The 57,120-nt window shown below is 66.7% G+C and carries 50 protein-coding genes, 4 tRNA genes and 1 riboswitch (1 of these 55 only partly in view); of the genes, 43 read left to right on the top strand and 11 right to left on the bottom strand.

The window, feature by feature from the left end:
• From HTS88_RS15580 to ettA, 3 genes are all read left to right on the top strand, one after another.
• Positions 1-180, top strand: partial view of a single-stranded DNA-binding protein gene (locus HTS88_RS15580; RefSeq protein ID WP_174179903.1) — the end only. Its footprint begins 384 nt before the window's first position; only the last 180 of its 564 coding nucleotides appear in the window; its start codon lies off the left edge, out of view; its stop codon occupies positions 178-180.
• Positions 181-314: 134 nt separating this feature from the next.
• Positions 315-971 carry a DUF6993 domain-containing protein gene (locus HTS88_RS15575; protein ID WP_174179901.1) on the top strand — a complete coding sequence of 219 codons (657 nt, stop codon included), beginning with the start codon at positions 315-317 and terminating at the stop codon, positions 969-971.
• Between the two features lie 52 nt (positions 972-1,023).
• Positions 1,024-2,706 carry an energy-dependent translational throttle protein EttA gene (gene ettA / locus HTS88_RS15570; protein WP_174179899.1) on the top strand — a complete coding sequence of 561 codons (1,683 nt, stop codon included), beginning with the start codon at positions 1,024-1,026 and terminating at the stop codon, positions 2,704-2,706.
• Between the two features lie 108 nt (positions 2,707-2,814).
• On the opposite strand, the gene HTS88_RS15565 is transcribed toward ettA, so the two are convergent.
• Positions 2,815-3,795 (bottom strand): acyl-CoA thioesterase, encoded by a 981-nt coding sequence (locus HTS88_RS15565; RefSeq protein WP_174179897.1) that lies wholly within the window; start codon positions 3,793-3,795, stop codon positions 2,815-2,817.
• Positions 3,796-3,858: 63 nt separating this feature from the next.
• Here HTS88_RS15565 and HTS88_RS15560 point away from each other — a divergent pair, with 63 nt between their 5' ends.
• On the top strand, positions 3,859-4,518 hold the full coding sequence (locus HTS88_RS15560; protein ID WP_174179895.1) for a DUF8185 domain-containing protein: 660 nt from the start codon (positions 3,859-3,861) through the stop codon (positions 4,516-4,518).
• 22 nt (positions 4,519-4,540) lie between these two features.
• Here HTS88_RS15560 and HTS88_RS15555 read toward each other — a convergent pair whose 3' ends face one another.
• A complete protein-coding gene (locus HTS88_RS15555) occupies positions 4,541-4,990 on the bottom strand; it encodes a globin (RefSeq protein WP_281359071.1) in 450 nt (149 codons plus the stop codon).
• A 2-nt stretch (positions 4,991-4,992) separates the two neighbouring features.
• Positions 4,993-5,679, bottom strand: coding sequence for a mechanosensitive ion channel family protein (locus HTS88_RS15550; protein ID WP_174179893.1), 687 nt, complete (start codon positions 5,677-5,679; stop codon positions 4,993-4,995).
• A gap of 117 nt (positions 5,680-5,796) precedes the next feature.
• Between HTS88_RS15550 and HTS88_RS15545 the strand changes: the two genes are divergently transcribed.
• On the top strand, positions 5,797-6,789 hold the full coding sequence (locus tag HTS88_RS15545; RefSeq protein ID WP_174179891.1) for a Rossmann-fold NAD(P)-binding domain-containing protein: 993 nt from the start codon (positions 5,797-5,799) through the stop codon (positions 6,787-6,789).
• Positions 6,790-6,797: 8 nt separating this feature from the next.
• Here the strand turns inward: HTS88_RS15545 and HTS88_RS15540 are convergent, their stop codons facing one another.
• Together HTS88_RS15540 and pepN are read right to left on the bottom strand one after the other, a co-directional pair.
• Positions 6,798-7,271, bottom strand: a complete 474-nt coding sequence (locus tag HTS88_RS15540) for an OsmC family protein (RefSeq protein WP_174179889.1) — start codon at positions 7,269-7,271, stop codon at positions 6,798-6,800.
• 9 nt (positions 7,272-7,280) lie between these two features.
• Positions 7,281-9,848, bottom strand: coding sequence for an aminopeptidase N (pepN, locus tag HTS88_RS15535; protein WP_174179887.1), 2,568 nt, complete (start codon positions 9,846-9,848; stop codon positions 7,281-7,283).
• Between the two features lie 167 nt (positions 9,849-10,015).
• Between pepN and HTS88_RS15530 the strand changes: the two genes are divergently transcribed.
• From HTS88_RS15530 to HTS88_RS15520, 3 genes are all read left to right on the top strand, one after another.
• Positions 10,016-11,035 (top strand): hypothetical protein, encoded by a 1,020-nt coding sequence (locus HTS88_RS15530; RefSeq protein ID WP_174179885.1) that lies wholly within the window; start codon positions 10,016-10,018, stop codon positions 11,033-11,035.
• 80 nt (positions 11,036-11,115) lie between these two features.
• Positions 11,116-11,610, top strand: a complete 495-nt coding sequence (locus tag HTS88_RS15525; protein ID WP_174179883.1) for a ribose-5-phosphate isomerase — start codon at positions 11,116-11,118, stop codon at positions 11,608-11,610.
• Positions 11,610-12,545 (top strand): Fpg/Nei family DNA glycosylase, encoded by a 936-nt coding sequence (locus HTS88_RS15520; RefSeq protein ID WP_174179881.1) that lies wholly within the window; start codon positions 11,610-11,612, stop codon positions 12,543-12,545. Before HTS88_RS15525 ends, HTS88_RS15520 begins: the two co-directional genes overlap by 1 nt.
• A gap of 64 nt (positions 12,546-12,609) precedes the next feature.
• Here HTS88_RS15520 and HTS88_RS15515 read toward each other — a convergent pair.
• Positions 12,610-12,683: transfer RNA gene (locus HTS88_RS15515), tRNA-Gly, on the bottom strand.
• 142 nt (positions 12,684-12,825) lie between these two features.
• Here HTS88_RS15515 and HTS88_RS15510 point away from each other — a divergent pair.
• The 6 genes from HTS88_RS15510 to HTS88_RS15485 all read left to right on the top strand — a co-directional run bounded on the left by HTS88_RS15510 (position 12,826) and on the right by HTS88_RS15485 (position 18,123).
• Positions 12,826-12,900: transfer RNA gene (locus tag HTS88_RS15510), tRNA-Pro, on the top strand.
• A gap of 82 nt (positions 12,901-12,982) precedes the next feature.
• A complete protein-coding gene (gene tig, locus HTS88_RS15505; RefSeq protein WP_174179879.1) occupies positions 12,983-14,362 on the top strand; it encodes a trigger factor in 1,380 nt (459 codons plus the stop codon).
• 233 nt (positions 14,363-14,595) lie between these two features.
• Positions 14,596-15,219: an ATP-dependent Clp protease proteolytic subunit gene (locus HTS88_RS15500; protein WP_174179965.1), complete on the top strand. Its 624-nt coding sequence runs from the start codon at positions 14,596-14,598 to the stop codon at positions 15,217-15,219.
• 38 nt (positions 15,220-15,257) lie between these two features.
• Positions 15,258-15,917: an ATP-dependent Clp protease proteolytic subunit gene (locus tag HTS88_RS15495; protein WP_066276651.1), complete on the top strand. Its 660-nt coding sequence runs from the start codon at positions 15,258-15,260 to the stop codon at positions 15,915-15,917.
• Between the two features lie 175 nt (positions 15,918-16,092).
• The gene (gene clpX, locus HTS88_RS15490) at positions 16,093-17,373 is read left to right on the top strand and encodes an ATP-dependent Clp protease ATP-binding subunit ClpX (RefSeq protein ID WP_174179877.1); all 1,281 of its coding nucleotides are present in this window, start codon (positions 16,093-16,095) and stop codon (positions 17,371-17,373) included.
• A gap of 135 nt (positions 17,374-17,508) precedes the next feature.
• Positions 17,509-18,123: a mycothiol-dependent nitroreductase Rv2466c family protein gene (locus HTS88_RS15485; RefSeq protein ID WP_174179875.1), complete on the top strand. Its 615-nt coding sequence runs from the start codon at positions 17,509-17,511 to the stop codon at positions 18,121-18,123.
• A gap of 363 nt (positions 18,124-18,486) precedes the next feature.
• Here HTS88_RS15485 and valS read toward each other — a convergent pair whose 3' ends face one another.
• Complete coding sequence (valS, locus tag HTS88_RS15480; RefSeq protein WP_174179873.1) at positions 18,487-21,108, bottom strand: valine--tRNA ligase; 2,622 nt, start codon at positions 21,106-21,108, stop codon at positions 18,487-18,489.
• 115 nt (positions 21,109-21,223) lie between these two features.
• On the opposite strand from valS, the gene HTS88_RS15475 reads away from it, so the two are divergent.
• The gene (locus HTS88_RS15475) at positions 21,224-21,982 is read left to right on the top strand and encodes an SDR family oxidoreductase (protein ID WP_174179871.1); all 759 of its coding nucleotides are present in this window, start codon (positions 21,224-21,226) and stop codon (positions 21,980-21,982) included.
• Between the two features lie 3 nt (positions 21,983-21,985).
• Here the strand turns inward: HTS88_RS15475 and HTS88_RS15470 are convergent, their stop codons facing one another.
• A complete protein-coding gene (locus tag HTS88_RS15470; protein ID WP_174179869.1) occupies positions 21,986-23,065 on the bottom strand; it encodes an endonuclease/exonuclease/phosphatase family protein in 1,080 nt (359 codons plus the stop codon).
• A gap of 334 nt (positions 23,066-23,399) precedes the next feature.
• On the opposite strand from HTS88_RS15470, the gene ileS reads away from it, so the two are divergent.
• From ileS to ndk, 4 genes are read left to right on the top strand one after another with little or no spacing between them, the layout of a single operon-like run.
• Positions 23,400-26,732: an isoleucine--tRNA ligase gene (ileS, locus tag HTS88_RS15465; protein ID WP_174179867.1), complete on the top strand. Its 3,333-nt coding sequence runs from the start codon at positions 23,400-23,402 to the stop codon at positions 26,730-26,732.
• A 3-nt stretch (positions 26,733-26,735) separates the two neighbouring features.
• Complete coding sequence (locus HTS88_RS15460) at positions 26,736-28,094, top strand: bifunctional folylpolyglutamate synthase/dihydrofolate synthase (protein ID WP_174179865.1); 1,359 nt, start codon at positions 26,736-26,738, stop codon at positions 28,092-28,094.
• Between the two features lie 4 nt (positions 28,095-28,098).
• Positions 28,099-28,563: a DUF4233 domain-containing protein gene (locus HTS88_RS15455; RefSeq protein ID WP_174179862.1), complete on the top strand. Its 465-nt coding sequence runs from the start codon at positions 28,099-28,101 to the stop codon at positions 28,561-28,563.
• A gap of 40 nt (positions 28,564-28,603) precedes the next feature.
• Positions 28,604-29,023 carry a nucleoside-diphosphate kinase gene (gene ndk / locus HTS88_RS15450; protein ID WP_066276631.1) on the top strand — a complete coding sequence of 140 codons (420 nt, stop codon included), beginning with the start codon at positions 28,604-28,606 and terminating at the stop codon, positions 29,021-29,023.
• Between the two features lie 63 nt (positions 29,024-29,086).
• On the opposite strand, the gene HTS88_RS15445 is transcribed toward ndk, so the two are convergent.
• On the bottom strand, positions 29,087-29,758 hold the full coding sequence (locus HTS88_RS15445; RefSeq protein WP_174179860.1) for a vitamin K epoxide reductase family protein: 672 nt from the start codon (positions 29,756-29,758) through the stop codon (positions 29,087-29,089).
• Between the two features lie 439 nt (positions 29,759-30,197).
• Here HTS88_RS15445 and HTS88_RS15440 point away from each other — a divergent pair, with 439 nt between their 5' ends.
• The 13 genes from HTS88_RS15440 to HTS88_RS15380 all read left to right on the top strand — a co-directional run bounded on the left by HTS88_RS15440 (position 30,198) and on the right by HTS88_RS15380 (position 43,977).
• Entirely contained in the window at positions 30,198-33,683 is a 3,486-nt protein-coding gene (locus HTS88_RS15440) for an Rne/Rng family ribonuclease (protein WP_174179858.1), read from the top strand.
• Positions 33,684-33,902: 219 nt separating this feature from the next.
• Positions 33,903-34,000, top strand: a riboswitch (TPP riboswitch).
• A gap of 7 nt (positions 34,001-34,007) precedes the next feature.
• Positions 34,008-35,567, top strand: coding sequence for a bifunctional hydroxymethylpyrimidine kinase/phosphomethylpyrimidine kinase (thiD, locus tag HTS88_RS15435; protein ID WP_217432649.1), 1,560 nt, complete (start codon positions 34,008-34,010; stop codon positions 35,565-35,567).
• Positions 35,568-35,831: 264 nt separating this feature from the next.
• Complete coding sequence (gene rplU, locus HTS88_RS15430; RefSeq protein WP_066276623.1) at positions 35,832-36,140, top strand: 50S ribosomal protein L21; 309 nt, start codon at positions 35,832-35,834, stop codon at positions 36,138-36,140.
• 61 nt (positions 36,141-36,201) lie between these two features.
• A complete protein-coding gene (gene rpmA / locus HTS88_RS15425) occupies positions 36,202-36,465 on the top strand; it encodes a 50S ribosomal protein L27 (protein WP_009372867.1) in 264 nt (87 codons plus the stop codon).
• A 115-nt stretch (positions 36,466-36,580) separates the two neighbouring features.
• Positions 36,581-38,170: a GTPase ObgE gene (gene obgE, locus HTS88_RS15420; RefSeq protein ID WP_174179856.1), complete on the top strand. Its 1,590-nt coding sequence runs from the start codon at positions 36,581-36,583 to the stop codon at positions 38,168-38,170.
• Entirely contained in the window at positions 38,160-39,311 is a 1,152-nt protein-coding gene (proB, locus tag HTS88_RS15415) for a glutamate 5-kinase (protein WP_104186062.1), read from the top strand. The genes obgE and proB overlap by 11 nt, the downstream gene beginning before the upstream one ends.
• A 26-nt stretch (positions 39,312-39,337) precedes the next feature.
• A complete protein-coding gene (locus tag HTS88_RS15410; RefSeq protein ID WP_174179854.1) occupies positions 39,338-40,711 on the top strand; it encodes a glutamate-5-semialdehyde dehydrogenase in 1,374 nt (457 codons plus the stop codon).
• Positions 40,712-40,788: 77 nt separating this feature from the next.
• A complete protein-coding gene (locus HTS88_RS15405) occupies positions 40,789-41,019 on the top strand; it encodes a hypothetical protein (protein ID WP_104186060.1) in 231 nt (76 codons plus the stop codon).
• 13 nt (positions 41,020-41,032) lie between these two features.
• A complete protein-coding gene (gene nadD / locus HTS88_RS15400; RefSeq protein ID WP_192044147.1) occupies positions 41,033-41,686 on the top strand; it encodes a nicotinate-nucleotide adenylyltransferase in 654 nt (217 codons plus the stop codon).
• Positions 41,687-41,693: 7 nt separating this feature from the next.
• Positions 41,694-43,073 carry a hypothetical protein gene (locus tag HTS88_RS15395; RefSeq protein ID WP_174179852.1) on the top strand — a complete coding sequence of 460 codons (1,380 nt, stop codon included), beginning with the start codon at positions 41,694-41,696 and terminating at the stop codon, positions 43,071-43,073.
• Positions 43,074-43,132: 59 nt separating this feature from the next.
• Positions 43,133-43,534, top strand: a complete 402-nt coding sequence (gene rsfS, locus HTS88_RS15390) for a ribosome silencing factor (protein WP_066276611.1) — start codon at positions 43,133-43,135, stop codon at positions 43,532-43,534.
• 113 nt (positions 43,535-43,647) lie between these two features.
• Positions 43,648-43,720: transfer RNA gene (locus tag HTS88_RS15385), tRNA-Ala, on the top strand.
• 184 nt (positions 43,721-43,904) lie between these two features.
• Positions 43,905-43,977 (top strand) — tRNA-Ala (locus tag HTS88_RS15380).
• Between the two features lie 94 nt (positions 43,978-44,071).
• On the opposite strand, the gene HTS88_RS15375 is transcribed toward HTS88_RS15380, so the two are convergent.
• Positions 44,072-45,394 (bottom strand): class I SAM-dependent methyltransferase, encoded by a 1,323-nt coding sequence (locus tag HTS88_RS15375; protein WP_174179850.1) that lies wholly within the window; start codon positions 45,392-45,394, stop codon positions 44,072-44,074.
• Between the two features lie 66 nt (positions 45,395-45,460).
• On the opposite strand from HTS88_RS15375, the gene HTS88_RS15370 reads away from it, so the two are divergent.
• The 6 genes from HTS88_RS15370 to HTS88_RS15345 all read left to right on the top strand — a co-directional run bounded on the left by HTS88_RS15370 (position 45,461) and on the right by HTS88_RS15345 (position 52,471).
• On the top strand, positions 45,461-46,543 hold the full coding sequence (locus HTS88_RS15370; RefSeq protein ID WP_174179848.1) for an FAD-dependent oxidoreductase: 1,083 nt from the start codon (positions 45,461-45,463) through the stop codon (positions 46,541-46,543).
• Positions 46,544-46,623: 80 nt separating this feature from the next.
• Positions 46,624-47,829 carry a class I SAM-dependent methyltransferase gene (locus HTS88_RS15365; RefSeq protein ID WP_174179846.1) on the top strand — a complete coding sequence of 402 codons (1,206 nt, stop codon included), beginning with the start codon at positions 46,624-46,626 and terminating at the stop codon, positions 47,827-47,829.
• 212 nt (positions 47,830-48,041) lie between these two features.
• Entirely contained in the window at positions 48,042-49,244 is a 1,203-nt protein-coding gene (locus tag HTS88_RS15360) for an ROK family transcriptional regulator (RefSeq protein WP_174179959.1), read from the top strand.
• A 117-nt stretch (positions 49,245-49,361) separates the two neighbouring features.
• Complete coding sequence (locus HTS88_RS15355) at positions 49,362-50,714, top strand: extracellular solute-binding protein (RefSeq protein ID WP_174179844.1); 1,353 nt, start codon at positions 49,362-49,364, stop codon at positions 50,712-50,714.
• Between the two features lie 3 nt (positions 50,715-50,717).
• A complete protein-coding gene (locus HTS88_RS15350; protein ID WP_174179842.1) occupies positions 50,718-51,599 on the top strand; it encodes an ABC transporter permease subunit in 882 nt (293 codons plus the stop codon).
• Positions 51,596-52,471: a carbohydrate ABC transporter permease gene (locus tag HTS88_RS15345; RefSeq protein ID WP_174179840.1), complete on the top strand. Its 876-nt coding sequence runs from the start codon at positions 51,596-51,598 to the stop codon at positions 52,469-52,471. The genes HTS88_RS15350 and HTS88_RS15345 overlap by 4 nt, the downstream gene beginning before the upstream one ends.
• A gap of 42 nt (positions 52,472-52,513) precedes the next feature.
• Here HTS88_RS15345 and HTS88_RS15340 read toward each other — a convergent pair whose 3' ends face one another.
• Positions 52,514-52,717, bottom strand: coding sequence for a hypothetical protein (locus tag HTS88_RS15340; RefSeq protein WP_174179838.1), 204 nt, complete (start codon positions 52,715-52,717; stop codon positions 52,514-52,516).
• 140 nt (positions 52,718-52,857) lie between these two features.
• Here HTS88_RS15340 and HTS88_RS15335 point away from each other — a divergent pair, with 140 nt between their 5' ends.
• From HTS88_RS15335 to HTS88_RS15315, 5 genes are all read left to right on the top strand, one after another.
• Positions 52,858-53,865: an AAA family ATPase gene (locus tag HTS88_RS15335; protein WP_174179836.1), complete on the top strand. Its 1,008-nt coding sequence runs from the start codon at positions 52,858-52,860 to the stop codon at positions 53,863-53,865.
• A gap of 7 nt (positions 53,866-53,872) precedes the next feature.
• Entirely contained in the window at positions 53,873-54,772 is a 900-nt protein-coding gene (locus tag HTS88_RS15330) for a DUF58 domain-containing protein (protein WP_174179834.1), read from the top strand.
• Positions 54,762-55,232, top strand: a complete 471-nt coding sequence (locus HTS88_RS15325; RefSeq protein ID WP_174179832.1) for a hypothetical protein — start codon at positions 54,762-54,764, stop codon at positions 55,230-55,232. Before HTS88_RS15330 ends, HTS88_RS15325 begins: the two co-directional genes overlap by 11 nt.
• Complete coding sequence (locus tag HTS88_RS15320) at positions 55,223-56,290, top strand: VWA domain-containing protein (protein ID WP_174179831.1); 1,068 nt, start codon at positions 55,223-55,225, stop codon at positions 56,288-56,290. The genes HTS88_RS15325 and HTS88_RS15320 overlap by 10 nt, the downstream gene beginning before the upstream one ends.
• The coding region (locus HTS88_RS15315) for a VWA domain-containing protein (protein WP_174179830.1) at positions 56,287-57,120 on the top strand (834 nt) is incomplete at its 3' end. The genes HTS88_RS15320 and HTS88_RS15315, both read left to right, overlap by 4 nt.

The following is a 57,120-nucleotide window of genomic DNA, read 5'->3' as shown; positions in this document are numbered from 1 at the left end:
GATCCTCCCCCCTCCGAGGGCGAACACCGGGCAGCAGACGGAACGTTCGATGAACCTGAAGATGGTGACGAAGACCTGGACGGCGGCGGGGATCCGGCGGCTGCCTTCATCGAGGACACCAACGGCGACATCGTTGGTTTGAACCTGGAAACGGGGGAGCTCGCCGAATCCGGAGTGTAGGAGGGCTGTTGCTGTTGCTTCCATGGCTGCCTTTGCGGGCAGGACCACGGCACCCCCCGGCCGTGTCCTGCCCGTCGAGGTTGTTCCCGTCCAGGTTGCGAAGGAGGTTCACCACCTCGTGGCAGAATGACTGCATGCGGCTTACCCTCGACCACCGGAAGATTGTCTCGGCGGGGGACCCGCAGGTTGCCCGCACCGCCTCGGCGAAATCTGCCCGGTTGTCACACCAGCGCCCCACCCGCCGCCTGCTGGCTGCGCTATCGGCCGCCGCCCTGGCGGGATCCTTGGCAGGCTGCGTGGGCGGGACACCGTCTGTCAACGAATCCGGTTCAGCAGCGCCTGGCGTTCTGAAGAAAGGAATTGCAGAGCCGGGACTTGCACCGTCACAGGCTGCCGGCCCGGCGGCCGCAGATCAGACAGGCGCCGGCACTCCCGGGACGCAGGACGCCGGACCCCTGGCGGATACCTCCGGGGCTGCCTCAAACGGCGCCCCCGAAGCCGCCGCCACGGAAACTGTCCGCCAGACGGTCACTGACGCGCTGGGCAGGCTGGCGGCAGGAACGCCCAAACCCGCCACTGCCCAGGTAAGCGACGCGCTCACGGGGGCGGGCATTGCACCCGGAGTGCTTGAAGTGTCGCAGAGCCGGACACCCACAGGCCTGGAAGCAGATGCCATTGAGGCCGCAGTGCTCCAAGGGCGTGACTGCGTGATCGGCCAGGTCCGCGACGGTGCGGTAGCAGTGACCGTCCTGCCAGTCCTGGCCAGCGGCAAGTGCTTTGTAGGCACCTGAGCCTGTCGCCCGGAATGTGAGATATGCCTGCCAACCCACTAGATTTGGAACCATGGCGGAATTTATCTACACAATGACCAAGGCCCGCAAAGCCGTTGGCGAAAAACTTATTCTTGACGACGTAAGCATGTCCTTCTTCCCTGGCGCCAAGATCGGCGTCGTGGGCCCGAACGGTGCCGGTAAGTCCACCATCCTCAAGATCATGGCTGGACTGGACACCCCCTCCAACGGTGAGGCCCGGCTGAGCCCCGGCTACAGCGTGGGCATCCTGCTGCAGGAGCCCCCGCTCAACGAAGAAAAAACCGTCCTGGGCAACGTCCAGGAGGGCGTGGGCGAGATCTACGGCAAGATCCAGCGGTTCAACGAAATCTCCGAGGAAATGGCCAGCCCCGACGCTGACTACGACACCCTCCTCGAGGAAATGGGGCAGCTGCAGGAAGCCATCGACGCCGCGGATGCCTGGGACCTGGACTCCCAGCTGGAGCAGGCTATGGATGCCCTCCGCTGCCCGCCGGCGGATGCCGACGTCACCAACCTCTCCGGTGGTGAGCGCCGCCGTGTCGCCCTGTGCAAACTGCTGCTGCAGAAGCCTGACCTGCTGCTGCTGGACGAGCCCACCAACCACCTTGACGCAGAGAGCGTGCTGTGGCTCGAGCAGCACCTCTCCTCGTACGCGGGTGCCGTCCTGGCCGTCACCCACGACCGGTACTTCCTGGACCACGTGGCCGAATGGATCGCCGAAGTGGACCGCGGCCACCTGTACCCCTACGAGGGCAACTACTCCACGTACCTGGAGAAGAAGCGTGCCCGCCTGGAAATCCAGGGCAAGAAGGACGCCAAGCAGGCCAAGCGCCTCAGCGAGGAACTGGAATGGGTCCGATCCAACGCCAAGGGCCGCCAGACCAAGTCCAAGGCCCGCCTGGCCCGCTACGAGGAAATGGCCGCAGAAGCGGACCGCACCCGCAAGCTGGACTTCGAAGAGATCCAGATCCCGCCGGGACCCCGCCTCGGCGGCCTGGTGCTGGAAGCCAAGAACCTCCAGAAGGGTTTCGAGGACCGCACCCTGATCGACGGACTGTCCTTCAGCCTTCCCCGCAACGGCATCGTTGGCGTCATCGGCCCCAACGGCGTCGGCAAGACCACGCTCTTCAAGACCATCGTCGGGCTTGAGCCGCTCGACGGCGGAGACCTCAAGATCGGCGACTCGGTCAAGATCTCGTACGCGGACCAGAGCCGTGGGGGCATCGACCCCAACAAGACCCTGTGGGAAGTCGTCTCCGACGGACTGGACTTCATCCAGGTGGGCCAGGTCGAAATGCCGTCCCGCGCCTACGTTGCCGCTTTCGGTTTCAAGGGCCCGGACCAGCAGAAGAAGGCAGGCGTACTCTCCGGCGGTGAGCGCAACCGCCTGAACCTGGCGCTGACCCTCAAGCAGGGCGGCAACCTGCTGCTGCTCGATGAGCCCACCAACGACCTCGACGTCGAAACCCTCAGCAGCCTGGAGAATGCCCTGCTCGAGTTCCCCGGCTGCGCCGTGGTGGTTTCGCACGACCGCTGGTTCCTGGACCGGGTGGCCACGCACATCCTGGCCTACGAAGGCGACGAGGAGAACCCCTCCAAGTGGTACTGGTTCGAGGGCAACTTCGAATCCTACGAGGAGAACAAGGTTGAGCGCCTCGGGCCGGATGCCGCGAAGCCGCACCGCGTCACGCACCGCCGCCTCACCCGGGACTGACCCGCGGCGGGATAACGAGGGGCAACGCTCCACCAACAGCGCAGAACAGGCCGGCACCCAGTGGGTGCCGGCCTGTTCCGTGTTCTGCGCCGGGCGCGGAATTTACGGTCAGTCCCGCCCGGCTTTGCGGATCTGGTGCTCCATCACCTTGGACTGGAAGGCGCCCACCACCTTATTTTTCAGGTCCGTGGGGACCCGGACCATGCCTTCCTGCGCCACGGACGCCACGTGCTGGCCGGCCTGGTTGAAGATCTTGCCCGTCGCCAGGCCGCGGGCGCCCTGCGCGCTGGGCGATTCCTGCACATAGAGGAGCCACTCGTCCACGCGGGCGGGGCGGTGCCACCACATCGCGTGGTCGAGGCTGGCCACATTCATTCCGGGGGTAATCCAGCTCAAACCGTGGCGCCGCAGGATGGACTCAAGGAGCGTGTAGTCGCTGGCGTATGCCAGGGCCGCCCGGTGCAGGTTGGGATTGTCCGGCATCGGCCCGAAAGTCTTCATCCACACCGCATTGCGGGCTTCCCGCTTGCCCTTCGCGGAGACGTACAGCGGAGGATCCACATGCCTGATGTCGAAAGGACGCTCATAGGCCCAGTGCCGCGCCACGGGGTGGTCGAATTTTCCCAGCAGGTCAGCGGTACTGGGCAGAGACTCCGGGTCCGGAATGCCGCCGGGCATCGTGGACTGGTGCTCAATCCCCTCATCCTCCCCCTGGAAGGAAGCGATCATCGACAGGATCGGCGTGCCTTCCTGGTAGGCGTGGACCCGGCGTGCCGAAAAGGACCGGCCGTCGCGGAGTCGCTGGACGCCGAACGTGATGGGCTTGTTGGCGTCGCCCGGCCGAAGGAAATAGCCGTGCATGGAGTGCACAAAGCGGTCAGGGGCCACAGTCCTGATGGATGCGATGAGCGACTGGGCCAGCACTTGGCCGCCGAACACCCGGTGGTGGGGCTGCTGCTGGGAAGGTCCCAGGAAAATGTCCTCGTCCGTCCGCGCCCCCTCCAGCTCACCAAGGTCAAGGAGGGAGATGAGCGATGAGGTGGGATCTTCGCTGGGGAGCGCCAGCAGTCCGGCGTCGGCTTCAGTCATGGTTCGACTCTAGACGGCGCCCCGGCACTGCTCAACAAAGCCCCAGCCGGTAGTGTTCTTGGTGTGTCTGATCTCCTCACCTCGTCCTTCCGTTTTGCCGACTCCCAGGATCTTGCCGATCTGAAGACCTTCGCCACGCGGGCAAAAGCCATTGACGACGGCGCCATCCGGCTTCAGGCGGCAGGTTCCGTCCTTGCCGCGTATGTGTGCGTGCTCCGGCCGAGGCTCCTGGGCGAATCGACCCCCACGATCCTCGGGCTGCGCACCATGGCCCTGGCGGAACCCTCGGCGACGGATGTGACCGTGGCCTTGTCCGCGGTCCTGGACCGTTTGGCCCGCGCCGGCCAGGACGACGCCGAACTCCCCGTTCCGCCGTCCACCGTCACCGAGTCCTGGACGGGGGTGGGCGCCCCGCGGAGCGGGTGGGAACTGGTCGGCTCACGGCCCGATGCGGAACTGCGGGCGGCAGCCGAGGCAGGCATCGCCGAGGTGGCCGGAATCGTGCCGGACAAGCCCGGTGCTCTCATCGTCAACAATGCCCGCGCCGCGGTGTGGGGCCGGGAACTCGATGCGTCGGGGCTGCCCGCCGGCGCTGCCTTCGCCGCACTGGCCCTGGGATTCCTAGCCGACGGCGACCAGAAGCTCTACCGGGCCGGCCGGTGGTTCCGCCTCACGGGCAGCCGCGGCCACGTCCTGGCGCGGACCGGAAGCGGACTCCTCTAACCGCCGGTTCCGGCGTCACCAGTCAGGGCGCCGAGGGGCTGTTCACCATGGACAGCGCGGCCCGCTCCATGTAGTCCCACAGGGTGCCCTCGTACAGCGGCGGAAGTTCCAGGGCGTCCACAGCCTTGCGCATGTGGAACAGCCAGCGGTCCTTGGCCTCGGGAGTCACCTTGAACGGCATGTGCCGCATGCGGAGCCGGGGGTGGCCGCGTTCCTCGCCGTAGGTGGTGGGCCCGCCCCAGTACTGCTCAAGGAACATCAGGAAGCGGCGCTTCGCCGGTGCAAGGTCTTCCTCGGGGTACATCGGCCGCAGCAGGGGATCCGTCGCCACCCCGTCGTAGAAGACGTCGATCAGCTTCACGAAGGTGTCGTGCCCGCCCACGGCATCATAGAAGTTGTCGGTGTAGCCGGGCTTGCTGAACGGATCGTTCTGCATCAGCTGCGGCCGCTGCGGCTCGATGGGAATCGTCATCGCTATTCTCCGGCTTTCTGCTCGGTCTTGGTGTTCTCGGTGCCGTGGTCCGAGCCCTGGTCTGTGGTGCCGTCCGGCGATTCGTGCAGGGGGACGTACGTGCCCTGGGACCGGTTGCCGACCCGCAGGATCTCGCCGTTGCGCAGGTACCAGATGGCGCCGTCGTCGGACCGGACGCGGGTGATGCGCAGGCCCATGGATTCCACCACGCCCACCACCTCGCTGGTTTCGATCACGTCGCCGATGCCGAACTGGTCCTCAATGGTGATGAATATTCCTGCCAGGAAATCGCGGATCAGCTGCTGGGCGCCGAAGCCGATGGCCACACCCAGGATGCCGACGCTGGTCAGCAGGGGTGCGATGTTAATGTCCAGGTTCTGCAGGACGTACATGCCGGTGATGACCACCACCAGTACTCCCACGATGCTGTTCAGCAGTGAACCGATGGTTTCGGCACGCTGTACGCGCCGCTCATGGTCCAGCGCCCTGAAGGCAGGGGCGGCCCACCTGAAGGTGGGTTTCTTGAAGAAATTGCTGCCTGCCGCCACGCGCCTGGTGATGCGGGAGATGACGAAGGTGGCCACCAGCCAGATGGCAACGCCGACGCCGAGGCTGATCACGATGCCGGTGACGCTGATGCCGTCCGGCTCGCTGGCGGCGGAAGGAAGGATGGACAACGTGCTGACCATGAGGGGGTAGTACTCCTGCTGTTGTTTGGCTGTGCCGGGAAGGGTATGCCGTGATGCCGGTTTCGCCCGGCGCGGACGCCCTGTTCTCCTTCAACACTATCGCCGTAGCCTCTCAACATGCGCATCCTTGTCCTCGGCGGAACGGCCTTCCTCTCCGCAGGAATTGTCCGCAGCGCTGTGGCGGCCGGGCATGACGTCACCTGCCTTGCCCGCGGCTCCGCGGCTGTTCCGCCCCAGGGTGCATCCTGGCTCAGGGCGGACCGTTCACTGGGCGCGAACGCCTACGCCGGTGCGACCGGGGAGTGGGACGCCGTGGTCGAGGTCGCCCGCGACCCTGTCCCTGCCACTGAGGCGCTTGAGGCCCTCGCAGGCCGCGCTGCACACTGGACGTTCGTCTCCAGTTGCTCGGTTTACGCGGATGCTTCGGTTCCCGGCGCGGACGAGGACGCTCCCCTCCTGCCTGCGCTTCCGGCCGGGACTCCGTCCACGCCGGATACCTACGGCGAATCCAAGGCGGCCATCGAGGAGGCAACCATGCAGGCCGCGGGCGGGAAAGCCCACCTGTGCCGTGCCGGACTGATCGGAGGCCCCTGGGACAGCTCAGACCGCTACGGCTACTGGCCTGCCCGGTTTGCCAGGGACAGCCGCCCGGTCCTCGTACCCGCCATCGACACCAGCCCCACCCAGGCCATCGACGTCCGCGACCTCGCGGCCTGGATCCTGCGCGCCGCCGGGGACGGCGTGACCGGGCCGCTGAACGCTGTAGGCGAACAGGTGCCTTTCGGGAACTACATTGCAGCGTCCCGGGACGCTGCAGGCCACCGCGGCACGATCCTTCCGGCAGAGGAAACCTGGCTGGCGGAGCACGGCGTGAACTATTGGGCGGGCCCGGATTCACTGCCGCTGTGGCTCCCGCCCGGGCACGGCGGCTTTATGGCCCGGAGCAACAGCGCAGCTTTGGCCCGGGGACTGCAGTTGCGGCCGTGGCAGGAGACGCTGGCGGATGCCTTGGCCGACGAACGCGTCCGTGGACTCAACCGGCAGCGGAAGGCCGGGCTGGCGCCGGAGACCGAGGCGCGGCTGGCCGGGCTGCTGCCCCGGAGCCTTTGAGTCCACCGTCAGGCCGTTAGCGTCACCGGTTCATGTCCCACCGGGAAGTTCACGCTGCGGGCAATGAAGCACACCTGGTTCGCCTCATGGTGCAGCCGGCCGGCCAGCTCCGCATGTGCCGGATCCGCCACCGTAACCGTCGGGCGCAGCGTCACACTCTCAAACTGGCCGCTGCCGTCCCGGTTCAGCTTCAGCATCCCCGACGCCTCGTCGCGGTAGGCCGTGACCACCACGCCGTGCTTCACGGCCACGTGCAGGTAGGAAAGCATATGGCACTGGGCCAGGGCCGCCAGGAGCAGCTGCTCCGGGTTGTAGCGTGCCTTGTCCCCGTGAAACGTGGGGTCCGCTGAGCCCTTCAGGACCGGCAGCCCGGGAATCAGGATGTCGTGGTCCCGGGAATAGCCCCGGTAGGACGAGGTCCCCTCACCCGAATTGCCCGTCCACTGGACGGTCAGCCCATACCGGTGCTCACTGAGTCCCATCCCGGCCTCCTATGCCTCGCCCGGGAGGACATCAGCCGCGCGGGCGCGCAGTGCCCGGGCAACGCCGTCGCGGTTTTCCAGCATCATGCGCCGCAGCGCGGCGCTTGCCGGCGGAAGCGCGGCCAGGAAGCCGTCCGTGCGGTCAACGGTCGCCTGGGTGGTCAGCAGGGCCGGGTAGAGTCCGACGACGATCTGCTGGGCCAGTGCGTGGGTGCGGGTTTCGACGATGCCCGGTACCGCCTCGAAGTATTTCTCCGCGTACGGCTCCAGCAGGGTGCGGTCCAGGACCCGCATGAAGCCGGTGACCGCCGAACCCTGGAGCGCGTTGGAGAGGTCGCCCCTGACCACGATGGAGTCCCAGGCCGCTGCCTTGGCTTCGGGGGTGGGGATGGCAGCCTTGGCGAGGGCCGCGGCATTCTGGCCGCTGGAGGTGTTGTCGCGCTGGAGTTCGGCATCAATGCCGTCCTGGCCGAGGCGTCCGCCGGCCACCAGGGAGGCCACCAGCTCCCAGCGCAGGTCCTGGTCCACGGCCAGCCCCTCCAGGGTGGCTGAACCGTCCAGGAGCCCCGCCACCCTGTCCAGCTGGGACTCGCTGCGGGCCAGCAGCGCGAAGGACTTGACGAACTGGAGCTGCGCGTCGGATCCGCCGGCCACTCCGGACGCCAGGTTCCACAGCCGGTCCGCGGCTGCCACCGCGGTGGCCTCGCGGTGCTTCTCCGCAACGTAGAAGTTCAGGGTTGTGGCCAGCTGGCGGAGCTGGACCAGGATCACCGAGGAATCAGACTCTGCCGCCACGTTGGCGAGGACCAGGTCAACGTACCGCCGCGCCGGCGTCTCGCCGTCGCGGGCGGCGTCCCAGGCCGAGTTCCAGACAAGGGTCCGCGGCAGGCTCTCGCTGAAGTCCTTCAGGTGGGCCGTGGCCGTTGCCAGGGATTTTTCGTCCAGCCGGACCTTGGCGTAGGCGAGGTCGTCATCGTTGACCAGGATCAGGTCCGGCCGGGCAAGCCCCACCAGCCCGGGTACCTCGGTGCGTCCGCCGTCGACATCCAGCTCCTCGCGGTGCACCCGCTCAAGCTTGCCGGACCCGTTGAGGTTGTAGAAGCCCACCGCCAGGCGGTGCGGCCGGATCGTGGGCCACTCGTCAACGGCAGACTGGACAATCGCAAAGGACGTGAGCACGCCGTCGCCGTCCACTTCAAGCTCCGGCTTGAGGGTGTTCACGCCGGAGGTTTCCAGCCACTGCCGGCCCCAGTCGTCAAGGTCGCGGCCGCTGGCCTTCTCCAGTTCCACCAGGAGGTCGCTCAGCTCCGTGTTCTGCCAGGAATGCTTGGCAAAGTACTCACGCACGCCGGCCATGAACTGTTCCGGGCCCACCCATGCCACCAGCTGGCGGAGGACGGAGGCGCCCTTGGCGTAGGTGATGCCGTCGAAGTTGACCTCGACGTCCTGCAGGTCGTTGATCTCGGCAAAGATCGGGTGCGTGGTGGGCAGCTGGTCCTGGCGGTAGGCCCAGGACTTCTCCACTGAGGCGAAGGTGGTCCACGCGCTGGTGAAGGACGTCGCCTCCACCGCCGCGAGGTGGGACATGTATTCGGCAAAGGATTCGTTCAGCCACAGGTCGTTCCACCAGCGCATGGTCACCAGGTCCCCGAACCACATGTGCGCGAGTTCGTGGAGCACCGTGATGGCACGGCGTTCGATCTGGGCTTCCGTGACCTTGCTGCGGAAGACGTAGCCCTCCAGGATGGTGACCGCCCCGGCATTTTCCATGGCGCCGGCGTTGAACTCCGGAACAAACAGCTGGTCGTACTTCTCGAACGGGTAGGGGCAGCCGAACTGTGCCTCGAAGAATGCAAAGCCCTGTCGGGTGAGCTCGAAGATGTTGTCGGCGTCCAGGTACTGCATCAGCGACTTCCGGGCGAAGACACCCAGCGGAATGGTCCGCCCGTCGGAGCTCACCACTTCGCTGCGCACGGACTGGTAGGGGCCGGCAATCAGTGCCGTGACGTAGGAGGACAGCCTCGGCGTGGGGGAGAAGGACCATACGGAACGGGCGCCGCCGTCGTCCCCGGGCGTGGCCTCCTGGGGTGCGGGCGTTGGGGAGTTGGAGATGACGTCCCAGTGCGAGGGCGCGGTGACCGTGAAGGTGAACGCCGCCTTCAGGTCGGGCTGTTCGAACACGGCGAACATCCGGCGCGAATCCGGAACTTCGAACTGCGTGTATACGTAGACCTCGTTGTCCACCGGGTCCACGAAGCGGTGCAGGCCCTCACCGGTGTTCATGTAGGGTGCATCGGCCACGACGGTGAGCTCGTTCTGGTCCGCGAGCTCCGGCAGCTGGATCCTGACGCCGTCGGCCACGGCGGCCGGATCCAGGCTCCTGCCGTTCAGGGTGACGCTGTGGACGGCGGAGGTGACGGCGTCAATGAAAGTGGAGGACCCGGGCCTGGCGCTGAACTTCACGGTGGTGGTGCTGCCGAAAACGTCTGCGCCGCGGGTCAGGTCCAGGCTGACCTCGTAGGACTCGACGGAAATCAGCTTGGCACGTTCAGTGGCTTCAACTCGCGTGAGATTCATACCTGGCACAGGGACCTCCAGAAAGATTGCGTCTGCGCAGCTGGCGGTGCCCAGCGGCGGCACTGCTCATTCTTGCATTCCTTCAGCGCCGGAAACGTAGCGCGGCTCACAGCGGACGGAGAAAGGGGCAGGACGCCAGGTGCCTGCGGCCGGAGTAGCGTTGGATCATGGGCAAGCTTATGGATTCGGTGGACGCCAGGGCGCTGCGGTTCGCCGCAGGGTTTCCGGTGGTCCTTGCCGCCGGTTTTGTGGTGTGCGCCTTTTTGATCCGGCCGGACCTCCCCGAGCCGCTCGCCATCCGGTGGACGAACGACGGCGGCGCGGCCTTCGCTCCCTTCGGCACCTATGTGGGTGTAGGGGCGGCGGCGATCGTGGCGGCGGGCTGGCTGGTCCTCTCCCAGGCCGTGACGCTCAACAGGCCTGCCATCATGCGCCGGATCATGATGGGTGCCGGAATGTTCCTCAGCCTTTTTGTCACCAGCGTCGTCGCGGCCGGCCTAGTGGGGCAGGCAGGGTCGGCAGACGCCAGGGAATCCCATGTGGACATGACGGTCCTCGCCCTCGGAAGCGGTGCGGCCTTGTCGCTAGGCGTCATCATCGCCTTCGTTTTCAAGGCCGACCAGCAGTGGTCGCTCGACGATGACCGTGCGCTCCAGCTCGCCCTCGCCAGGGAAGCGGACCCGGACCTGGCGAAGGACAGCATCCGCCTCTGGGTGCACGCCCGCAGCTCGGTCTTCATCATGATCGCCGTAGCGTCGCTGTTCCCCTCCGCGCTGATCACGGTCGCCGTCCCCTGGCTTGGAATGCTCCTGGTGCTCCTCGCCGTGGTGGGCGCCGCCTTCCTGTTCGCTCGGATCAAAGCCGACCGCCAGGGCCTGAAGGTCCTCCTGGCCGGCATCGTGCCGGTCATGAACGTGCCGGCGGGAGCCATCTCCGGCGCCACCGCGGCGGATGTGAAGGCGGCAGACTATGGCGGGTGGGGCTACCGGCACCACGGCGGGACCTCAGCCATGCTCGTCAGCAGCGGCCCCGCCGTCGTCGTCAGCAAAACTGACGGCCAGCGCCTCGCGGTGAGCGGCGGCAGCCCCGCGTCCGCTGCAAGGCTGGCTGAAGTCTTGACCCGTGTGGCGGCAAGGGCACGCCGCGGAGGCGGCGGGCAGCCACCGGCCGCGCAGCCGGAGTCCTAGTATCCTTGACCCTGTTGTCCTGACCCTGGCCTGCGCCGTCCCGGCCGGCTGCCGGCGCCCCAACCGAACGGATTCTGCTCGTGACTTCTTCCCCTGCCTTCCCGCGGGTCCACATCGCCACCGACCACGCAGGCATGGAGCTCAGCGCCCACCTGGTGCAGCACCTGTCCGCCAAGGGATACGAGGTGGTGGACCACGGTCCCAAGGTCTACGACGCACAGGACGACTACCCGTCGTTCTGCATCAACGCAGCCCTTGCAGTAGTTGCGGACCAGCAGGCAGGGGTCCACGCCCTGGGCATCGTGCTGGGCGGTTCCGGCAACGGTGAGCAGATTGCCGCCAACAAGGTCAAAGGTGTCCGTGCCGCCCTGGCCTGGAACCACTCCACCGCCGTCCTGGCGCGCGAGCACAACGATGCCAATGTTGTTGCCGTCGGCGGCCGCCAGCACACCGTGGAGGAGGCCACCGCGCTCATCGAAGCCTTCCTGAGCGAGCCTTTCAGCAACGACGAACGGCACGTCCGCCGCATCGGCAAGATCGCCGCTTACGAATCAACCGGCGAGGTCATCGAGTAGTGCCTGAAGGGCATTCCGTCCGCAGGCTGGCGCGGCAGTTCGGGGACGTCTTCGGCGGCCGGCGGCTCAGTGTGTCCAGTCCGCAGGGCAGGTTCAGCGCAGGGGCCGCGCTGCTGGACGGGCACACGCTGCTCGCGGCCGAAGCGCACGGCAAGCACCTCTTCCTGCACTTCGACAACGCCCTGGTGCTGCACGTGCACCTCGGGCTGTACGGGGCCTGGAGCTTCGGCGGCGACAGCACTTTCAACGGATCTTCCAGCATCGGTGCGCCGCGCCGCGTGGGGGAGCAGGAGTCTTTCGCGGACGGAAACGACGACGACGCCTATTCAGGACCGCCGGCGCCGGTGGGTGCCGTGCGTGTCAGGCTGGCCGCCTCGAACGGCTGGGCCGATCTCCGGGGTGCCACCACGTGCGAAGCCATCACCCTGGCCGAGACCGACCTGGTGCGGGCGCGGCTGGGGCCGGATCCGCTGGTCAACCGCCGGGGCGACGCCGGGCGGTTCGCCGCCAACCTCCAGGGCCGCAAGGCACCCGTGGCCGCGCTCCTGATGGACCAAAAGATCATCGCCGGCGTGGGCAACGTCTACCGGGCGGAGGTCCTGTTCCGGCGGCGGCTCGACCCCTGGCTACCGGGCAGCAACCTCGCGGACAGCGAGGCACGGAAGCTCTGGCGCGACGTCGTCTCCGTGATGAACGACGGCGTCGCCGACGGCAGGATCATCACCACGACGCCCCGCTACTGGACGGCAAACGGCAAGAAGGCCAAACCCGCAGCCGAAGCCGCCGCACTGAAAAGCAGTTCCTTTCCCGCCCGGGGCAACGCGCATTTTGTGTACAAGCGTGACGGATTGCCCTGCCGGGTCTGCCGCACCACGGTGCTGGCCGCAGACCTGGTGGGCCGCAGGCTGTACTGGTGCCCGTCCTGCCAGGCCTGAATTCGGTGCCGGCATCCTTGGTCGGACATGAAAAAAGGCCCCTCAACTGAGGGGCCTTCGTTTCTGGAGGGGACGACGGGAATCGAACCCGCGTAATCAGTTTGGAAGACTGAGGCTTTACCATTAAGCTACGTCCCCGGAAGAAGCTGCATCTGCAACATTAGCAGGCCTGCGACTTCGGGCTGGCTGTTCAAGCCGGATACAACTAAACCTAATCCATGGCCTACGTGTCAAATGTGCAAACTCGCCGCGTATGACCGTAGACTTGCCTGTGCACTTACGGGGTGTAGCTCAGCTTGGCTAGAGCGCCTGCTTTGGGAGCAGGAAGTCGCAGGTTCAAATCCTGTCACCCCGACTCTGCGGCCCGGACCTGTTGGCCTGGACAAAAACATTGCGTTTGCAGAAACCCATCCCACAAACCCAGGAGTACTTAGACCGTGAAGAGCGCTGTCGAGAACCTCACCCCCACGCGGGTCAAGCTCAATGTTGAGGTCCCCTTTGAGGAATTGAAGCCCAGCATCGACTCGGCCTACAAGACCGTTGCTTCGCAGATCCAGGTCCCTGGCTTCCGTAAGGGCAAGGTACCGGCAAAGCTCATCGACCAGCGCGTCGGCCGCGGCTACGTCCTGGAGACTGCCATCAACGAAGGCCTCAACGGCTGGTACCAGGCTGCCGTGCAGGAATCCGGCATCCGTCCCCTGAGCCGTCCCGAGGTTGAGATCACCGAGGTTCCGGACCCGTCGGCTACCGACGGCGGCCTGAAGTTCGCTGCCGAGGTGGATGTCCGCCCCGAGATCGAACTCCCGGACTACGCCGGCATCAAGGTTGAGGTTGCAGCTGCCGAGTCGTCCGAAGAGGACGTGGACAAGGCCCTCGACGAACTGCGCGGCCGCTTCGGCACGCTCAAGTCGGTCGAGCGCCCCGCTGCCGATGGTGACTTCCTCACCATCGACATCACCGCCACCATCGACGGCGAAGAGGTTGACTCCGCTGCCGGCCTGTCCTACCAGGTTGGTGCCGGCACCATGCTCGACGGACTCGACGAAGCCGTTACCGGCCTCAGCGCCGATGAGGACGCCATCTTCAACACCACCCTGGTGGGCGGTGACCACGCCGGCGAAGAGGCCCAGGTCAAGGTCGTTGTGAAGGCCGTCAAGGAGCGCGAACTCCCCGAGGCAAACGACGACTTCGCCCAGCTCGCCTCCGAGTTCGACACCCTGGCCGAACTCCGCGAGGACCTCGCCAAGCAGGCCGCCGACTCCAAGGTAGTGGAGCAGGGCGTTGAGGCCCGCGACAAGGTCCTGGACAAGCTCGTTGAGCTCGTCGAGGTTCCGGTTCCGGATTCCGTGGTTGAAGAGCAGCTCGAGGCCCACTTCAAGGAGGGCAACGGACACGGTGAAGGCGAGCACGACACCGAGGAGCACCGCGAAGAGGTCCGCGCCAACACGGCCCGTGCCTTCCAGAACGAGATCATCCTCGACGCCATTGCCGAGAAGGAAGAAGTCAACGTCAGCCAGAACGAGCTGATTGACTACATCGTCACCACGGCAAGCCAGTACGGCATGGACCCGAACCAGTTCGCCCAGATCATCGACCAGAGCGGCCAGGTGCCCATGATGGTCTCCGAGGTCCGCCGCCGCAAGGCGCTGGCTGTTGTCCTCGGCCAGGCCGAGGTCACCGACACCGAAGGCAAGGCTGTCGACCTCAGCGACTTCGTGCGCCCCGGCGGCGAAGAGGAAGCTCCGGCAGCCGAGGCTGTGGAAGCGGAAACCGAAGAGACCGCCGCTGACGACGACAAGGCAGAGGCCAAGGCCTAGGCTTCAGGACGCGCCGCCGAAGGGCCCCCGGATCACCCGATCCGGGGGCCCTTTGCGTTAAGATCCGGCGCTGCCGGACCTGCCCGGCCGATCGTGCGCCGTCAGCGAACAGCCGCGGATGTGCGAACAAAACGCCGGTGAAACCGGTTAGTGTCCAAGTAGTGATTTTCAGTGATGTCACCGTCACCAGCGAGAGGTTAGTACACATGTCACAGCACCCAGAGTCCCCCCGGATGGCGACTGTCGATCCTGCAGCCCAGGACAACTACATCTACAACCGGCTCCTCAAGGAGCGGATCATCTGGCTCGGCTCAGAGGTGCGTGACGACAACGCCAATGCCATCTGCTCGCAGCTGCTGCTCCTGTCCGCGGAGAACCCGGAAAAGGACATCTACCTTTACATCAACTCACCGGGCGGCTCCGTGACTGCCGGCATGGCCATCTACGACACCATGCAGTTCATCCCGAACGACGTCGTGACCGTTGCCACCGGCCTCGCCGCCTCCATGGGGCAGTTCCTGCTCTCGTCGGGCACCAAGGGCAAGCGCTACGCCACCCCGAATGCCCGCGTCCTGATGCACCAGCCGTCGGGCGGCATTGGCGGCACGGCCTCTGACATCAAGATCCAGGCCGAGCTCATCCTGCACATGAAGAAGGTCATGGCCGAGCTGACTGCCGAGCAGACCGGCCAGACCGTTGAAACCATCCTCAAGGACAACGACCGTGACAAGTGGTTCACGGCAACCGAAGCGCTTGAGTACGGTTTCTTCGACAAGATTGCCGCGCACGCCGGTTCGGTGTCCGGTGGCGGCGGAACTGCCAACGGAGCATCCGGCGAGTCGGCATCCGAGAAGTAACCCGGCATTTAGAACACTTAGATCAGGAGCACCAAAAAATGACCTACAACTTCGGATCGACTGCCGGCAACCTACCGACCAGCCGCTACGTCCTGCCACAGTTCGAAGAGCGCACACCGTACGGCTTCAAGCGCCAGGATCCGTACACCAAGCTCTTTGAGGACCGCATCATCTTCCTCGGTGTCCAGGTGGATGACGCCTCCGCCGATGACGTCATGGCCCAGCTGCTGGTCCTTGAGTCCACAGACCCGGACCGCGACATCACCCTGTACATCAACTCCCCGGGCGGTTCCTTCACCGCCATGACGGCGATCTACGACACCATGCAGTACATCCGCCCGGAGATCCAGACGGTGTGCCTGGGCCAGGCCGCAAGCGCCGCGGCGGTCCTGCTGGCGGCGGGTACTCCCGGCAAGCGCCTTGCCCTGCCCAACGCCCGGGTCCTGATCCACCAGCCGGCCCTGTCCGGCGGCCAGGGCGGCCAAGCCTCGGACCTCGAAATCCAGGCTGCCGAAGTCATGCGCATGCGCTCCTGGCTTGAGGACACGCTGGCGCACCACTCCGGACGGACGTCGGAGCAGGTCAACAACGACATCGAGCGCGACAAGATCCTTACGGCCGCGGAAGCCCAGTCGTACGGCCTGATCGACCAGGTCCTGGATTCCCGCAAGATCAAACCGCAAGCAATCACCAGGTAGCGGTAAAGTAATGGGCCGGTGGGGCCAATCATTTGGCCCCACCGGCCTTTTCCTTCCACCCTGGGAAGCTAATGTGACCTAGAGTGGATGTTGTCACAACCGGTCCATGCAGGCTGGTGAAGATTCCAGCAACGGTGCAAGGCTGCCTGGCAGCAAAATACTAAGGGGTTCACATATGGCTCGGATTGGCGAGAGCACGGATCTGCTGAAGTGCTCTTTCTGCGGAAAGAGCCAGAAGCAGGTGCGCAAGCTCATTGCCGGGCCCGGTGTTTACATCTGCGATGAATGCATTGAGCTCTGCAACGAGATCATCGAAGAGGAACTCGCGGAGGTTGCCGATCTGGGCAGCTTCGAGCTCCCCAAGCCCCGTGAGATCTTTGATTTCCTGCAGGAATACGTCATCGGCCAGGAACCTGCAAAACGGTCCCTCGCCGTCGCCGTCTACAACCACTACAAGCGCATCCAGGCCGGCCACGCCCCCAAGTCCGGAAGCCTTGCCGATGGCGGGCATCATGACGACGTCGAAATCGCCAAGTCGAACATCCTCCTGATCGGGCCTACAGGATGCGGCAAGACGTATCTGGCCCAGACCCTGGCGCGGCGGCTGAACGTCCCGTTCGCCGTCGCCGATGCCACGGCCCTGACCGAGGCAGGCTACGTGGGCGAGGATGTGGAGAACATCCTCCTCAAGCTCATCCAGGCCGCTGACTACGACGTCAAGAAGGCCGAGCAGGGCATCATCTACATCGATGAGATCGACAAGATTTCACGCAAGAGCGAAAACCCCTCCATCACCCGGGACGTCTCGGGCGAGGGCGTCCAGCAGGCGTTGCTGAAGATCCTTGAGGGAACTGTTGCTTCCGTTCCTCCCCAGGGCGGCAGGAAGCACCCGCACCAGGAATTCATCCAGATCGACACCACCAACGTGCTGTTCATCGTTGCCGGCGCCTTTGCCGGCCTTGAGGAGATCATCGGGTCCAGGTCCGGCCGGAAGGGCATTGGCTTCGGTGCCCCCCTCAACGAGGCGAGCAAGAAAGTGGACTCCTACGGCGAGGTGATGCCGGAGGACCTGCTCAAATTCGGCCTCATTCCCGAGTTCATCGGCCGGCTGCCCGTGATCACCACCGTGTCCAACCTGGACCGCGACGCCTTGATCCAGATCCTGTCCACACCCAAGAACGCCCTGGTGAAGCAGTACCAGAAGATGTTCCAGATAGACGGCGTGGAACTGGTTTTTGACAACACTGCCCTGGACGCCATCGCCGAGCAGGCGCTTGAGCGCGGGACGGGCGCCCGCGGGCTGCGCGCCATCATGGAAGAAGTCCTGCTGCCCGTGATGTTCGATCTCCCAAGCCGCGAAGACGTTGCCAGCGTGATCATCACGGAGGACGTTGTCCTGAAGGGTGCCGAACCAACCATCGTTCCGCACGTCACCAAGCGCCGTAAGTCGGCCTGATTCGTCCGCACGGCTTGTCCCGCGACAGCTTGTTGTCCCGATACGGCTTGTCCTGGAACAGCGCCGTCACCCCGCACCCACCCCCGTCCACACCGTGGCAACCCTGCGCCACGGCGACCAGCGAAGGAATGCCCCATGACTGATTCCGTGAAGAACAAAGCCGATTTCTGGTTCGATCCCCTGTGCCCCTTCGCCTGGATCACTTCCCGCTGGATCGGCGAAGTGGAAAGTGTCCGCGACATCGAAACGGACTGGCACGTCATGAGCCTGGCGGTCCTCAATGAGGGCCGTGACCTTGAGCCTGCCTACCGCGAATCCATGGACAACGCCTGGGGACTGGTCCGTGTGATCATTGCAGCGCAGCAACAGCACGGAGATGCAACAGTCAAGGTGCTCTACGATGCCATGGGCTCCTTGATCCACGAAGCCGGCGAGAAGGACCGCGACGTGGTCATCACCAAAGCGCTTGCGGACTGCGGGCTTCCCGCCACCCTTGCCGCTGCCGCGTCTACGGACGCCTTCGATGACCAGCTCCGGGCAAGCCACCAGGAGGGCATCTCGCTGGTGGGCCAGGACGTCGGAACTCCCGTAGTGGCCTTTAACGGAACAGCATTCTTCGGCCCCGTGCTCACCAGGATTCCCCGCGGTGAGGAGGCCGGAAGGCTCTGGGACGCCACCACGGCCATTGCGGCCTACCCGCACTTCTTCGAGCTCAAGCGCAGCCGCACCGAGCAGCCTGAGTTCACCTAGGACTGGTCCGGCCGGCCCGCACGGCAGGGCCAAAGGAGCCCTGGTGGAACTACAACCAAGTAGTTCCACCGGGGCTCTTGCGCTTGCGGGTGGGCAGGACAACAATGGTTCTTACCCACTTCGAAAGAAGGGGGACGCAGGAACCAAAGATTCAGTGATATGTCATCTGACGCAGCCATCGGCAAAGCCAGATGCAAGCTACCAGTGACGTGGTAGGAAGACCTGAAGATCAGAGGATCCTGCCAGACCATCAAGACGTCACCGGATGGCCGAAAAGTCGAAGCCCCACCAACGGCAAAACGCTGATGGGGCTTCCCCTTTGCCCTGAAACAGGTCCGGCCCTGGAACAGGGCCGGACTGGGACTACGCTTTCGCCGGCTCTTCCGTCGCCGCAAGCGCCACGTCGCTGACGCTCAGCTCGCCCTCGCCCACAGCCAGGATGATCTCGCGGGCGTTGGAGGCCGCCTTCAGGTCAGCCAGGCCGGCCTGCAGCTGCGCGGCCAGTGCTTCCGGCGCCGTGATGGTCGCGGTAAGGACCTCCGTGCGCTGCTTGACCTTCGCTTCGGACTTGGCTTTGCGGACGCCGCTGAGGGCCACCCCAACGGTTGCGAGCATGGTGGTGTCGCCCCCTGGGACATCCAGCGGTGCTGGCCACTGGGCGCGGTGGACGGAGCCCGTGCGCCACCAGCTCCACACCTCTTCGGTGGCGAAGGGGAGGAAGGGAGCGAAGAGCCGCAGCAGGGTGTCCAGGGTGGTGGCCAATGCCGCCAGTACGGAAGCCTGTTCGGCCTCACCGGCGGCGCCGTAGGCCCGGTCCTTGATCAGCTCCACGTAGTCATCCGTGAACTGCCAGAAGAAGCTTTCCGTGATCTGCAGCGCCCGTGCGTAATCATAGTTGTCAAAGGCCTTGGTGGCCTGGGCCACCACCTCCGACAGCTGCGCCAGGACCGCCCGATCGAGCGGATTGGTGAGGACGGAGAGGTCGGCGGCCAGCACGGAGTCTTCCGTGGCGCCCAGGTTCAGGACGAACTTGGAGGCATTGAGCAGCTTGATGGCCAGGCGCCGGCCGATCTTCATCTGGGCGATCTCGTAGGCTGTGTCCGCACCGAGCTTTGCGGAGGCCGCCCAGTAGCGGACGGCGTCGGAGCCGTACTCCTCCAGCACGTCGGTGGGTACCACCACGTTGCCCTTGGACTTGGACATCTTCTTGCGGTCTGGGTCCAGGATCCAGCCGGAGATGGCCGCGTGCTTCCACGGCGCGCTGTTCTCCAGGGCGTCCGCGCGGACCACGGAGGAGAAGAGCCAGGTCCGGATGATGTCGTGGCCTTGGGGCCGGACGTCAAAGGGGAAGACCTTGGCGAAGAGGTCCTCGTCGCGCTTCCAGCCGCCAACGATCTTGGGCGTGAGGGAGGACGTGGCCCAGGTGTCCAGGATGTCAGCGTCGCCCGTGAAGCCGCCGGGAACGTCGCGCTGGGATTCGTCGAACCCGGGTGCGGCGTCCGCAGCCGGGTCAACGGGCAGCTGCCCGTCGGACGGGACGATGGGGGAGTCGTAGTCCGGGTTGCCGTCAGCATCCAGCGGGTACCAGACCGGGATGGGCACGCCGAAGAAGCGCTGGCGGGACACCAGCCAGTCGCCGTTCAGGCCGGCAATCCAGTTCTCGTAGCGCGAGCGCATGAAGGCGGGGTGGAAGTCGATTTCGTGCCCGCGGGCGATCAGGCGTTCGCGGCGGTCCTCGTCACGGCCGCCGTTGCGGATGTACCACTGGCGGGAGGTGACCACTTCAAGGGGCTTGTCGCCTTTTTCGTAGAAGTTCACGGGGTGCATGATCTTCTTGGGCTCGCCGTCAAGCAGTTCGGCGGCGGTCAGGAGCTTCACCACCTCTTCCTTGGCGCTGAAGACGGTCTTGCCCGCAATGGCGGCGAAGGCTTCGCGGCCGATGTCGGTGGTGATCCACTCGGGAGCCTCGCTGACAATCCGTCCGTCGCGGCCCACGATCGCCCGGGTGGGCAGCTGAAGTTCGCGCCACCAGGTGACGTCGGTCAGGTCACCGAACGTGCACACCATGGCGATGCCGGAGCCCTTGTCCGCCTTCGCGAGCGGATGCGCCCTGACCTCAACCTCCACGCCGAACAGCGGGGACGTGACCTTCTTGCCGAACAGCGGCTGGTACCGTTCGTCGTCGGGGTTTGCCACCAGGGCGGCGCAGGCCGCCAGCAGTTCCGGACGGGTGGTCTCGATGTAGATCTTCTCCCCGTCCTCGGTGAAGAACGGGTAGCGGTAGTAGGCGCCGGGCATCTCGCGGTCCTCAAGTTCCGCCTGCGCCACGGCGGTACGGAACGTGACGTCCCAGAGGGTGGGTGCCTCTGCCATGTAGGCGTCGCCCGCGGCAAGGTTGGCCAGGAAGGCGCGCTGCGAGACTGCCCGCGAGTTGTCGTCGATGGTGCGGTAGGTGAGCTCCCAGTCAACGGACAGGCCAAGGGTCTGGAAAAGGTTTTCGAAGACCTTCTCGTCCTCAACGGCCAGCTCTTCACACAGTTCGATGAAGTTCCGGCGGGAGACGACGTCGAAGTCCCGCTGGTTCTTGGCAGGCTGCGCCGGCGGCCGGTAATCGGGGTTGTACGGGATGGAGGGATCGCAGCGGACCCCGTAGAAGTTCTGCACCCGGCGTTCGGTGGGCAGGCCGTTGTCGTCCCAGCCCATGGGGTAGAAGACGTTCTTGCCTGTCATCCGCTGGTAGCGTGCCAGCACGTCGGTCTGCGTGTAGGAGAACATGTGCCCCACGTGGAGCGACCCGGACGCCGTGGGCGGGGGAGTGTCGATCGAGTAGACCTGGTCCCGGGTGGTTTCCCGGTCGAACTTGTAGGTCCCCTCGGCCAGCCACCGCTGCGTGAGGGCAGCTTCAAGGCCTTCGAGGGCCGGCTTGTCCGGAACGTTGATGGGGGCGGTTGTGGGCGTGTCTGTACCCTGCGTGTCTTCAGCCATCTGCCAATTGTTTCATGTCCGGGCCTGTCCGCCCGCCCGCTGCGGTGCCGGGCGCCCTGTTCCCATGGGCGGGCCGGTCGGCGTCGCCCTCCCGCCGTCCCGCTATGGTGGTGCCATGACTGATGTTTCGCAGAAAAAGGCAGCTTTGGTGACCGGCGCGAGCAGCGGAATCGGGGAGGCCACTGTCCGCGCCCTGGCGGCGGATGGCTGGAAGGTGTTCGCCGTGGCCCGCCGCGCGGACCGCCTGGCCGAACTGGAGAAGGAGACCGGCGCCGTCGCGCTGCCCGCCGACATTTCCGAGGACGACGACGTGTCCCGGCTTGTGTCGCAGGTGGCCGAAGCGGGGGGAATCGACACGCTGGTCAACATCGCCGGCGGTGCCAGGGGCGCGGACACCATCGGATCCGCCAGCACCGGTGACTGGGAATGGATGTACCGGGTGAACGTGCTGGGCACCATGAAGCTCATCAAGGCGTTCCTGCCGATGCTGCGGGCCAACGGCGAAGGGACAATACTGAACCTGACCTCCACCGCCGGGCTGGCGGCGTACGAGGGCGGTGGCGGCTACAACGCGGCGAAGTTCGCCCAGCGCGCCCTGACGGAGGCACTGCGGCTGGAGGAAGCCGAGCACAACGTCCGCGTGATCGAAGTGGCACCCGGGCTGGTCCAGACCGAGGAGTTTGCCCTGAACCGGCTTGGGGACCGGCAGGCAGCGGACAGGGTCTACCAGGGCGTGGAGAAGCCGCTGACGGCCGGCGACGTCGCCGACGTGGTCCGCTACGCGGTCACCGCTCCGCACCACGTCAACCTGGACCAGATCGTCATCCGGCCGGTGGCGCAGGCTTCCAACTACAAGCTCATCCGCAAGGCGTAGCGCCTACGGCAGGACCAGGCGCGCCACCACCGCGGCATGGTCCGTCCCCGGGAGCGTGACCACGTCGAAGTCCACCACCTCGATGCCGGGGCTGACCAGGACATGGTCGATGGCCACGAAAGCCGGTGCCGGTGAATTTACGGGCCACGTGGGGGCCAGCCCCTTGCCGGTCACCTGCGCGGCGTCGGACAGCCCCGTGGCCACGAGATCCCTGAACTCGCTGTGGTCCGCGCTGGCGTTGAAGTCGCCCAGCAGGATGGCAAGCCGGCTGTCAGGCAGTGCCTGCCACAGTTCGCCCAGCTGCCGCAGCTCCTGCCGCCACGACGTGATGTGCCCCCTGCGCGGCGAGTCCACGTGGACCGCAGTCAGGTGCACCGGCCCGGAAGCGCTGGGAATGACGGCGACGGCGCGGCTTTGATGGAAGGCCGAGCCGGGAACGCGTTCCACCTGCTCGAGGGGGAATCGCGAGAAGAGGGCGCTTCCAATCTTGTCCCAGTCCACATCCGTGGCGCGCGACGGCAGCAGGGTCGACAGCCCCGCCTTATCCAGTGCCTTCAAGCCGGCGGGGGCAAGCTCCGGCAGGGCCAGGACGTCCACGTTGCGGGTCCTGATTTCTGCCAGCAGGGCACCGGGATCCACGCCGGAGTACCCCACGTTCACCGCCATGACTGTCAGCACCGGCCCCGGTGCCAGGTCCGCGGGCGGGGCAGGGGACTGGACGTTGGCCGGCTGCACGTTTCCGGACGGCGGCGTGGCCAGCGTGCCGGGCGGCACGACGCGGTCCAGCACCCAGCCGAGCTGCACGGCGAGCAGCCCCGCCACGAGGGCAGCGGCCACGGCCCTGCGGGGTCCGGTGTTGCGGAAAAGCACTACGACGGCGGCAGCGAGGGCCGCCGTTGTTGTGATCAGCCCCGCGGGGAAGAGAGCCAGGAGCTGGATCCAGGGGGTGCCGACATCCCACGGAACCATGCGCAGGAACACCAGTGCAGCACCCGGCATGGCCAGGACGGCGGCGGCAGCTGACCACCGGGACCAGGCCCGGCGGGGCCTGCCGCCGCGCACCCCGGGCCCATACTCTCGCATAGGTTCCATTATTGGTGGCCCGGCCCCGGAAATAGTAGACTCAAAAAGGCTACGACCCGGCAATCACCGGTGAGCTTCCGGAAGAACACGCGGACCGCCCTGGCAGGACAAATAAGGGGCACGCGCCAGTAGAACCGGACGGGTAAGCCCGTCACAGCAGTAATGAGTGGCCGTCGCGGCACACGTTCCCCCGGGAAGCTGGCAGCGGCGGTAAGTGAGGTGGTACCGCGGTGAGCGTGGAGTCCGGACGGACACCACAGGATCCGTCCTCGCATCCTGAACGGAACAGAAGGCGCAAGCCGGCAGTTCGCCAAGCTCAACCCAGGATGTCGACATGTCGTATTACCCCAAGGCCTCAGCCTCCACCGGCCCTTCGTCCAGCGGCGGTGCCGCCGTTTCCGCCTCCGTGAAGTTTCCGGAGATCGAAGAGCGCATCCTGAAGTACTGGGACCAGGACGGCACCTTCCAGGCCAGTATCGACCAGCGGAGCGCGGACGCCCCGGGCGGGGAGCCCGGCAGCAACGAGTTCGTCTTCTACGACGGCCCGCCCTTCGCCAACGGCCTGCCCCACTACGGGCACCTCCTTACCGGCTACGCCAAGGACCTGGTGGGCCGCTACCAGACCCAGCGCGGGAAGCGCGTTGAGCGCCGGTTCGGCTGGGACACCCACGGCCTGCCCGCCGAGCTCGAGGCAATGAAGCAGCTCGGGATGACGGATAAGACCCAGATCGAAGCCATGGGCATCGACAAGTTCAACGACGCCTGCCGCGCCTCCGTCATGAAGTACGCCGACGAGTGGAAGAGCTACGTGACCCGCCAGGCGCGGTGGGTGGACTTCGACAACGACTACAAGACCCTCAACGTGGAATACATGGAGTCCGTCCTCTGGGCGTTCAAGCAGCTTCACGAGAAGGGCCTGACCTACAACGGCTACCGCGTCCTGCCGTACTGCTGGAAGGACGAGACGCCGCTGTCCAACCATGAGCTGCGCATGGACGACGACGTCTACAAGAACCGCCAGGACCAGACGGTCACGGTAACCTTCCCCATCACGGCAGGGGAGTCGGACCTGTCCCGGCAGCTCGCCGGCGTCCAGGCCCTCGCCTGGACCACGACGCCCTGGACGCTGCCCACCAACGCGGCGCTCGCCGTCGGCCCTTCCATCACCTACGCCGTGCTCCCGGCCGGCCCCAACGGTGTCAAGGCCGCCGCTGCGGACGCGCCCGTCACGGGCAGCTTCCTGCTGGCCGCGGACCTCGTGGGCAACTACGCCAAGGACCTGGGCTATGACGATTTCGAGGCCGCCCGGGCCGCTGTTGTCTCCACCCACACCGGCACCGAGCTGGAAGGCCTGGCGTACCAGCCGCTGTGGAGCGATTTCGCGGACAACGAAAAGTACGGCATGGAGAACGCCTGGCGCTTCCTGGTTGCCGATTACGTCACCACCACCGACGGTACCGGCATCGTGCACCAGGCTCCGGCCTACGGCGAGGACGACCAGAAAGTCTGTGAGGAAGCCGGCATCCCGGTGGTCCTCTCCGTGGACGAGGGCGCCAAATTCCTCCCGCTCTTCAAGCACGGCGACCTGCACGACATCGCGGGCCTGCAGGTCTTCGAGGCCAACAAGCCCATCACGCAGGTGCTGCGCGCCCAGGGCCGGCTGGTCAAGCAGGCCAGCTACGAGCACAGCTACCCGCACTGCTGGCGCTGCCGCAACCCGCTGATCTACCGCGCCGTCTCCTCCTGGTACGTGGAAGTCACCAAGTTCAAGGACCGGATGTCCGAACTGAACCAGGAGATCAACTGGATCCCCGGCAACGTCAAGGACGGCCAGTTCGGCAAGTGGCTGGAGAACGCCCGTGACTGGTCCATCAGCCGCAACCGGTACTGGGGCAGCCCCATCCCGGTGTGGCAGTCCAGCGACCCCGACTACCCCCGCACCGACGTCTACGGCTCGCTCGCCGAGATCGAGGCGGACTTCGGCCGGCTGCCGCTGAACAAGGACGGCCAGGTGGACCTGCACCGCCCGTTCATCGATGAACTGACCCGGCCCAACCCGGACGACCCCCGCACCCCCGAAGAGGGCCAGTCCGTCATGCGCCGCGTGGAGGATGTCCTGGACGTCTGGTTCGACTCCGGCTCCATGCCGTACGGCCAGGTGCACTACCCGTTCCAGAACGAGGCGTGGTTCGACACGCACAACCCGGCTGACTTCATCGTGGAGTACATCGGCCAGACCCGCGGCTGGTTCTACATGCTGCACATCCTCTCCACGGCTCTGTTTGACCGGCCGGCCTTCCGCAACGTCATCAGCCACGGCATCGTGCTGGGCTCGGACGGGCAGAAGATGTCCAAGAGCCTGCGCAACTACCCGGACGTCTCCGAGGTACTGGACCGCGACGGCTCGGATGCCATGCGCTGGTTCCTGATGTCCAGCCCCATCCTGCGCGGCGGCAACCTTGTGGTCACCGAGCAGGGAATCCGCGACGGCGTCCGCCAGGTCATCCTGCCGCTGTGGAACGTGTACAGCTTCTTCACGCTGTACACCAACGCCGCGGCCGGCGGCTCAGGCTACGACGCAAAGCTCCGCTACGACGGCTATTCCGACACCCTGGACCAGTACCTGCTGGCCAACACCGGCGAACTGGTCGGCACGATGACCGAACGCCTGGACGACTACGACATCTCAGGTGCCTGCGACGCCCTGCGCAGCTACCTGGACATGCTCACCAACTGGTACGTCCGCAGGAGCCGCCAGCGGTTCTTCGACGAGGACCAGGATGCCTTTGATGCGCTCTACACCGCACTGGAGACGGTGTCCCGCACAGCGGCATCCCTGCTGCCGCTGGTGTCCGAAGAGATCTGGCGCGGGCTCACCGGCGGACGGTCCGTCCACCTGGCAGACTGGCCGGACGCTGCGCTGTTCCCCGCCAACCCGGACCTGGTCCAGGCCATGGACAAGGTCCAGCAGATCTGCTCCACGGGATCTTCCCTCCGCAAGGCTGCGAACCTTCGCGTCCGCCTGCCGCTGCAGGAACTGACGGTTGTGGCACCCGGCGCCGATGCGCTGCAAGGTTTTGCCGCCGTCGTCGCAGATGAGCTGAACCTCCGCTCCGTCAGGCTGCTGGATGCTGCCACGGCCTCGCCGGAAGAGTTCGGGATCCAGCAGAAACTCGTGGTCAACGCCCGCGCCGCGGGCCCGCGCCTGGGAAAGAACGTCCAGCAGGCCATCAAGGGCTCCAAGTCCGGCGACTGGTCGGTATCCGAGGCAGGCGTGGTCACCGCGGGCGGCCTGGAGCTGGAGCCCCAGGAGTACACGCTGGAAACCGTCGTGGCAGAGTCCGACGGCGGTGCTGCCGCCGCCACGAAGGCAGTGGCGGTCCTGCCCGGCGGCGGGTTCGTGGTCCTCAACACCGAGGTCACTCCTGAACTCGAGGCGGAAGGCCTGGCCCGCGACATGGTCCGTGCCATCCAGCAGGCGCGCAAGGACGCCGGACTCAATGTCAGCGACCGGATCCGGACCACCGTCACCGCGCAGCAGAACGTCGTCGACGCCCTGCTGGCCAACGCCGGCCTGGTGAAGGGCGAGACCCTGTCCGTGGAACTCACGGCGGAACCCGGGGACGCCGCAGAGCCGGCCGTCGCCGTCGAAAAAGTAGAGGCCTGATCCATGACTGACGAATTTTCCGTAGAGAGCGTCTACGCCGAGCTGCTGGGCCGGGCGCCGGAAAACAAGATGGAGCCGCGGCTGGCCCCGCTGTTCCGGGCGATGGATGTGCTGGGCGAGCCGAACAAGGCGTTCCCGATCATCCACGTCACCGGGACCAACGGCAAGACCTCCACGGCCCGGATGATCGAATCCGTCCTGCGGGCCCACGGCCTGAGCACCGGACGGTACACCAGCCCGCACCTGTCCAAGGTGACGGAGCGGATCAGCATCGACGGGCACCCGGTCCCCGACGAGACCTTCGTGCGCATCTGGGACGAGATCCGCCCCTACCTGCAGATCGTCGACTCCGAGCTCGAGGCTGCAGGCGAACCTCGGCTCACCTACTTCGAATGCCTCACCATCCTGGGCTTCGCCATCTTCGCGGACCAGCCGGTCAACGTGGCGGTGATCGAGGTTGGCCTCGGCGGAATCACGGATGCCACGAACGTGGGTGACGGGCAGGTTTCCGTGATCACCCCCATCTCGCTGGACCACACGGACCTGCTGGGTGAGACCACGGAGGACATCGCGTACGAAAAGGCCGGCATCATCAAGCCCGGCGGCTACCTCATCAGTGCCGCCCAGCCGCTGGACGCTGCGCAGGTCCTGCTGGACAAGGCCAAGGACGTGGGGGTGCCGTTCCGCTTCGAAGGCGTGGAATTCGGCGTCGAATCCCGCACCGTGGCAGTGGGCGGGCAGGTGGTGAGCATCCAGGGCATCGCCGGCCGCTACCCTGAACTGCTGGTCCCGCTGCACGGCGCCCACCAGGCACAGAACGCCGCGGTGGCCGTGGCGGCCCTGGAAGCTTTCTTCGGGGGAGAAAAGGAACTCGACTTCGAGGTGCTCCAGGAAGGCTTCTCGAACGTCACGTCTCCGGGCCGCCTTGAAGTGGTGCGGACAGCTCCCACGATCGTGGTGGACGCTGCCCACAACCCGGACGGCATCAAGGCCTCCGCAGCCGCCCTGCAGGAAGCCTTCACCTTCACCAGGCTTGTCCCGGTGGTCGGAGTACTCAAGGAGAAGGACGCCGAGGAGATCCTCCGCCAGCTCAAGGAATCCCTGGGCGGGATGGCGGAGGAGTACTGCTTCACGCAGTCGAACTCCCCACGGGCCGTGCCGGCCGCTGAGCTGGCCGAACTGGCAATTGAGCTTGGCTTCGGCGAGGACAACGTGCACATCGCCGAGAAGCTCGATGACGCCCTGGAATGGGCGGTGGAACGCGCCGAAGCCAATGACGACCTCTCCGGGGGAGTGCTGGTCACAGGCTCCATCACGCTCGTGGCCGAAGCACGGATCCTGCTCGGCAAGACGGAGGCCTGAGTCCATGGCCAAGTTGACCAAAGCGCAGCGCGAGTGGCGGCCGGGCATGCCCAGGAAGCGCCGCTCCACCAAGGTGATGTTCGCATCCACGGTCCTGCTGCTGGAAGCCTTCGTAATGTTCTTTGCCACCCTGGCGGTGTTCGGCCTGCGGCGGGGGGAGTTCCCGCCGGCGGTCATCCTGGGGGTGGGGATTGGGCTCTGCGTGGTGATGATCGTTGCGTGCGCCTTCCTCACCAAGCCCTGGGGCATCGGCCTGGGCTGGATCCTGCAGCTGGTCCTGATCCTCACCGGGATCTTCGAGCCGGCCATGTTCCTGGTGGGCACCCTGTTCGCCGCGGCGTGGTGGTACGGGATCCGCACCGGAATCCGGCTGGACCGGGAAGCCGGGGAACGGGCCCGCGAACAGGCTGCCTGGGAAGCCGCCCATCCGGAGGAGGCCGGGCCCGGCCAGCAGCCGCAGTCCCCGTAGACTTGACCCCGAAACCCCTTACCAACGCATTGGAGCAGTTGTGACTACTGAGCGCACCCTCGTCCTGATCAAGCCCGACGGCGTCGCCCGCAACCTTACCGGCGCCATCCTGGCCCGGATCGAAGCCAAGGGCTACACCCTGGCTGAGCTGAAGAAGGTTGACGCCTCACGCGAACTCCTGGAGCAGCACTACGAGGAGCACGTGGGCAAGCCCTTCTACGAGCCCCTGGTGGACTTCATGCTCTCCGGACCCGTGGTGGCGGCCATCTTCGAGGGCCACCGCGTCATCGAGGGCTTCCGTTCGCTGGCCGGCACCACCGACCCCACCACGGCCGCCCCCGGCACCATCCGCGGCGACTTCGGCCGCGACTGGGGCCTGAAGGTCCAGCAGAACCTGGTCCACGGCTCCGACTCCGCCGAATCCGCCGGACGCGAGATCAAGATCTGGTTCCAGGGCTGACAGCCCAGGGACAGCAAAAAGCCCCTGGTTCCTCGGAACCAGGGGCTTTTTCCGTCAGCAGGCCTAGAAGCCGGAGGTGCCGGCGAACACCTGAATGAAGGCGAAGAAGATGGTGGCGATGACGGCCACATACAGCAGGGCGGTGATGATCCAGCCGGAGTCACCCAGGATGCGGGCGGCGTTGGCGGGGGCGGGAATGACCCCGGCGCTGATGTTCCGGATGGTCACCCAGACAAACAGCGGGATCATGGCTGCCCAGACAACCATGCAGAACGGGCACAGTATGTGGATGACGTAGAGGGCCTGGGACCACAGCCACACCACGAACGCGAAACCGAGCGTGACCCCCGCCTGGAGGCCCACCCAGTACCACCGCGCAAACTGGGCGCCGGCCAGCAGTGACATGCCCACGGTGATGGCGATGGCGAACGCCACGATGCCGATAAACATATTGGGGAAGCCAAACAGCGAGCTCTGCCACGTCTGCATCACCTGGCCGCAGGAGATCCACGGGTTCACGTCGCACACCGTGGTGTGGTTGGGGTCCTTGAGGACCTCCAGTTTCTCCAGCACCAGCGTTCCGGAAGCCAGCCATCCGACCACCCCGGTAATGACCATCAGCCAGCCAAGCGGCCGGTCACGGGTCATCCGCGGGCGGGCTGCGGCTGCACTGCTGTCCGGATCCACAGTCCGTTCCGGCGTGTGGGTGCCGCTCAAGGGGGAGATGCTGGGCATTGGCAAGGCGTCCTTTTCATCGGGTGGTCCTTGCCCGATTGTAACGCCGGACGCTGGAAAGACCTTCCAGGAAAGCGAACAAGTGCTGCTGCTTCCGCCGTGGAATAGCCGGGGTATGAGAGAATGAACGTGGCTGGAACCCGATCCACATTCGGACTCCGGTCCGGCAGCTTGTTCGCAAGACCGCCAGTGATGAGCAGCGCAGGCTTTGGATTCTTTGATCCGAACTCCGCAACTCCATGGGGCGGCACCTGGTTGTGGCATGTGGAACAACGGGTTCTTGAACATCCTGCCGGCCCCCACGGGCTGCCGCACCCCACTGCCGGTGCGAACCTGGGGGTATCCACTTGACTTCTGTCAACGCCTGCGGGTTTTGACAATATGTGCCCCAATGGGTGCCGGATGTGGCGGTACGTCAGGGGCAGGAGTGTTGCCACATATGGATAATGAACAAGTTTTAGCCGTTAACGATGAAGCAGCGTCCGTGGATGCCGACTCCGTGCCGAAGAAGGCCACGAGGACCCGGCGGAAGGCCGCTCCGAAAACCGGCGAGGCCGTGGCCACTGAGGCTGCCGCCGAAGGTGTCACCGCCGAGGCCGGGGCCGCGGAAGCTGAGGCCGCCGAGGCCAAGGCGCCCGCCCGCCGGAGCCGTTCGCGGAAGAAAGTCGAGACCGCCGAGCCGCTTCCCGTCTTTGCTGCGGAGGCCGGCACCGAAACCGGGAACACCAACAACGCCAACGACGACGGCGCGCAGCAGGCGCCTGCCGCCGGGCCTGCAGAGGTTGCCGCGGAAGAATCGAAGCCCGTCCGGCGCCGCCGGGTTGCCACGCGCAAGACGTCTGCCCCGGCCGTCGTCGAGGCGGAGGAGCCGCCGGCAGGGACGGCCGCACCTGGGCCGGTTGACACCGAGCCGGCAGACACCGGGTCGGCTGAGCCCGCACCCGCGGCGTCTGGCACCGCTGTTCCGGCCTCCGCCGATGCGCCCGCCGGCTCTGAACCGGTAACTGAGGCTGCAGCCCAGGCGCCTGCCGCCAAAGCCGCCGGCGCTTCCGCGCAGCCAACGTCCGCCGTCGAGCCTTCCGTTGAAGGCGACGCCAATTCTTCTGCCGAGCCCGAGGCCGGCGCCGCAGGGTCGTCAGCCCCCGCCAGCCCGTTCGGGTCCCTGTTCATGGAACCGGGTTCCCCGACGTCGGTGCTGTTCCAGGCCCCGGACCTCAGCACTGTCGTCCGGCCCGCCCCGGTGCCCGTCGAGGATGCCGAGGCTGACGACGCCGAGGACGATTCGGACGACGCCGGCAACCGCCGGAGGCGCCGCGGCCGCGGCCGCCGCGGCCGCAGCAGGGCGGGCGAGCGTGACGGTGAAGAAGGCGACAGCGCCGCTGCCGCAGACAGCGACGCCGCCGAGGATGCTGATGAGGACTCCGCCGGGCAGGCCGATGAAGGCGTGACCTCCCGTCGCCGCCGCCGCCGCCGCCGTGGCGACCAGGACCTCGAACTGACGGGCGGGGAAGACGACGATCCGCCCAACACGGTCACCCGGGTCCGCGCTCCGCGCGCCGTCAGCGAACCCGCCGTGAACAACCGCGTCACCAGCGTCAAGGGCTCCACCCGCCTGGAAGCCAAGAAGCAGCGCCGCCGCGAATCACGCGATACCGGCCGCCGCCGCACCGTCATTACCGAAGCCGAGTTCCTGGCACGCCGGGAATCCGTGGACCGCCAGATGATCGTCCGCCAGCGCGACGACAGAATCCAGATCGCTGTCCTCGAAGACGGGGTCCTGGCCGAGCACTTCGTGTCCAAGACCCAGCAGGACTCCCTGATCGGCAACGTCTACCTGGGCAAGGTCCAGAACGTCCTGCCGTCCATGGAAGCTGCCTTCGTGGACATCGGCCGCGGCCGCAACGCCGTGCTGTACGCCGGCGAGGTGAACTGGGAGGCCGTCAACCTTGAGGGCAAGCAGCGCCGCATCGAGAACGCGCTGAAGTCCGGCGACACCGTCCTGGTCCAGGTGACCAAGGACCCGGTGGGCCACAAGGGCGCGCGCCTGACCAGCCAGATCTCCCTGCCCGGCCGCTACCTGGTGTACGTTCCCGGCGGCTCCATGACCGGCATTTCCCGGAAGCTTCCCGACGTCGAACGCAACCGCCTGAAGCGGATCCTCAAGGACCGCCTTCCCGAGCACGCCGGCGTGATTGTCCGTACGGCCGCGGAAGGTGCCTCCGAGGAAGAGCTGACGCACGACATCAACCGGCTGCGTGCCCAGTGGGAGGGCATCGAAAGCCAGTCGAAGTCCACCAAGATCCTTGCCCCCGAGCTGCTCTACGGCGAACCGGACCTCACCATCAAGGTGGTCCGCGACGTCTTCAACGAGGACTTCTCCAAGCTGATCGTCTCCGGCGAGGAAGCTTGGGACACCATCGAGGCATACGTCACATACGTCGCCCCGGACCTGGTGGGACGGCTCGAGAAGTGGACCAAGGACCAGGACATCTTCAGTGCCTGGCGCATCGATGAGCAGATCCACAAGGCCCTGGAACGGAAGGTCTTCCTGCCCTCCGGCGGCTCGCTGGTGATCGACCGGACCGAGGCCATGACCGTGGTGGACGTCAACACCGGCAAGTTCACCGGCAGCGGCGGCAACCTCGAAGAAACAGTCACCAAGAACAACCTGGAAGCTGCGGAGGAAGTAGTCCGGCAGCTCCGCCTCCGCGACATCGGCGGCATCATTGTCATCGACTTCATCGACATGGTCCTGGAGTCCAACCGCGACCTGGTCCTGCGGCGCATGGTGGAGTGCCTGGGCCGTGACCGCACCAAGCACCAGGTTGCCGAAGTCACCTCGCTGGGCCTGGTGCAGATGACCCGCAAGCGGATGGGCACGGGGCTCCTTGAAGTGTTCGGCGAGCAGTGCGAGGCCTGCGCCGGCCGCGGCGTGGTCACCCACGATGACCCGGTGGAACACCGCCGGGCGAACATTGTGGCTGCCGAGCATCACGTGCAGCGTGCCGAGCACCGCCCGGAAGCACGCGCCGAGGGCAACCGCATCGAGGCGCAGCGCACGGACAGCAGCCAGCCCGGTGCCCGTCCGGACCGGAAGCGCCGCCGCGGCCGCGGCGGCCAGCAGCCGGACGCCGCGCCGGCAGCTGCCGTCCACGTCCACACGGTCCACCCTGATCCGACGGACGCCGAGCGGCATGCGAAAGCGGAAGCCACCAGGCTGGCCCTTGCCAACATCGCGGCTGCCGCCCACGCGGCCCACCTGCATGACGACGAGTTGGCCGCCGCCAGGCAGGCAACGCAGGCCCAGCCCGCAGTTCCGGCTGAAACGGAGAAGCACGACGGCGATGCGTCCAGGCCCGCTGCCGTGCTGACCTTTGGCGGGGAGAAAGTCGTCCTGCCCTTCGTGGAGCACGCCGAGGAGCAGCAGCCAAAGCCTGCCCTCACCCTGGACCGCCTTGCCGCGGCCTTCGCCCACCTGGGCGAGCCCGCACCGGCAGCCGGCACGCCGGCTGGAACGCCGGACGTGCAGCCGGTCCAGCGCGGGGCGGAAGAGGCTCCCCAGCAGGCTCCTGCCCCGGAGCGGACACGTGAGCCGGAGCAGGCACCGGAACAGCGGGAGCCCGCAGCCGTCCAGCCGGAGCAGCGGCCGGTGGCCGCCGCAGCGGAGCAGGACTACTCGGACCACACCCTGGAGCAGTCACGCCCGCGCAGGGCACGCCGGAACCGGAGTGCCAGCCGCGCGCAGGGAGCAGCCAACGAGACCTCGGTCCAGCATCGCGAGAATGTTCCAGCCCCCGCGGCCGGGCATTCCCACGCCGCCAAGGCACCGGAAACGGACAAGGCGGGTGCTTCGCAGCCGGCCAGCGGCAAGCCCTCGGACGCGCCGATCATCCTCGGCGTCGGGGTGCCTGCCTCAGAGCTCTAGGAACTGGAGCTGCCACGCATGGAGTTACCGGAATCCGGGACCCAGGGCGGGTATTGACCGAATGCCCGGCCAGCCACAGTCAGTGGCCGGCCGGGCATCCGTCCTTTAAGGCGGCGCTCCGCAGCGCTTTTGACCACCCTCATTGAACACCGGCATTCCACCCCGCTCCGGCCGCACTGTGTCACCTTCACGCTGTGGACCTCAAAAAAGCTAGGCTGGGGAACTGACACGGGGTGCCGCGCAGAGAGCCGGCTGAGATCCAGACCCGTTGAACCTGTCCGGCTAGCACCGGCGAAGGGATGTCTCTTGTCTTCCACCCTTGCAATGCCCACTGCCACCATCCAGGGCACATCCGCGTGTGCTTCCGGGCCTGCAGCTGCTTCTGCGCCTGCAGCCCCCGGCCGCGAGTACCGCGGCGTGCCACGGGTCCTCTCCATTGCCGGATCCGATCCTTCCGGCGGGGCCGGCATCCAGGCGGACCTGAAAAGCATCGCCGCCCACGGCGGCTACGGAATGGCCGCCATTACCGCCCTCACCGCACAGAACACCCGCGGCGTGCGCGGCGTCCACGTTCCCCCCGCCAACTTCCTTACCCAGCAGCTCGACGCCCTGAGCGACGACATCAGCATCGACGCCGTAAAGATCGGCATGCTGGGCGATGCCGGGGTGATCGAAGCCGTCCATGCATGGCTCGAAAAGGTGCGTCCCGCCGTCGTGGTCCTGGACCCTGTCATGGTGGCCACCAGCGGCGACCGGCTCCTCCAGGAATCCGCCGAAGCCGCGCTTAGCGGCCTGCTTCCGCTGGCGCACCTCATCACGCCCAACCTGGCTGAACTCGCCATGCTCGTTGGCGGCAACGTGCAGCAGACCTGGGAAGGCGCCCTGGAACAGGGCCGGAACCTCTCCGCCGCCACGGGAGCCACGGTACTGGTCAAAGGCGGGCACCTCGCAGGGGCCGAATGCCCCGACGCCCTCGTAAGCACCGCCGGGATGTTGTCCCGCGAGGTGGTCGTGGTTCCCGGTCAGCGGGTGGCAACAGTGAACAGCCACGGCACCGGATGCTCCCTGTCCGCGGCCATGGCCACGGTCCAGGCCCGGGTGGGGGACTGGGAGGCAGCCCTGCGCGAGGTCAAGCCCTGGCTTGCCGGCGCGCTGGAGGCCTCGGAGGCCCTGGAGGTGGGGGCGGGCAACGGGCCCGTGCACCACTTCCACCACCTGCCGGCCGTGCGCGGCGAGGGGAGCTTCGCGGCGCAGCTCTGGGCGGACGCCGCAAAGGACCTCGAGGACATCTACGCGCTGGACTTCATCCAGGGCCTGGCTTCCGGGAGCCTGCCGGAGAAGGAGTTTGCCTACTACCTCGCCCAGGACGCCATCTACCTCAACGGCTACTCACGGGTGCTGGCGCGGACCAGTGCACTCGCCCCCACCGAAGGGGAGCAGCTCTTCTGGGCACGTTCCGCCGCGCAGTGCCTGGAGGTGGAGTCCGAGCTGCACCGCTCCTGGCTCAGTACACGGACCGTTGAGCCGCAGCTGGGACCCGTCACCAAGTCCTACGTGGACCACCTGACGGCGGCATCGGCGTCGGGCAGTTACGCGGTGCTGGCCGCAGCGGTCCTGCCCTGCTTCTGGCTGTACGCCGAGGTGGGCGCAACACTCCACGCCCGGTTCGTGGCTGCCGGGGAACCGGCCGGCCACCCCTACGCCGAGTGGCTGCGCACGTACGCGGACGAGGACTTCGCTGCCGCCACCCGCACGGCGGTTGCGATTGTGGACGGGGCCGGCCGCAGCGCGTCCGCAGGGGACCGGGACGCCATGGTGGCGGCGTTCAGGCAGTCCTGCCGCCTCGAGGTGGACTTTTTCGACGCGCCGCGACTTCATTCCTGACACCCTGTTGCGCGTCCCGCCGGTACTATGGTGGGGCACAGGTAAGGGCGCGGACCTGGGCTGTGGTGCGTATCACAGACAACCCGCCGGAACCAGCCTCATTTGCGGCCGAAGCCAAAACTAGCGTATTCTAGATCTTCGGTGCTTACGCCAACACTTGGGTTATGACCCCACGGCGTTGAGGCACAGCGAGAGCCCACCCAATCATGGAACCGGGTTCCGCACGCAAATTTGTAATAAACGTCGAGAGAAGTGAGTTCCCAAGTGGTGTACGCGATTGTCCGCGCAGGCGGCCGCCAAGAGAAGGTTTCCGTTGGAGACTTCGTTACCCTGAACCGCGTCGCCGGTGGAGCTGGCAGCACCATTCAGCTGCCCGCACTGCTCCTGGTTGACGGTGACAAGGTCACCTCCGCCGCTGCTGACCTGGCCAAGGTAACTGTTACGGCTGAGATCCTCCAGGACCTCCGTGGTCCTAAGATTGTGATCCAGAAGTTCAAGAACAAGACCGGTTACAAGAAGCGCCAGGGTCACCGCCAGGAACTGACCAAGGTCAAGATCACTGGTATCAAGTAACCTTCCGTTACTGTTCAGGTTTTTCAGCAGATTCCCCAGAATTTAGAGGCAGGCATTTCAGATGGCACATAAAAAGGGCGCGAGCTCCACTCGCAACGGTCGTGACTCCAACGCACAGTACCTCGGCGTCAAGCGCTTCGGCGGCCAGGTGGTTTCCGCCGGCGAGATCATCGTCCGCCAGCGCGGCACCCACTTCCACCCGGGCGCCGGCGTTGGCCGTGGCGGCGACGACACCCTGTTCGCACTGACCCCGGGCGCCGTTGAATTCGGCACCCGCCGCGGTCGTCGCGTCGTCAACATCGTTGCTGCTGCAGCTGCAGAGTAACAACCAGATCTGAAGCGGTGGAGCGGGCCATATGGTCCGCTCCACTGTTCTTTTAACCGCATTACAATCATCTTGGCGCCCCGGGCGTCCAGGAAACAGCACTGAGGAGATCCACGTGGCCAGCTTTGTAGACCGGGTAGTACTGCACGTATCCGGCGGTACCGGCGGCCACGGGTGCGTCTCCGTCCACCGCGAGAAGTTCAAGCCCCTGGGAGGGCCCGACGGCGGCAACGGCGGCAATGGCGGCGACGTGATCCTTCGCGTGGACCACCAGACCACCACCCTCCTCGACTACCACCACGCACCCCACCGCCACGCCACCAACGGCGGCCCCGGCATGGGCGACTGGCGCGGCGGCAAGAACGGCGAGACCCTCATCCTTCCTGTCCCGGACGGCACCGTGGTCAAGTCCAAGGACGGCACCGTCCTCGCGGACCTCGTGGGTGAAGGCACCGAATACGTCGCGGCGGCCGGCGGCATCGGCGGCCTGGGCAACGCCGCGCTCTCCTCCCAGAAGCGCCGTGCGCCCGGCTTCGCCCTGCTCGGCATCGAAGGCGAATCCAGCGACATCGTCCTGGAACTGAAGTCCATTGCGGACATCGCCCTGGTCGGTTTCCCGTCCGCAGGAAAATCGAGCCTGATCGCGGCCATGTCCGCGGCCCGCCCCAAGATCGCCGACTATCCGTTCACCACACTGGTCCCCAACCTTGGCGTCGTGCAGGCCGGCGACGTCCGCTTCACCATTGCCGACGTGCCCGGGCTGATTGAAGGCGCCAGCGAAGGCAAGGGCCTGGGCCACCACTTCCTGCGCCACGTGGAGCGCTGCGCTGCCCTGGTCCACGTCCTGGACTGCGGCACCCTCGAGGCAGACCGCGATCCGCTTTCTGACCTGGCAGTCATTGAGGCCGAGCTGGAAAAGTACGCCGTGGACATGAGCTACGCAGGCCAGGACGGCGAGGTGGTTCCACTGAACCACCGACCCCGCCTCGTGGCCCTGAACAAGGTGGACCTGCCCGACGGCAAGGACATGGCCGAATTCGTCCGCCCGGAACTTGAGTCCCGCGGCTACCGCGTCTTCGAAATCTCGGCAACCAGCCACGAGGGCCTGCGGCAGCTGGGCTTCGCGATGGCCGAAATCGTGCAGGCAGCGCGGGACGCGGTGGCAGCAGCCCCGCCCAAGGTCCAGCCTGTGGTCATCAAGCCCCGCGCCGTCAACGAAACCGGGTTCCGGATCCGCCGGGAGGAGAAGGGCCTCGAGCCGCTGTTCCGCGTACTGGGCGAAAAGCCGGTGCGCTGGGTCAAGCAGACCGACTTCACCAACGAGGAAGCCATCGGCTACCTGGCCGACCGCCTGGCTAAGCTCGGTGTGGAAACGGAACTGTTCAAGCAGGGCGCCAAGCCCGGCGATACGGTTGTTATCGGCGAGGATGACGGCGTCGTCTTCGACTGGGAGCCCACCATGATGGCAGGCGCCGAACTGCTGGCCTCGCCGCGCGGTACGGACGTCCGTTTTGCGGACATCGGCGACCGCCCCACCCGTGGACAGAAACGTGAAGAGCAGCAGGAACGCAAGGACGCCAAGGCCGCTGCCCGGGCCGAACTCGAAGCGGAGCGCAAGGCCGGCATCTGGACCGAATCCGTGAGCAGCCGCAGGGTTGCCAAGCCGCTCAAGGAGAGTGGACTGGGCGCAGACGATGACATCTAGGGCTGCGTCCGCGGAACCGCTGGCGCGGTCCGTGGACAGGAGCGTGCTGGCCAACGCGCACCGGATCGTGGTGAAGGTGGGCTCGTCGTCGCTGACCAGCATCAAGGGCGGCATCTCGGAAGAGTCGCTGACCGCCCTCGCGGACGCACTCGCCGCCAAGCGCAACACCGGAACAGAGATCATCCTGGTTTCCTCCGGTGCCATCGCGGCGGGTCTTGCACCGCTTGGCCTCGCCAAGCGCCCCCGCGACCTCGCCACCCAGCAGGCGGCCGCCAGCGTTGGCCAGGGCCTGCTCATGGCCCGCTACACCCAGGCTTTCGGGGCCCACGGCGTGACCGTCAGCCAGGTGCTCCTCACCGCCGAAGACCTGATGCGCCGCAGCCAGCACACCAACGCGTTCCGCGCCCTCAACCGGCTGCTCAGCCTCGGCGTGGTCCCCGTGGTCAACGAAAACGACACCGTAGCCACCCATGAAATCCGCTTCGGTGACAACGACCGGCTCGCCGCCCTCGTGGCCCACCTGGTCCGCGCCGACGCGCTGGTCCTGCTGTCCGACGTCGACTCCCTCTACGACGGCCCGCCGTCCCTTGGCGCGAAGCGGATCCCGCTGGTGGAGGGGGCGCACGACCTCGACGGTGTCTCCATTGGCAAGACCGGCAAGGCCGGCGTCGGCACCGGCGGCATGCTCACCAAAGTGGAGGCAGCGTCCATGGCAGCGGGATCCGGCATCCACGCCCTGGTCACTTCCACGCCCAACGCCGCCGCGGCCCTTAACGGCGAGGACGTGGGCACCTGGTTCACGGTCAACGGCGCCCGGAAGCCCGTCAGGCTTCTCTGGCTGGCGCACGTGGCCTCCGTCCAGGGACGGCTCGTGCTGGACGACGGCGCTGTGAAGGCCATCCGCCATCACCGCACGTCACTGCTGCCTGCCGGCATTTCCGCCGTCCACGGTGATTTTGAAGCCGGCGACGCCGTGGAGATAGCAGGAGCCGACGGTACGGTGGTGGCGCGCGGACTGGTGAACTACTCCTCCGCGGAGCTGCCCCAAATGCTGGGCCGGTCCACCAGGGACCTCGGTGAGGCGCTGGGCAGCGGCTATGACCGTGAAGTTGTTCATGTTGACGACCTGGTGCTGGTCTGAGCTTCCGGCTCGCCTAAACTTGGAACATGACTGAGGCCCTGATCCACAAGACTGCCGAAAATTCCGGACACACCGCTGCCGCCACGCAGCCCGTTGAGTCATCGGCAGCACCGGTCCCGGCTGACATTCCGTTGTCTTCCGGCGACGTCGAGGCCGCAGTGCACGCCATCGCCGACCGTTCCCGCCACGCGGCGCGGCGGATGGCCATGGCCAACCGGGCATGGAAGGACCGCGCCCTCCGCGCAGTAGGCACAGCCCTGCAGGAGAGCACTGAATCCATCCTCACCGCCAACGCCATGGACGTGGCGGCAGGAAAGGCCAACGGCACCTCCGCGGCCATGCTGGACCGCCTGACCCTGACGGAAACCCGCATCGCGGGCCTGGTGTCGGCCCTGGAAAACCTGGCCAACCTGCCCGACCCCGTAGGCAACGTTGTGCGCGGGCAGACGCTCCCCAACGGCCTGCGGCTCCGACAGGTCAACGTCCCCATGGGCGTGGTGGCCGCCATCTACGAAGCACGGCCGAATGTCACGGTGGACATTGCCGGGCTGGCACTCAAGAGCGGCAACGCCGTGATCCTGCGCGGCGGCAGCGCCGCCCAGGCAACCAACGAGGTGCTGGTGCGGGTACTGCGCGAAGCGCTCGAATCCGTGGGCCTGCCCGCCGACGCTGTCCAAACGGTGGACCAGTACGGCCGCGCCGGCGCCAATGTCCTGATGAAGGCCCGCGGCCGGGTGGACGTACTCATTCCCCGTGGCGGCCGCGAGCTGATCCAGACCGTCGTCACCAACTCCGCTGTCCCCGTCATCGAAACCGGTGAGGGTAACGTGCACATCTTCATCGACGAGTCGGCCAGCGAGGACATGGCGGTGGAGATCCTCCTGAACGCCAAGACGCAACGGCCCAGCGTCTGCAACACGGTGGAGACGCTCCTGGTCCACTCCGGTTCACGCGTACTTCCTGCCGTTGCGGCCGCCCTGCGCAAGGCCGGCGTCCGGCTGCACACCGATGAGCGCACCCGCGCCGCCCTTCCTGCCTCCATCGAGTCGGAACCGGCCACCGACGAGGACTGGGCCACCGAATACATGGACCTTGACCTTGCGGTCGCCATGGTGGACAGCCTCGATGAGGCAGTCAGCCACATCCGCACCTGGTCTACCGGCCATACCGAGGCCATCCTCACCAATGACCTGTCCAACGCCGAGCGTTTCATTGCCGAGGTGGATTCCGCGGCCGTCATTGTCAACGCGTCCACCCGGTTTACCGACGGCGGAGAGCTGGGGCTGGGTGCCGAGGTGGGGATTTCCACCCAGAAACTGCACGCCCGCGGTCCCATGGGGCTGACCGAACTCACCACCACGAAGTGGATCGTGCAGGGCGAGGGCCAGGTGCGCGGGTAGCGCACGGTAACATAGACCAGAAGCCAGAAACGGCGGAGCTTTCCGCTGCCACAATCGTTTGAGCCCAAGGGGAGAACATGCTGTTCCAGCAGATTGCCACGTCCGTCGCCGAAGGCGAAGAACACGAACTCGCGCCGCTGTGGGCTGAGCCGTGGGTCTTCGGTGTGGTCATCTTCGCCATCCTGCTGGTCATGATGTTCATCACCCTGTCCTACTCCAACCTGGGCAACCGCCACACGGCCACCGAGGAGCACGCGGATCCGCACCGCCAGCACCCGAACAAGCACGATCACGGGCAGGGCCACTAACATTTCCCGCGTTTTGCACCGCTCGGGTGCCAACGGCAGGCTGCGGCTGGGCGTGATGGGCGGGACATTCGATCCCATCCACCACGGCCACCTGGTGGCGGCCAGCGAGGTAGCGGCGGAATTCGACCTGGACGAGGTGGTTTTCGTCCCCACCGGCCAGCCGTGGCAGAAGTCCCACAAGCACGTCAGCGAACCCGAGCACCGCTACCTGATGACCGTCATCGCCACGGCGTCAAACCCGCGCTTTACGGTCAGCAGGGTGGACGTTGACCGGCCGGGTCCCACGTACACCATCGATACCCTCCGCGACCTCCGGGCCCAGCGCCCCGACGCCGACCTCTTCTTCATCACCGGGGCGGACGCCCTGGCGCAGATCCTCTCCTGGAAGGACATCGACGAACTGTGGTCGCTGGCCCATTTCGTCGGGGTCACTCGGCCCGGGCATGTCCTGGACGGCATGGGACGCGATGATGTCAGCCTCCTGGAGGTCCCGGCCATGGCCATCTCCTCGACGGACTGCCGCGCGCGCGTGGCCGCGAACCATCCGGTCTGGTACCTGGTGCCGGACGGCGTCGTCCAGTACATCGCCAAATACGGCCTGTATGAAGCCGCCGCGGAAGCCGACGCGCCACCGTCCCTAGCACGTGAACCAGCCAGTACTGAATGAGTTCTCAATGAGTCAGGAACAGCCCCCCATCCGCAGCCGCCGGGAACTCCGGAAGGCCCGGGACGCCCAGCAGGAGTCTGCTTCAAAGGGCGCGGAGCAGCTCCCGCCTGCCCCCACGACAGTTGCTGCTGCCCCGGTTGCTGCTGCGCCCCCAAGGATCGGTGACGCCGGAACGGCCGCCGGGCAGGCAAATACCCCGCGGTCATCCCAGATCCGGGCGCGGGACCGTGCAACCCTTCGCGCCATCAAGGAGCTGGAGGAAAAAGAAGGCCAGCTCTCCGCCGGTGGTCCTCCCACCCGTCGGCAGCTCCGCCTCCAGCAGCTGAAGGAACAGGCGCTGACGGCGGCCAACCCCATTGTTCCGCCGGCTTCCACTCCGCCCGCTTCCGCTCCTCTGCGTTCCGCGGAGGGGCCCCGGGTTGACGGCAGGCAAAAGGACAACGGCCATAAGGACAGCGGCCACAGAGACAGTCACGCCGGCCCGGAAAACACCGGCGCGGGGGAGCAGGCCCGTGTGGGCGGTACACCCGCCCCCGGCGTAAAGGCCGGTTCACCGGGCCCCGAGGGCATGACCGTGGAACAGGCTCTGGCCGCCCGCTCCCTGCTCGCAGAGCAGGCAAAAAACCAGATCGCCAAAATGGAGCACATTGCCTCCCTGGATCCCGAAGCGGTTGATCCGGAGATTCTGGCTGAGCAAATCGCCCTGGCGGAACGAGCGGCGGTCATGAACCGCCGGGCCATGGCCAGGCAAAAACTGGCTGAGCAGGCCGGAGCCCCTTCGGTTCCCCCGGCTCCGGCAACCCCTCCGAAAGATCCCGGCCAGGGACGTTCCCGGGATGCCGGAAAGCTGCCCGTGGATGCCGCCACAAAGGACCAGGCCGGGAAGCCCGCGGCCGGACAGCGCCCCGCGCCCTCTACCGCCAATAACCTGGCCATGGTCACGCCGCTGGAATTCGTGCAGGTCCCCGGCATCGACCGGCCCGTCATGAAGCCGCCCGCAACTTCGCACGTACCGGTCACCACCCGCCCGGGAACCAAGGTCACCCCTTCCGGTACCAAGAAGCGGCGTTCACCAGGCTCACAGCGCACTGCCACCGCTGAGGACGGTCCCGGCCGCTCGCAGGTGATCGCAAGGGCTGAAGCTGCCGCCCGGGCCGCTGCCCGCCCGCAGCAGGTGGTTACTGAAGAGCACCAGGGGGAGGACCTCTTCGAGGACCTCCCGCGGATCCCGGCCTCGTCCGCCCACGGCCTGGATCCCCTGGACGCAGCTACGGCGGGACTGGCCCGGGCGAACCGGACCAGGGTCCTGCAGTTCCTGATCCTGGCATTCGGCATCGTGGCACTCGTCTCAGGCATCATCCTGATCATTAGCGGCATGTCCCGCTGACCACCAACAGCCGGCCGGCAACGGACGGCCCCTGCATATTTAACCCAACAAGGAGTCACGTGACTGCATCAGAATCGTCCATCACCATAGCCCGCGCCGCCGCCAGGGCAGCCGCGGACAAGATTGCCCAGGATATTGTTGCCCTGGACGTCAGCGAGCGGCTCGCCCTGGCCGACGTTTTCCTCATCGCCTCGGCACCCAGCGAACGCCAGGTCAACGCCATCGTTGACGGTATTGAGGAAGAACTCGCCAAGCAGGACCTGCGGCCCGTCCGGCGTGAAGGCCGTTCCGGTGGCCGTTGGGTGCTGCTGGACTACTCGGACATTGTTATCCACGTCCAGCACGAGGAGGACCGCGTGTTCTACGCCCTGGAACGCCTCTGGAAGGACTGCCCCGTGGTGGACCTGCAGCTCGGGGATGACGCGTCAGCCAAGGCCACCGCAGGGTCCGAGACCGAATAAATCCGCGGAATCGCGCGGAATATGCCCGATTTGGAATTTTCGGAATTGCTGTTCTAAGATATTTGAGTTGCTTCGGGGAAAGCCGAAAAAGCTCGAAAGGGCAGCAATTGTTCGGGGCTGTGGCGCAGCTGGTAGCGCACCTGCATGGCATGCAGGGGGTCAGGGGTTCGAGTCCCCTCAGCTCCACCGAATAATCCGCCGGAATCACTGTGATTCCGGCGGATTTTTTTTGTTTGCCGTCTCCCGGGAACCCAGCCGCGCGCCCGGACAAGCCCCAGGCCGGGACACGGCACCACGATTGGCGTGCGGGGCGAAAGTGCATTAAGCTGATCAGGTTGCTTCGGGGAGTTATTCCGGAAGCGGCACATCCGGGGCTGTGGCGCAGCTGGTAGCGCACCTGCATGGCATGCAGGGGGTCAGGGGTTCGAGTCCCCTCAGCTCCACCGATTAACATCTGCACCGAGCCGGAAGGCGAAGGAGCATCGGAAGGGACGGTCCCATCGGGACCGTCCCTTCCGCGTTAACCCAGCTGCCCCTTCAGAGCCAGGCTGTCCGCCGCAGCGGGGGTTCATCACCGCCCGGCCGCTGGACCAGGACCTGGTTGACGCCCGTCAGCCCGCCCTCAAAGCCAAGCGCGCTGGACGCCATATACAACCGCCAGACCCGCGCCCTGCCCAGGCTGGCCAGCTTTACGGCGTGGTCCCAGTTGGCCTCCAGCCTGCTGACCCAGGCACGCAGGGTCAACGCATAGTGCCGCCGCAGCGCCTCCACATCCAGGACCTCGAATCCGGTGCCCTCCAGGGCAGCCACCATCTCGCCAAGGCTGATCATCTCCCCGTCCGGAAACACGTAGCGCGGAATGAACGAATCAGGATCCGGCCTGGTGGGGCCCGCGTTCCAGGAAATTGCATGGTTCAGCAGCCGCCCGCCAGGCCGGAGCAGGCTGAACAAAGCGGCGGCGTAGGCTGGCGTCTGTTCCCTGCCCACATGTTCGGACATCCCGATGGAGCTGATGGCATCGAAAGGTCCGTCCCCGATGTCCCGGTAGTCCTGGACCCTTATGTCCACCCGCTCGGTCAGGCCGGCCTCGGCGGCCCGCTTGCGTGCAAGGTTTGCCTGCTCCGTGGAAAGGGTGATGCCCACCACCGTTGCGCCGTACTTTCCGGCAGCATGGAGGGCGAAGCTTCCCCATCCGCAGCCTACGTCCAGCACCCGCATTCCCGGCCGCAGGCCCAGCTTCCGGCACACCAGGTCCAGTTTTGCCTCCTGGGCTTCTTCCAGGCCGGCGGCGAGCCGGTTGCCCGACTCCGGGGATTCCGTGCCGTAGCTGCCGTCCGGCCAGACCGCGCACGAATAGACCATGGACTGCCCCAGCACCAGTGCGTAGAAATCGTTGCCCACATCGTAGTGATGGGAGATGGCTGCCGAGTCGCGCCGGCGCGAATGCAGCCGGCCCTTCTTCACCACTTTTGCCTCCTCGGGCGGCGGCGCCGGATTGGGGCCCAGCGCCCCCAGCCGGACGGCCGTGCGGAGCAGCGTCCACATTTCCCGGGCCGTGAGCCGCCGGAACGGACCGGGCTCCGCGAACTTCCCGGCTGAACTCAACGCGGTGAACGCCGCGAAGATGTCCCCGGGCGAATCGATGTCGCCCGCCACGTAGGCACGGCTCAGGCCGAGCTGGCCCGGGGACCACAGGATCCGGCGGAGGGCCCGGCGGGAACGGAACTCCAGGACAGGTGCACCCTCAGGCCCTGCCTCTGACCCGTCCCAGGCCCGCAGGCGCAACGGCAGCTCTTCGGTGTCCAGCACAACTGACAGGGCCTGGGCCAGGCGCGCTGCGTGTCCTTTGTGTGTGGTCATGGTGGTCCTCCCGTCTCCATGGGCCAAGACTAAGGCCGGGAGACGCCCCGCGACTATCATGGGGGAGTGAATTCTGCCCGTGCCGACGTCGTTGTCATCGGCGCGGGCCAGGCCGGGCTTTCGGCTGCCTACCACCTTCAGCGCCGCGGTGTTGACCATGTAATCCTCGACGCCGAGGATGGTCCCGGCGGCGCGTGGCGGCACCGGTGGAAAAGCCTTCGGATGGAAACGGTCAACGGCATCAGTGATCTTCCCGGTATAGCCAAGCCCGCCGTGGATCCGCGCGAGCCCAGTTCGGAATTCCTGGCACGCTACTTCCGCGACTACGAGGAGGAACTCGGGCTGTCCGTCCGGCGGCCCGTGAAGGTCCACTCGGTGAGCCGGGAGGACACAGACCCCGCCGGCCTGCTGGGGATCGCCACATCGGACGGAGACTGGACAGCCAGGGCCGTCATCAACGCCACCGGCACCTGGACCCGCCCGTTCTGGCCCATCTACCCCGGGCAGTCCACCTTCCGCGGACGCCAGCTCCACGTGGCGGACTACGTCTCCGCGGAGGAGTTCAAAGGACAGCACGTGATTGTGGTGGGCGGCGGCATCTCGGCTGTCGGCCTCCTTGACGAAATCTCGCGCGTCACCACCACCAGCTGGTTCACCCGCCGGGAACCGGTGTGGCGGGATGAGGAGTTCGACGCCAGGGCGGGACACGACGCGGTGGCCCTGGTGGAGGAACGGGTCCGCAGGGGCCTGCCGCCGCAGAGCGTGGTGTCGGTGACCGGCCTGATCTGGACGCCGGCCCTCAAGGCGGCGGCGGCCAGGGGCGCCCTGGACCGGCAGCCGATGTTCACCTCCATAGAGCCCGGCGGCGTCAGGCTCGCTGAAGGAGGTTTCCAGCCGGCAGATGCGATCCTGTGGGCCACCGGGTTCCGTGCGGAGCTGGAGCATCTCGCGCCGCTGCACCTGCGGGGACCCGGCGGCGGCATAGCGATGGAAGGAACCCAGGTAGCCTCGGAACCCCGCGTCCACCTGGTCGGTTACGGGCCGTCGTCGTCCACGATCGGGGCCAACAGGGCCGGACGCGCCGCCGTGGCGGCCATCCTCAAACTCCCCGGGATCAGTCAGGCGGCAACACCGGTAAGTTGGGGCTGACGGACGGGGCACGGCCCGTGCCCGGTCCACGCACCCAAGCAAACGCACACAGCACACGCACAACGGAAGCGGCAGAACACGTGGCATCAGACACTCTTCAGGACGTCTTCAGCGCACTTCGGCGGAGGCCGGATGTGGAAGCGCCCAACCTGCAGGCGTGGGACGCCACGGACCGGCTCCTGCTGGAGACAGCCGCGGAACTGGTCCTCGGCGGAAGCGCGATTGCCGTTATCGGGGACCGGTACGGGGCCCTGACCCTCGGCGCCCTGGCCACGCTCAGCCCGGATTCGGTCCGCGTGCACCAGGACCTGGTCACCGGAGAGCGCGCTCTGCAGCTCAACGCGGCCGCATATCGCAACGCCGCCCACGTGCCGGAGCCAACAGCAGGAACGTCCGACGGCGGAGCCGGGAACCCGCCCGGCTTCACGCAGATGCCGCTCGGGCCTGAGCTCCTTGCCGGCGCCCGGGCGGTGCTTTTGCAGTTGCCCAAGACCCTGGCGGAACTGGATGAAGTTGCTGCCGCCGTGGCCCGGTATGCCGCACCTGACGTCACGCTGATCGCGGGCGGGCGGGTCAAGCACATGTCCCTCGGCATGAACTCCGTGCTGGAACGGCACTTCCGCTCGGTCCGGCCCCAGCTCGCCCGGCAGAAATCGCGCGTGATCCTGGCGGGCGGGCCGCAGGGGAGCGGGGAGCAGGAACGCTATCCCGTCGTCGAACACCTCGCCGAACTGGACCTCAAGGTCGCCGCCCACGGTGCCGTCTTCGCAGGAACCAAACTGGACATCGGGACCAGGTTCCTGCTGACGTTCCTTCCCTCCATGAAGACGGCCCGGCACGCCGTCGACCTCGGCTGCGGCACCGGAATCCTTGCCGCCATGTACGCCCGGCAGCGCCCCGGCTCCCAGGTGACCGCCACGGACCAGTCCGCCGCGGCCGTGGCCTCGGCGCTGGCCACGGCGGAGGCCAACGCCCTGGCGGATCGCATCACGGTCCTGCAGGACGACGCGCTCAGCACCATGGCGGACGGCAGCGTGGACCTGGTCCTGCTCAACCCGCCGTTCCATGTGGGTGCGGGCGTCCACGCCGGTGCAGGTTTGAAGATGATTGAAGCCGCGGGCAGGGTGCTCGCTCCGGGCGGCGAACTGTGGACGGTCTTCAACCGCCACCTGCCCTACCCGCCGGCCCTTGAGCGGCACGTCGGGCCCACCGTGGTGAAGGGCCGGAACCCCAAGTTCACGGTGACCTTGAGCACCCGCCGCGGCACGGACCCGGCAGGGGCGTGAGCCCGTGGGCCCGCAGCCTGCCGGGCAGCACCACCTTCGCTGCCGGGCTGCGCACGGGGGCCGCGCCGCGCCGTCGTGCCGTCCTATGGGTGTCTGACCACGCGTAACGTACGATTCAAGCATCACCATATGTACGTGGCCGAAGACGTTTAGGGGACGCTGTGACTGAGATCCGCCAATCCTCACCGAGGCGCGGAACCAACCTGCCCAAAATGGGGGACTTCAACCTCACGGTGATCCTGGACGCCATCCGCAGGTCCTCCGGCGGCCTCAGCCGCGTGGAACTTGCCCAGATTGTGGGCCTGTCCCCGCAGACCATCTCCAACATCTCCCGGCGCCTCCTGGACCAGAACCTGATCGTGGAGGCCGGCAAGGAAGGCAGCGGCCCGGGCAAGCCGCGCACCATCCTCAGGCTCAACCCCGGCGGTGTGTTCGCCCTCGGCGTCCACCTCGATCCCGCGGTGACCACGTTCGTGGTCCTGGACCTCGTGGGCTCGGTGGTGCGGCATTCCCGGATAAAAACCCCCGGCGGCAACGACCCCTCGGCCGTCATCACCACCATCGCGGCCGAAATCGACCAGCTGGTGGAGGATTCCGGCGTGGACAGGGAGCGGATCGCCGGCCTGGGAGTGGCCGCACCTGGCCCCATCGACCTGGACAACGGCACAGTGGTGGATCCGCCGCTGCTGCCCGGCTGGGACAGGGTGGAACTGCGCAGCGCCCTTTCCGAAGCCACCGGATACTCGGTCCTGGTGGACAAGGACGTCACCAGCGCGGCCGTGGCGGAAACCTGGGCCGGCGGCCCCAGCGGCTCCGGCAGCTTCATCTTCATGTACATGGGCACCGGCATAGGCTGCGGCATTGTCCTCAATGATGAGGTCATCCGGGGAACCTCCGGAAACGCCGGCGAGATCGGCCACATCATTGTGGATCCCGACGGCGCCCCCTGTGACTGCGGCCTGCGCGGCTGCGTGAAATCCACCTGCATCCCGCAGGTGCTGGTAGCCGAAGCGGAAGACGCCGGCATCCTGGACGGCTCCCGGTCAGGCAACAGCGGAGCGGAAATACAGCAGAGCTTTTCCCGTTTGTGCGACCTCGCGGACCAGGGCAACGAACAGGCACTTGCCATCATTGACCGGTCCGCGGTGCGCGTGGCCCGGGCCGTGGCCGTGGTGACCAACACGCTGGACGTTGAACGGGTGGTGTTCGGCGGGCCGTTCTGGAGCCGCCTGGCAGACCGTTACCTGGAGAAGGTCCCGGCGCTGCTGGATGCCCACAGCGACACCCGGCTCATCCATCCCATCGATGTTGTGGGCACCGGGGTGGGGGACGACGTCGGCGCCATCGGGGCGGCTTCCCTGGTCCTGGAGCATACGCTGGCCCCGCGGGCCCAGCGGCTCCTCCTGGAGAGCTGACCCGACGGGCTGTACGCAGCGCCTTGCCTGCCGCAGGACGTCCATCTAGCATGTGCATACTGTGCGGTTTGGGGCCCGCCAACAACAGGGCCGCCGCCATCGACCGAATGGAGCGCCATGCGTCGCCGGGCCCTGAAGACCATGTCCCTGATTGCCGCGGCAACGGTAGCCCTGGCGGCCTGCAGCCCGGACGATCCCGGCGCTTCGTTCAAAACCCTGAAAGTTGCGTACCAGAAAACGGACTCCTTCACCGCCCTGGACACCATGCTCCAGGCCGCCAAACAGGAGTTTGAGGCGGCGAACCAGGGAGTGACCGTTGAGCTGCAGCCCATCCAGGCCAACGACGACGACTACGGGACGAAACTGGCCCTCGCGCTGCGCTCGCCATCCACGGCGCCCGACGTTTTCTACGAGGACACGTTCAAGGTCCGCTCCGACGTGGACGCCGGCTACCTCCTGAAGCTGGACAGCTACCTGGAGGGCTGGGAGGACTGGGACACGTTCGACGACGGCGCCAAGGCGGCAGGGCGGGCGGACGACGGCGGGACGTACGCAGTGCCCCTGGGCACCGACACCCGCGCCATCTGGTACAACCGGAAAGTCCTGGAAGCTGCCGGGGTCACCCTTCCCTGGGAGCCGCGCAGCTGGCAGGACATCCTGGACACGGCACGGAAGATCAAGGCCAACGACCCCACCGTTATCCCGTTCAACATGTACGCCGGCAAGGGAACCGGCGAGGGGACCGTGATGCAGAGCTTCTACGAGCTGCTGTACGGCACGGGCTCATCGCTCTACGACGAAGAGGCCGGAAAGTGGGTGGTGGGTTCGGCCGGCTTCCAGGACTCGCTGGCCTTCCTCAAAACCCTTTATGACGAACAGCTGGCCGTTTCCCCAGCCGAGGCCCTCGACGCCAACGTGTGGAAGAAGGTGTTCGGCGAGTGGCTGCCTAACGCCAGGATGGGCGCCACCGTGGAAGGCTCCTACGCGCCGTCGTTCTGGCAGGATGGCGGAAGCTATGAGTGGCCCGGCTACGAACAGGACATGGGCGTTGCCCCCTTCCCCACCCAGAACGGCCAGGCCCCGGGAGCTGTGAGCATGTCCGGCGGCTGGACACTGGCGCTCGGGGCGGAGACCAAGGAGCCTGAGCTGGCATTCAGCTTCCTGACCACTGCGCTCAAGGAAGAGAACTCCCTCAGCTTCACCGTGGAAAGCTCGCAGATTGCCGTCCGCAAGGACGTGGCCGCCGACCCCGGTTACCTTGACGCCAATCCGTTCGTCAGGGATGTCTCCGCGCTTGTTTCGGTCACCAAGTACCGCCCTGCAACTGCCGACTACCCCCGGATTTCCGTGGCTGTCCAGGAAGCCACCGAGGCCGTCGTCACCGGCACCAGGTCGCCCCAGGAAGCGGCTGCGGACTACGATGCCGCAGTGGCGGACATCGTGGGTGCCGCCAAGACCGTCCGGAAGTAGCGGGTGCGGTTTCCAGCCACGGCACGGCAACTGCTCCGTTACCTCCCGGTCCTTCCTGCTGTCCTGCTCCTCCTTGTCTTCCTGGCGGGCCCCGTGCTCTGGGCATTCCACGCATCCCTCACTGACGCCGGCCTCACCGGGCGCAGTGCCCGCAATCCCTCATGGGTGGGGCTGGAGAACTACCAGAGGTTGCTTACGGATCCCGTGTTTCCGCTCTCCGTCCTCCTCACGGTGGTGTTCGTGGCGGGGTCGGCGGTACTGGGACAGAACCTGCTGGGCCTCGCGCTGGCCGTACTGATGCGGCGGGCACGGCCGCTGGTGTCCGCCGTCGTCGGCACCACCGTGGTGGCCGCCTGGGTGCTGCCGGAAATCGTGGCCGCCTTCGCCGCCTATGCCTACTTCAGCGGGGACGGGACCCTGAACCAGCTGCTGGGCGGCCTGGGACTTGGCCGGCAGGACTGGCTGTACGCCTTTCCCATGGTGGCCGTGATGCTCGCCAACGTGTGGCGGGGGACAGCCTTTTCCATGCTGGTCTACCGGGCCGCATTGAATGAGGTTCCGGCCGAGGTGACCGAGGCGGCCCAAATGGATGGCGCCCACGGCTGGCAGCGGTTCGCGTTCATTACGCTGCCGATGATCCGGTGGAGCATCACCACCAACCTGATGCTGATCACGCTGCAGACCCTCGCCGTCTTCACGCTCGTCTGGGTGATGACAGCGGGCGGGCCGGCCAACGCCAGCACCACCCTGCCCGTCCTCGCATACCAGGAGGCCTTCAAGTTCGGTGATATCGGCTACGGGACAGCCGTGGCTTCGGTGCTCATCCTGATCGGCGCCGCCTTTGGACTGGCGTACGTGCGGCTGCTCCGGGAGCCCCGGCCATGACGGCTCCCGCCAGGACGCCGGGCAGCCTTCCGCTCCGGCCGGCCGCACCCAGGCGGCGCCGGGCCGGCAGCGCTCCGGCTGACCTGGTGCTGCTGCTGATCGGCGCCTGCTTCCTGCTGCCCCTGCTCTGGCTCATCCTGGCTTCGCTGGACGCCGAAGCCGGGCATGAGCTGAGGCTTCCGGACCGGGCCGGCCTGGACAACTTCGCCGCAGTGCTGACGCCGGAGTTGCTGCTCCGGCCGCTGTGGAACAGTGTGCTGCTCTCCGGGGGGACGGCCACGGTCACCGTTGTGGCGGCTGTACTGGCGGCCTACCCGCTGTCCCGCTACCGGTCCAGGTTCAACCGGCCCTTCATGTACACCGTCCTTTTTGGGACCTGCCTGCCCATCACGGCGATCATGGTCCCCGTGTATGGGCTCTTCGTCCAGCTTGAGCTGCTCGATTCGATGACAGCCACCATCTTCTTTATGGCCACCACCACCCTGCCCATGGCCATCTGGATGACCCGGAACTTCATGGAGGGCGTGCCGGTGTCGCTGGAAGAAGCAGCCTGGGTGGATGGCGCATCGCGGATGACCGCCCTGCGGACCATTGTCCTGCCGCTGATGAAGCAGGGGCTGGGAGTGGTGTTCATTTTCGTGTTCATCCAGGCCTGGGGAAACTTCTTCGTCCCGTTCGTCCTGCTCCTCTCGGAGGCACGGCAGCCCGCGGCGGTGTCCATCTTCAGCTTCTTCGGACAGCACGGTGCAGTGGCCTACGGCCAGCTGGCCGCGTTCTCCATCCTGTATTCGCTGCCGGTGCTGGTCCTCTACGTCATTGTGGCGAGGGGCGGCAGCGGTTCCTTTGCCCTGTCCGGAGCGGTCCGGGGCTGAACAGGCCCCGCGGCCGCAACCGGACGGGCAGGAGGGACGGTTTCAGTCGATATCCTCGAGGACCACACCGAATGGAAGGGCCTCGTCGAGGTGGGCCTGGTGGCCGGTGGCACCCGGGTTGTACGTGACCCGTACTCCATGAAGCTTGTCCGCAGCGGACTGCTGCAGGACGGGCTTGACGGTGCTGATGAACATCTCGCTTTTGTCGGCGAGAAACTCCTTGTAACTGGCTGGAAGCTCGCTCATGCCAAAAGGATAGACCTGGCAACGGCTGATGGGGAGGGGTCCCCATTGTCCAAAATGCCGGAGCGGTCTTGGATAGGATGGCGGGCGGAGTGCAGCCGGCCGGCAGCCACGCCCAGTTCAGCCACCAGGGGGAAAATCCAGTGCTTTCGACCAGTGCGTCTGCGAGAATCGAACCTTCGGAACTGGCCCGGGCACAGCAGGTGGCGGCGAATATTGCCGGCAGCTTTGACGCGAAGGTTGTGGGGCAGGCCCGGCTGCGTGAATCGCTGCTGGTGGGGCTGCTGACCGGCGGGCATATCCTCCTGGAAAGCGTCCCGGGCCTTGCCAAGACCACGGCTGCGCAGGCCGTTGCAGAGGCAGTGAGCGCCGACTTCCGGCGGATCCAGTGCACCCCGGACCTGCTGCCCAGCGACATTGTGGGAACCCAGATCTACGATGCCGCCAACGGCACGTTCGTCACGCAGCTGGGACCGGTCCACGCCAACATTGTGCTCCTGGACGAGATCAACCGTTCCAGCGCCAAAACGCAGAGCGCCATGCTTGAGGCAATGCAGGAACGCCAGACTTCCATCGGCGGCCGGGAGTACCCGCTGCCCTCGCCCTTCCTGGTCCTGGCCACCCAGAACCCCATCGAGCAGGAGGGCACATACCAGCTGCCGGAAGCCCAGATGGACCGTTTCATGCTCAAGGACGTGTTGGACTATCCGTCACCTGCGGAGGAAGCCGAGATCATCCGGCGCATCGATGCCGGTGTGTACACGCCGGAGCAGGCGCCGGCCGCGGCCGCCTCGCTGGAGGCCGTCACTGCCGCCCAGGAACTGGTCCGGCGTGTCTACATCGATCCCGCCGTCATCAACTACATCGTGGGCCTGGTTTTCGTCACCAGGAATGCCCACCAGTACATCGATTCACGGCTGGCCGCCTTCATCGAGTTCGGCGCCAGCCCCCGGGCCAGCATCGCCTTCAGCCAGGCCGCCCGTGCGGTGGCACTGCTGAACGGCAGGGACCACGTCATTCCCGAGGACGTCAAAACGCTGGCCCACCGGGTACTGCGCCACCGCCTGATCCTGAACTTCGACGCAGTGGCGGAACAAGTGCGGGTGGAAACGGTGATTGACGCCGTCGTCGCTGCCGTCCAGACGCCCTGAGGCCTGCGTGACAAGCCTCCTCCAGCGGGTGAAGTCGGACATGGCCATCTTCGCCCACCGCAAAGCCCGCGGCATGCTTGACGGTGAGTACGGCTCGGTGTTCCGGGGCCGCAGCCTGGACTTCGATGACCTCCGCGCCTATATCCCGGGGGACGAGGTCCGCGACATTGACTGGAAGGCAACTGCACGGCACGGTTCGCCGCTGATCAGGCGCTACGTGGCGGTCCGCCGGCAGACAGTGCTGCTGGTCACCGACACCGGCCGCAACATGGCCGCGGCGGCCCGCAGCGGGGAAACGAAAAAGGACATTGCAGTGATGGCCCTGGGCGTCATGGGGTACCTCGCCCACCGGCACGGCGACGTGGTGGGGCTGGTGTCCGGCGATTCCGCGGGCACGACGGCGTTGCCCGCCAAGGGCGGCGAGGCCCACCTTGAACGCCTCCTCCGGCGCGTGGATTCAGCGGCAACACTGGACGCCGCGCCCAGCAGGCTCGAGGACCAGCTGGACCATGTTGCGCGGACCATCAAAGGCCGCAACCTGCTGTTCGTCGTCGCCGATGAGGTGGCGGCAAGCCCCGCCACCAGCCGGCTGCTCCGCCGCATCCAGGCCCAGCACGAGATCCTTTGGCTCACGGTGAGGGACGCCAGGCTTGTCCCGGATGAACCCCTGCTGCCGCTGGACGAGGTTCCGGACTCCTACAGCGTCTCCGGCTCCTACCCCCTTCCTGCACACCTCGTCCCGGACCCGGCGGTGGTTTCTGCCTATGCCACCGCCGTCGCCGAACGCGACACCGGCCGGAAAGCCATGCTGCGCCAGGCCGGCATCACGGAGGGCGAGGTGGCGGGCAGCCGGGACGTGGTGAGCGCGCTGTTCGCTCTCTTGGAAAGGCACCGCCGTGCAGGCTGACCCCGGGTTCTACGGCCCCCTGCAGTATGGCCCGGCATGGATGTGGGCCGGCGTGGCGCTGCTGGCCCTGGTGGCCGCCTGGTACGGCGTTGTGCTGGCAGCCACGCGGAGGCCGCGGGAAGCGGACGCCGTCCAGCGTCCTGCCCGGCTGACGGACCTGGCAGCGCTCAAGGCCGCGTACCTGCAGCGGATCGATGATGTGGAACGGGACGCTGCCGCCGGAACGCGGAGTGCCCGCGGCTCGCACCAGGAAATCAGCCTCCTGCTGAGGAAATTCGTCCGCGACGCCACCGGAGTGGACGCGCCCCGCATGACGCAGTCGGACCTGGCCGGGCATCCCCTTCCATCGGCTGCGGCCGCCGTTGGTGCGCTGTACCCGGCCGCGTTCGGCCCCGACCCCGTTCCTCCCGTCGCCTCGTCCGCTGCCGCAGCCCGAAAGGTGGTGCAGGCATGGAACTGATGTGGTGGTGGCTGCTTCTCCCCGCCGCGGTGGCGGCAGGCGCAGCCTGGTGGGCCGCCAGGCGGACTGACAGCACAGCCAACGCGCGACGGCGGCCGGTGGCGCATGCGGACCGGCTCATCCTCCTGCCGGAATACCAGGCCGCGCTGCGGCGGCACCGCCGCTGGCTTGCGGTCGCCCTGCTGGCCTGCGCCGCGCTGCTCGCCTCCACGGCGGTGGCAGCAGCCCGGCCCGTCGGGGTGACAACCACGCGGCCCGAACAGCACAACCGGGACATCATGCTGTGCCTGGACACCTCGGGTTCCATGAGCAGTGCCGACGCCGCGGTGGTAGACGTCTTCGCCGAACTCGCGGCGGAATTCGATGGAGAACGGATCGGACTCACCATCTTTGACAGCACGGCCGTCCAGGTATTTCCGCTCACCGACGACTACCACTACGCCCGGGAGCAGTTGGAGCTGGCGCGGGACGCGTTCGACGGGCAGCCCGGAAGTTCGGGATTCCTGGACGGAACGTGGAGCGGCCGGGGCTCCTCCCTGATCGGGGACGGCCTGGCGTCGTGCCTCAACAGCTTCCCGCACACCGCCGGCCGGGCCGGTAACGGGGATCCCGGCACCACCGGGGACCCGGCCGCCACGCAGGACGCCGGCGCCACCCAGGACCCCGGGCAGCCGCAGCGCTCACGGTCCGTGGTCCTGGCGACGGACAACTTCCTTTCCGGTGAGCCCATCATGACCCTTGGCGAAGCCGCAGCCCTCGCGCGGGAAAGGGCGGTGCACGTCTACGCGCTCAACCCGGGGGACCTCGACTACGGTTCAGGCCCGGACCAGCCCGGAGCGCAGCTGAGGGCCGCGGCAGAGTCCACCGGCGGGGCCTACTATGCGTTGGACAATCCCGAGGCCGTGCCGGGCGTGGTGCGGGGCGTCGAGGAAACGGAGAAAACAGCGCTCCGCGGCACTCCGCGGGCGGTTGTCTCCGATGAGCCCGGCCTTCCGTTGGCCGCTGCCCTCCTGTCCGGACTGGTCCTCGCGGTTGCCGGCTGGCGGTTGCGGCCATGACCCTCCAGCCGGTGCTGCCCTGGTGGCTGCTTCTTCCCCTCATCGCTGCCGCCGGGGCCGTCCTGGGCTGGCAGCTCCGCAGCCCTGGGAACATCAGCAGGCCTGGGAACAGCCGGCATCAGAGCGGGGGAGCGGGCCGCCGCGCCGGGGTCCGGCACGCCCTGCTGGTCCTGCTGCTGGTGGGGGCTGTGCTGCGCCCCGGCCTGCCGGGAGGAACGGCCCAGGTGGCAACGGCCGACCTGAACGTGTTCTTCGTGGTGGACACCACCACCAGCATGGTGGCGGAGGACTACGGCAACGCGGAACCACGGATGGCGGGGGTACGGCAGGACATCGCGGCCATCGCCGAAGGACTGCCCGGTGCCCGGTTCTCCGTCATCACCTTCGACACCGCGGCCCACGTCCGGATGCCCCTGACCACCGACACGCTGGCGCTGGACACCATCACGTCCGTCCTTGAGCCGCAGGTGACCGCCTATGCCAAGGGAAGCAGCATCACGGCGGCCCGCGAGGTGCTCTCCGAACGCCTTACCCTTGCCCGGCAGAGCCACCCCGGGCGGCCCCGGCTTGTGTTCTACCTTGGCGACGGCGAACAGACCAGCGCAAAGGCACCGGCGCCGATGGACCTCGAGGACGGCCTGGTGGCCGGGGGCGCGGTGCTGGGTTACGGCACGGCAGGCGGTGGCAGGATGCGGGAAAACACCGGGGAGGAGTACGACGACGGTTCCACAGGAGCCGGGGACGCCTCCTATCTCCGGGACAGCAACGGTGACGGCGCCGGATATGCATTTTCCAGGATTGATGAAGGCCGGCTCCAGCAGATCGCGGGG

The sequence above is a fragment of the Pseudarthrobacter oxydans genome (assembly GCF_013314975.1).
GTDB classification, from domain to species: domain Bacteria; phylum Actinomycetota; class Actinomycetes; order Actinomycetales; family Micrococcaceae; genus Arthrobacter; species Arthrobacter oxydans.
Note: the sequence above shows the minus strand (reverse complement) of the source record. Positions and strands in the feature narration are given on the sequence as shown.

Excerpts from the sequence above, each read along its gene's own strand:
- ettA (WP_174179899.1), top strand. The coding sequence starts at position 1,024 with ATGGCGGAATTTATCTACACAATGACCAAGGCCCGCAAAGCCGTTGGC.
- HTS88_RS15575 (WP_174179901.1), top strand. The coding sequence starts at position 315 with ATGCGGCTTACCCTCGACCACCGGAAGATTGTCTCGGCGGGGGACCCG.
- HTS88_RS15475 (WP_174179871.1), top strand. The coding sequence starts at position 21,224 with ATGACTGATGTTTCGCAGAAAAAGGCAGCTTTGGTGACCGGCGCGAGC.
- proB (WP_104186062.1), top strand. The coding sequence starts at position 38,160 with ATGACATCTAGGGCTGCGTCCGCGGAACCGCTGGCGCGGTCCGTGGAC.
- HTS88_RS15375 (WP_174179850.1), bottom strand. The coding sequence starts at position 45,394 with ATGACCACACACAAAGGACACGCAGCGCGCCTGGCCCAGGCCCTGTCA.
- HTS88_RS15360 (WP_174179959.1), top strand. The coding sequence starts at position 48,042 with ATGGGGGACTTCAACCTCACGGTGATCCTGGACGCCATCCGCAGGTCC.
- HTS88_RS15470 (WP_174179869.1), bottom strand. The coding sequence starts at position 23,065 with ATGCGAGAGTATGGGCCCGGGGTGCGCGGCGGCAGGCCCCGCCGGGCC.
- HTS88_RS15455 (WP_174179862.1), top strand. The coding sequence starts at position 28,099 with ATGGCCAAGTTGACCAAAGCGCAGCGCGAGTGGCGGCCGGGCATGCCC.
- HTS88_RS15460 (WP_174179865.1), top strand. The coding sequence starts at position 26,736 with ATGACTGACGAATTTTCCGTAGAGAGCGTCTACGCCGAGCTGCTGGGC.
- HTS88_RS15405 (WP_104186060.1), top strand. The coding sequence starts at position 40,789 with ATGCTGTTCCAGCAGATTGCCACGTCCGTCGCCGAAGGCGAAGAACAC.
- HTS88_RS15440 (WP_174179858.1), top strand. The coding sequence starts at position 30,198 with ATGGATAATGAACAAGTTTTAGCCGTTAACGATGAAGCAGCGTCCGTG.
- rpmA (WP_009372867.1), top strand. The coding sequence starts at position 36,202 with ATGGCACATAAAAAGGGCGCGAGCTCCACTCGCAACGGTCGTGACTCC.
- HTS88_RS15445 (WP_174179860.1), bottom strand. The coding sequence starts at position 29,758 with ATGCCCAGCATCTCCCCCTTGAGCGGCACCCACACGCCGGAACGGACT.
- HTS88_RS15355 (WP_174179844.1), top strand. The coding sequence starts at position 49,362 with ATGCGTCGCCGGGCCCTGAAGACCATGTCCCTGATTGCCGCGGCAACG.
- HTS88_RS15410 (WP_174179854.1), top strand. The coding sequence starts at position 39,338 with ATGACTGAGGCCCTGATCCACAAGACTGCCGAAAATTCCGGACACACC.
- HTS88_RS15555 (WP_281359071.1), bottom strand. The coding sequence starts at position 4,990 with ATGACGATTCCCATCGAGCCGCAGCGGCCGCAGCTGATGCAGAACGAT.
- clpX (WP_174179877.1), top strand. The coding sequence starts at position 16,093 with ATGGCTCGGATTGGCGAGAGCACGGATCTGCTGAAGTGCTCTTTCTGC.
- HTS88_RS15530 (WP_174179885.1), top strand. The coding sequence starts at position 10,016 with ATGGGCAAGCTTATGGATTCGGTGGACGCCAGGGCGCTGCGGTTCGCC.
- HTS88_RS15320 (WP_174179831.1), top strand. The coding sequence starts at position 55,223 with ATGGAACTGATGTGGTGGTGGCTGCTTCTCCCCGCCGCGGTGGCGGCA.
- HTS88_RS15495 (WP_066276651.1), top strand. The coding sequence starts at position 15,258 with ATGACCTACAACTTCGGATCGACTGCCGGCAACCTACCGACCAGCCGC.
- HTS88_RS15540 (WP_174179889.1), bottom strand. The coding sequence starts at position 7,271 with ATGGGACTCAGTGAGCACCGGTATGGGCTGACCGTCCAGTGGACGGGC.
- HTS88_RS15340 (WP_174179838.1), bottom strand. The coding sequence starts at position 52,717 with ATGAGCGAGCTTCCAGCCAGTTACAAGGAGTTTCTCGCCGACAAAAGC.
- HTS88_RS15500 (WP_174179965.1), top strand. The coding sequence starts at position 14,596 with ATGGCGACTGTCGATCCTGCAGCCCAGGACAACTACATCTACAACCGG.
- valS (WP_174179873.1), bottom strand. The coding sequence starts at position 21,108 with ATGGCTGAAGACACGCAGGGTACAGACACGCCCACAACCGCCCCCATC.
- HTS88_RS15395 (WP_174179852.1), top strand. The coding sequence starts at position 41,694 with ATGAGTCAGGAACAGCCCCCCATCCGCAGCCGCCGGGAACTCCGGAAG.
- ileS (WP_174179867.1), top strand. The coding sequence starts at position 23,400 with ATGTCGTATTACCCCAAGGCCTCAGCCTCCACCGGCCCTTCGTCCAGC.
- HTS88_RS15345 (WP_174179840.1), top strand. The coding sequence starts at position 51,596 with ATGACGGCTCCCGCCAGGACGCCGGGCAGCCTTCCGCTCCGGCCGGCC.
- HTS88_RS15545 (WP_174179891.1), top strand. The coding sequence starts at position 5,797 with ATGCGCATCCTTGTCCTCGGCGGAACGGCCTTCCTCTCCGCAGGAATT.
- HTS88_RS15550 (WP_174179893.1), bottom strand. The coding sequence starts at position 5,679 with ATGGTCAGCACGTTGTCCATCCTTCCTTCCGCCGCCAGCGAGCCGGAC.
- pepN (WP_174179887.1), bottom strand. The coding sequence starts at position 9,848 with ATGAATCTCACGCGAGTTGAAGCCACTGAACGTGCCAAGCTGATTTCC.
- thiD (WP_217432649.1), top strand. The coding sequence starts at position 34,008 with ATGCCCACTGCCACCATCCAGGGCACATCCGCGTGTGCTTCCGGGCCT.
- HTS88_RS15565 (WP_174179897.1), bottom strand. The coding sequence starts at position 3,795 with ATGACTGAAGCCGACGCCGGACTGCTGGCGCTCCCCAGCGAAGATCCC.
- HTS88_RS15485 (WP_174179875.1), top strand. The coding sequence starts at position 17,509 with ATGACTGATTCCGTGAAGAACAAAGCCGATTTCTGGTTCGATCCCCTG.